We start from the raw sequence: 45,067 nt of genomic DNA on the forward strand, positions 1-45,067 counted from the left end.
TATGCTTACCCCCCGCCAGCTTTTTCTGCGCCACCAGGCCCAGACCTCCGGGTTTCCACTTTTGCTGGAAATCGAGCGGGCCGAGGGCGTGTACATGTACACGCCCGAAGGCCGGCCCATCCTTGATTTGATTTCCGGCATCGGTGTCAGCAACGTGGGGCACCGCCACCCGCGCGTGCTGCAAGCCATTCAGGAGCAGATTGATAAATACCTGCACCTCATGGTATACGGCGAGTTGGTGCAGGCGCCGCCCGCCCGGCTGGCCCACGCGCTGGCCGTTACCCTGCCCGCCCCGCTCGATACGGTGTACTTCACCAATTCGGGGGCCGAAGCCGTTGAGGGTGCGCTTAAATTGGCTAAGCGCCACACGGGCCGCACGGGGCTGATTTCGGCTTTCAACTCCTACCACGGCTCCACGCACGGCGCGCTGTCCATCACCGGCTCCGAGGGCTTCAAGAACAGCTACCGGCCGTTGCTGCCCGATGTCACGCACCTGCGCTACAACGAGCTGGCCGATTTAGCCTTAATCACCGAAAACACGGCCGCCGTCATCCTCGAAACCGTGCAGGGCGAAGCCGGTGTGCGCCTGCCGCAGCCCGGCTACCTGCCCGCCGTGCGGCAGCGCTGCACCGAGGTCGGCGCGCTGCTCATTCTGGATGAGATTCAGTGCGGCTTTGGGCGCACAGGCACGCAGTGGGCATTCGAGCAGTTTGGCGTGATACCCGACATCTTGGTATGCGCCAAGGGTATGGGCGGCGGGATGCCCATCGGGGCGTTCATATCGTCGCCCGAAATCATGGTGGGCTTCCAGACCAATCCCATCCTGGGGCACTGCACTACCTTCGGCGGGCACCCGGTGAGCTGCGCGGCGGCGCTGGCCACGCTGCGGGTTATTCAGGAAGAAAACCTGCTGGCCGGCGTAGCCGCCAAGGCCGCCCGGCTGCGGGCCGGCCTGCGCCACCCGGCCATCAAAGAGGTGCGCAACTGCGGCCTGCTCATGGCCGTGGAGTTTGAATCGTTCGACGTGCTCAAGCCAATTATCGACCGGGCGCTGGCCGAGGAAGGCATCCTCACCGACTGGTTTTTATTCTGCGACAACTCGTTGCGCATCGCGCCGCCGCTCACTATTACGGAGGCCGAAATTGACGCCGCGTTGGCGGGGCTGCTGCGGGCTGTCCGAACCACGGATTAAAGCGGATTTTTCGGATTACGCGGATTTTGTAGGCGGTATCCTTATTAGCGAGTTAGCGCGCTTACCAAAAAGGCCACCCGAGGGGTGGCCTTTTGACGTCTACAAAATCCGCTTTAAGCCGTGGTCTAGTGCTGCGGGATATTATTATAATTCAGGAACGACAGGCTTTCTTCCTTGATGCGCTCGCGCGGGATGGCATCTTTTACACCCTGCGAGATTTTGCGCACCAGCACACCCACAATGGCTTTGCGGAAGCCCAGCTTCTCGGCCATCATGATGCAGAAATCCATCTCGGTTTCGTCCACGATGCCGTCGGCGAGCATCATGTCCACGAGGTCAAAAATCTGGTCGAAACGGTCGGAGTCGTTGTGCGGCAGGTCGGATACGCAGCTGGTATCGCCCGACACGAGCTTGCGGACTTCGCTGGCCGACACGCCGTTTTTCTTGCCCACGGTGATGATGAAATTCAGCTCGCGGTCGTCAATGTGGCCGTCGGCTTTGGCGAGGGCGGCGAGGTTGCACAAGTGGCCTTTGATTTTTTTGGCCTGCTCATTTTCGAAAAAACCAAACATGGGATTGGTAGAAAAGAGGTGGAGAGATACGGCCAGCGGGCCGGGTGGGAAGTAGGCGAAAAGTAAGCAGGAAAAGCCGCAAAAGCTAGGACTTTACCCCGCTTAATTTGCCCCCTATACGCAGATTTCACAAAAACGTAAGTTAAAAAAACCTCGGCCCTACCCTATTACTGCCCCGCAGCTACGACCTTTGCGGACTTAACGGCGGCAGCCGCTGGCTTCTTGGCCGGGCGGCGCTTACTTAAGTAACTCGTTTTATGAAGCGAATCGGAGTATTTACCAGCGGCGGCGATGCGCCCGGCATGAATGCCTGCGTGCGCGCTGTGGTGCGGGCGGCGGTGTACCACGGAATCGAAGTGTACGGCATCATGCGCGGCTACAGCGGCATGATTAAGGGCGAGTTTGTGCGCCTCGACTCGGCCTCGGTGGCCAACACGGTGCAGCGCGGCGGCACGATTCTGAAATCGGCCCGCTCGCAGAAATTCATGACCAAGGAAGGCCGTCAACTGGCGTTCGACCAGCTGGTTAACCACGGCATCGAGGGCCTGGTGGCCATCGGCGGCAACGGCACGTTTACGGGCGCCACCATCTTCGAGCAGGAGTTTGGCATCCCGACCGTGGGCGCGCCGGGCACCATCGACAACGACCTCTACGGCACCGACTACACCATCGGCTACGACACGGCCGTGAATACGGCGCTGGAGGCCATCGACAAAATCCGGGACACGGCCGACTCGCACGACCGCTGCTTTTTTGTGGAGGTGATGGGCCGCGACTCGGGCTACATCGCCATTCCGTGCGCCATCGGTGGCGGGGCCGAAATCGTGATGGTGCCCGAAACGGCCATGAGCGTGGAGGCCGTCATTGAGACACTGCAAAGCAGCTACTCGCGCCACAAAACCTCGTTTATCGTGATTGTGGCCGAGGGTGAGGAAGAAGGTAACGTGCACCACGTGGCCCGCCGCGTGAAGGAAGCCCTGCCCCAGCTCGATACCCGCGTCACCATCGTGGGGCACATTCAGCGCGGCGGCTCGCCCACGGCGGCCGACCGCCTGCTGGCTTCGCAGCTCGGCATCGCGGCCGTGGAAGGCCTCATGAACGGCATGAAAAACGTGATGGCCGGCATCGTGGACCGCAAGCTCATGTACACCCCGTTCGACGATACCATCCACAAGCGCAAGGTTATCAACCAGAGCTTTATGCGGATGGTGGAAATCCTTTCGGTGTAACTCCAAGCTCCAGCTTGGAGATTCGTCAGGGGTAGTCGAACGGCCGCTCAACGAGTCTCCAAGCTGGAGCTTGGAGTTACATCAACCCACTGATAACCCGCGTCCCTGCGCAGCCACGTGAGCTGGCGCTTGGCGTAGTGGCGGGTGTTGCGCTGCAAGAGGCGCACGGCCTCGGCGTAGTCGTAGTCGCCGTCGAGGAAGCCGAAGATTTCCTGGTAGCCCACGGTTTGCAGCGCCTGGTGGTCGCGGAAGGGTAGCAGCCCGCCGACCTCGGCCAGCAGGCCGGCGGCCAGCATGGCCTCCACGCGCTGGTTGATGCGCTGGTATAATTCTTCGCGGGGGCGGCTCAAGGCCACTTTCACTACCCGGAACAAGCGGGCAGCCGCAGCGGCTGCCGCCGCCTCGGGGCCGGTGTGGTAGCTGGAAAACGGCCGCCCGGTGCCGCGCGTGATTTCGAGGGCGCGCAGCACGCGCTGGTGATTTTGGAGGTCGAGGCGGCCGTGGGCCACGGGGTCGGTGGCGGCCAGCTCGGCTACCAGGGCGGGCAGGCCCTGGGTTTGCAGCTCGTGCTGAAGCTGCTGACGCACGCCGGCATCCACGGCGGGCAGTTCGTCAAGCCCATCGGTCACGGCTTGCAGGTAAAGGCCCGAGCCGCCGGTGAGGATAACCACGGGCAGGCGCTGAAATAGCCCATCGAGCACGGCTAGTGCCTCGGCCGCGAAGCGGCCGGCGCTGTAGTCCTGCGTAATGCTGTGCGAATCAATAAAATGGTGCGGTACGCCCTGCATCTCCTCAGGCGTGGGCTTGGCGGTGCCGATGCTGAGCTCGCGGAAAAACTGGCGCGAGTCGGCCGAGATAATCTCGGTGCCAAGCTGCTGGGCCAGAGCCACGCTGAGGGCGGTTTTGCCCACGGCGGTGGGGCCGGCCAGCGCTAGCAGCACGGGGCGCGGGTCGGCGGCGGTGGGCGCTAGCTGGGTAAGTATTTCGGGGGGAAGCATATTTTTTGAGCTCTTAGCTACTAGCTGTTGGCTTTCATTAGGATGCAATTCGAGAAAAAGCCACTAGCTAGCAGCTAATAGCTGAGTATATAGCCCTACCAGCACCTTTTCCTCTTCCTGCCAATTCCATTCCTCCCGGGCTTGGCGGCAGTTTTCGGCCAGGCGCTGGTAATAGTCGCCGGGCTGGCCGCCGGGCAGCAGGCGGGCCAGGGCGGCGGCCAGCGTGGCGGGCGCGAGGTCGGGCACCAGGGCGGCTACCTCGTGCTGCGCATTGAGGGCGCGGTACTCGGGGAAGGCTATGCACAGCTGCGGAATGCCCGCCTGCACGTAGTCGAAGAACTTATTAGCCAGCGAATAGTAATAGCTCAGGCCGGTATTTTCCAGCAGCATAATGCCCACTGTGGCCTGCGCCGTGAGTTGCCGCAAATCGGCCGGCAGCACGTAGCCCTTAAACTCGACCTGCCCTGAGGCCAGCAAGCCCAGCCGCGCGGCCTGCGCCCGCAGCGCAGCCGAGAGGTCGCCCTCGCCGCAAATGACCAGCCGGGCCGGCACCAGCGGCATGGCTTCCAGCAGCTCGGCCAGGCCCCGGCCCACGTTGAGCGCACCCTGGTAAAGCAGGGTGGGAGGGGTGAATTCAGTGCCTGGTGCAGAGTGCTTGGTGCCTAGTGAAAAACGAGCACCAGGCACCAAGCACTCTGCACCAAGCACTAAACTTACCGGCACGTTGCGCACCACGGCAAAGGCACTACCAGGGTGCCGCTGCTCGAACAAACGCGCCAGCGCCGGCCCCACCGTGTAGCACAGGCGGGCGCGGGGCACGATGAAATTTTCGACCCACTGCCAGAGGCGCTGCACGCGGGGCCGCGTCACTACCTCGGGCACTTCGGTGAAGAGCTCGTGCGCGTCGTACACGAACGGCTGCCCGCCCAGCCAGGCCCGTGCCCAGGTAGGCAGGGCCGCGTCGAGGTCGGCGCAGGCCCAGGCGTCGGCGCGCTGGCCCAGCAAGTACCAGAGCAGCCGCAGGTTATATTCGAGGTAGAATAGCTTGCCGCGCTGAAACCAGCCGCGCAGCCGGTGCTGCGCGTAAAGCTCCTGCGTAAGCGGCAAGGAAGATTTTCGCTGCCAACCTACTAGCTCTACCTGGTAGCCGGCGCGCGCCAGGCTGCCGCAAATGCGCTGCATGCGCTGGTCGTAGCTGAGGTCGGTGGTGACGGCGAACAGCAGCCGTGGCGCTGCCGTGGTTAAATTGCCCAAAAATTGGAAGCGCTGAAGTAAGTTGCTATAATTAAAATTTCTACCCCAAATTTAGGGTTTGGTAAGCGGTGGGCTGGCTTTGGCTTATCACTTACACTGCCTAGTGGCTTTTATGCAAGGTTTTCCGGTATCTTCTTCGCCTACTACCCCACCTGCCGCCACGCTGCTCGACCAGCTGCAGCTGGCCTACCTGCTGCTCGACCAGCAGGGGCTGATAGTGGAAACGAATGAAACGCTGCTGCGCCTCACCGGCTACACCGGCGCCGAGGTGATGGGCCGCGCCTACCACGAGGTGTTTTCGCCGCTGAGCCAGCGCGAGCAGCGCCAGCAAGAGCTGCTGCACGTGCTGCGCGAGCACACCCACTCGCCTTCCTACGACCACGACCTGGTGGCCCGCGATGGCCGCCTAGTGCACCTGCACTGGCAGCAGCAGCTGCTGCGCAATGCCGAAGGGCAGGTGACCGGCCTGTGGGCCGCCGGCCACCTAGTGAGCCTGGTGAAGGAGCTGCCCGGCAGCGAGCAGGTAGACGAGCCGGCCTATTTGCAAGATTTCTTCAATGACTCGCACGACCTGGTGCTGCACCTGAAGGCCGACAACTCGTTCTTGTTCATCAACAAAGCCGGCGAGGAAACGCTGGGCTACCAGGCCAGCGAGCTGGCCAACCGCTCGCTGGCCGACATCGTGCACCCCTACTACCGGGCCAAGCTGCTGCACCAGCTGCGCCGCCTCTACGAAGGGCAGGCGCTCAACAAGCTCGAAACCGTGCTGATGACGCGCAGCGGCCGGCCGGTGCACCTCATCGGCTCGGTGAGCTGCGTGCGCATCGCCGGGCAGCCGCTGAGCGCCCGCGTGGTGCTGCACGACATCACCGACCGCATCAAGGCCGAGCGGTTGCAGAAGGTGTATTACAGCATCGCCAACCTGGCCATCTCGGCCCGCGACCTGCCGGCGCTCTACGGCGCTATTCACCGCGAGCTGAGCAAGATACTGGAAACCAACAACCTGTATATTGCCCTGTGCGACGACCAGCGCACGCAGCTGCGCTTTGTGTACCACATCGACCAGTACCCGCAGCTGAACTCGGGGGCGAGCCGGCCGTTTTCGTCGGGCGTGTCGGAGTACGTGATTCAGCAGGGGCGGCCGCGCTACTTCAGCCGGGCCGAACTGCTGGAATTGTTGCGGGAAGGTGCCATTACGGCCTTCGGGCGGCTGCCCGAGGTGATGCTGGTGGCCCCGCTGAGCGTGGGCGACCGCACCATCGGGGTGCTGGCCGTGCAGGACTACGACCGCGCTGACACCTACGCGCCGAGCGACCTCGACATTCTGCACTTCATATCGAGCCAGGTGGCGCTGGCCATCGACCGCAAAAGCCAGGAAGAACACCTGGCCCGGCAGAATGCCCGGCTGAACGCCATTTTTGAGAGTGGCAACCACTTGCTGTGGAGCGTGACGCGGCAGGGCAACCTGGTGTCGTTCAACCGCAACTATGCCGACAACTACTACCGCCGCAACGGTGCGCTGCCCCTGCCGGGCCTCAACCTGTTTGAGGTAGAGCGCGGCACCACCGAGCCGGGCACGCACGACGTTATTGCGCAGCACTACCGGCTGGCGCTGCAAGGCCAGCCGCAGCAGTTTGAGGTAAACACGCCCGACTCGATGGGCCGCCCGCTGTGGATGAGCGTGAGCCTCAACCCGATATACCTGCCCGACGGCTCGTTTGAGGAGGTATCGGCCCGGGCGCAGGACATCACCGAAAGCAAGAACTCGCAGCTGGCCCTGGCCGCCCAGGAAGAGAAATTCCGCTCGATTTTTGAGTCGTTTCAGGACATCTACTACCGCACCGACAACGCGGGCCACTTTACCATCCTGAGCCCGTCGGTGCGCGACATTCTGGGCTACGAGCCCAGCGAGGTGCTCGGCCACTCGGTGAAGGAATTTTACGCCTCGCCCGAGCAAAATGCCGCCATCGCGGCGGCCCTGCAGCGCGGCGGCGAGCTGCGCAACTACGAGGTGCAGATGCGCCACCAGGACGGGCGCCCCGTCACGATGCTCATTAACTCGCGCCACACGGCCAGCGGCACCGAGGGCATCGCGCGCGACGTGACCGAGATGCGCCAGATTCAGGACGACCTGCGCCACGCCAAGGAAGAAGCCGAAGCCGCCCTGGCCGCCAAAACGCAGTTTCTGGCCAACATGAGCCACGAGCTGCGCACGCCCATGAACGGCATCATTGGCATGATAGACCTGCTGCACCAAACCGGCCTCGGGGCCGAGCAGGCCGACTACGTGGACACGCTGCGCAAAAGCTCGGACGCGCTGCTAACCATTTTGAACGACATTCTGGACTTGTCGAAAATCCAGGCTGGTAAGCTGCGCCTGCAGGAAGCGCCGCTGGTGCTGCGCGGGCTGCTCGAGCGGCTTCACTCGCTGTTTTCGTACCGCGCCAGCCAGAAAAACCTGCGTTTCACGTACCACATCACCTCGCACACGCCGCCGCACATCATCACCGATGAGATGCGCCTGCTCCAGATTTTGTCGAACCTGGTAGCCAACGCTATTAAGTTTACGGCGCAGGGCACGGTGAGCGTGGTGGTGTCGTCGGTGGCGACGGAAGATGATTTTCACACCTTGCGCTTCGCGGTGCAGGACTCGGGCATCGGCATCTCGCCCGACGATGCGGTGCGGCTGTTTACCAGCTTCACGCAGCTCGACACTACGCCCAGCAAGGCCTTCGGCGGCACGGGCCTGGGGCTGGCCATCAGCAAAGAGCTGGCCGAGCTGCTGGGCGGCGAAATCGGCGTGTTCTCGGGCGTGGGCGAGGGTAGCGTATTCTGGTTTACCATTCGCTGCCGCGTAGCGGCGGCCCCGCTGCTGCCCGCCCCCGACGAGGCCGACGACAACAAGCTGAAGCTGCCGCCGGCCCTGCTGCGGCCGGCTACCGGCCCGGCCCCGCGCATTTTGCTGGTCGATGACAACGCCATCAACCAGAAGGTAGCCGCCCGCCTGCTCGATAAGCTGGGCTGCGAGGTCGAAATAGCCAGCGACGGCTACGAGGCCATTGCCCGCGCCACTGCCCCCGATGCCAAGTATCAGCTTATCTTAATGGATATTCAGATGCCAGGGCTCGACGGCATCGCGGCCACCAGCGAGATAAAGGCGCGCCTCGGCGGCACCTGCCCGCCCATCATCGCCATGACGGCCTACTCGATGGCCGACGACGCGGTGCGCTTTGTGCAGGCCGGCCTCGACGACTACCTGGCCAAGCCCGTGAAGCACCAGCAGCTCTCCGACATGCTGGCGCGCTGGCTGCCGGGGGCCCCGCCCACCCCGCCGCCCGCCAACGTGGTGGCAGCTACCCCGCAGCCGCTCACGCTCGATGTGGAAGTGCTGACGCAGCTGCGCCAGCTGGGCGGCCTCGAGTTTACGGCCGACCTCTACACCGATTTTGAGCAGGAGGGCGGCGAGCTCATCAATCAGGCGGCCGCCTGCGTGGCCGCCGCCAACTGGGAAGGCCTGCACCCGCTGATGCACCAGCTCAAGGGCACGGCCGCCACGCTGGGGCTGTCGGCTATTTCGGGGCAGGCGCTGCGCATCGAGCAGTTGCTCAAAAGCTCAACCGTGGGGGCGCTACCCATCGAATTTAAACTTCTGCAACATTACTTTGCTCAATTCAAAGCCGTGTATCCGGGGGTGGTAATGGCGGCTGAGCCCCAAGCGGTGCCCGCCGAAAACCTTCCCTAATCCGTCTTAATCTGCTCGTTAGCTTGCCCTTACACCCCGAACTTACCCAATTGTATGCCGGCCGAAACCGCTTCTAAAACCATCCTCATCGCCGAGGACAGCAACGTTATCTCGAACCTTACCCGCAAGATTCTGGAGCAGCAGAAATACAAAGTTTTGTTGGCCAAAAACGGGGGCGACGTGCTGCCGCAGCTCGAAAAAAATGCGGTTGATGCCGTGCTCATGGACATCAACATCCCCATCAAGGATGGCATGCAGTGCACCCGTGACATCCGCGCCCACGCCAACGCCAGCATCAACTCGCTGCCCGTCATCGTGATTAGCGGCAACGCCAACGACTACTCGATGGCCGACTTCCAGGCCGCCGGCGTAACGGCCTACCTGCCCAAGCCGCTCAACTTCGACGAGCTCGTGCGCATGGTGCGCCAGTACGTGGGCTAAAGCCAGTTATGAATTTTGAGTTATGAGTTTTGAGTTATCTACTGGTTTCGTGCTTTTGGCGTAATCCAAGCAGCTGACTGATACGCTCCAACTCATAACTCAAAACTTAAAACTCATAACTCCCCGTGACCATCACGTTTCTCGGTACCGGCACGTCTTCGGGCGTGCCGATGATAGGCTGCGACTGCGCGGTGTGCCGCTCGCTCGACCCGCGCGACCAGCGCCTGCGGGTGTCGGTGCACGTAGCCGTGGAGGGCCGCAGCCTGGTGATAGACACGGGCCCCGACTTTCGGCAGCAGATGCTGCGCGCCCGCATCACGCAGCTCGATGCGGTGCTGTTTACGCACGAGCACAAAGACCACACGGCGGGCCTCGACGACATTCGGGCCTTCAACTTTCGGCAGCAGCAGGAGATTCCCGTCTTTGCCGAGCCGCGCGTGATTCGGCAACTGCACCAGGAGTTTGCCTACATCTTCGCCGAGCAGAAATACCCCGGCGTGCCGCAGGTGAGCGTGCACGCCATCGAAAGCGATACCGCGCCCTTCGACGTGCTGGGCCTGGCCGTGCAGCCGCTGCGGGCGCTGCACTACCGGCTGCCGGTGCTGGGCTTCCGCCTCGGCGGCTTCGTGTACCTCACCGATGCCAACTACCTCGCCCCCGAAACGCTGGATTTACTGCGCGGGGCCGATACCATCGTGCTTAACGCGCTGCGCAAGGAGCCGCACATCTCGCACTTCACCCTGGCCCAGGCCGTGGAAATACTGGAAAAGCTGGCACCCCGCCGCGCCTACCTCACCCACATCAGCCACCAGCTGGGCCGCCACCGCGAGGTCGAGGCCGAGCTACCCGCCTGGATTCGGCTGGCGTATGACGGGCTGAAGATTGAGGTGTAATGCCCGACGCGCTGAAGCGATAATGCTGCGTATGCATCTCATGGTTTACTCACGGCGAGCGTATCGCTCTTCGCTGACGCCCACAGTTTTAGTAGACAGGCTCCAGCAAGTGGTACCCCCGCGACCAGCCGGTTTATTTTGGTGGCTGGGGTCTTTATATCTGCCATGCCAAGGACAAGTAGTGCCAGCTACCAACTCCTTCCGGGCACACATGCGCTGGGGGCGTTCTAATGAGGCCAGCGTAAAGGGTAAGTGGTGGGCTTCTTCTGCTACCTCAGCTTCCGGTGGTACTACGATACAGCTGATTATCCATCCGCCCTGGGGCGAGCTTTTGTTTGGCTATAGCTTATTGGCTTTTGCTGCGCTCCTCATCTTGTTATCGAGTTCGAAGGCAAAGCCAACACCTTGGGTTCCGCTTGCGCTACCTGGCCTCATGGCAATACTCTGGACAGGTTTTTCCTGGGGTGATGTCTGCCACGCTGAACGTTACTTTAAAGAGGCTCTACAGCTACAACAAGAGGCGAGCTTATCTTGATTTACAACCAATAAATGCACACCAATTACTACTTCCTGCGCCAGCTGGCCCCCGCCCTCACCGCGCAGTTGCGGGGCTACCGCGTGGCCAGCTGCTTTTCGCAGGAAAAGGACGAACTGGTAATTGGCTTGCTGAATGATAAAGGCCGGGAATTCTGGCTGAAAGCGCAGTTGGGCGCGGCCTTCCCGGCGCTGGCTTTACCCGAAACGTTCCAGCGCGCCCGCCAGAATTCGGTGGATTTGCTACCCGAGCTGCTAGGCCTCACCGTGGCCGAGGTCGTGGCCTGGCCGCACGACCGGGTGCTGCAACTCACCTTTGCCGAGCACGGTGCCACGCTCGCCTTCAAGCTCTACGGGCCGCGCCCGAATGCTATTTTCCGGCCGGCAGCGGGCGCGCCGGCCCAGCTGTTTCACCAGCGCTACGCGGCCGATGCGGAGCTAACGCCCGCCGACACCAGCGCGGCCCCGCCCCCGCTCAGCGCCACCGGCAAGCTGCCACCCGCGCTGGCCGACCTGCCGGCCCGCTACCTGCGCGAGCAGCGCGGTTACGACCCCGCCCCGCTCGAAACCAAGCAGCGCCTCGCGCAGGAGCTGCTAACCGAGCTGGAAAGCCCGGCCCACTACTACCTCATCCAGTTCGACGGCCGCACCCGCCTAAGCCTGCTGCCGCTGGGCGACGTGCTGCAAACGCTGCCCGGCAACGACCCCATCGGGGCGCTGCGGCGCTTCGTGCCGCTGGCCCTGGGCCACCGCGCCCTCGAAACCGAGCGCCGCCAGCTACGCCAGCTGCTAGAGCGCCGCGCCGACGAGGCCGCCACCAGCGCCCAGATGGCGCGGCAGCGCCTGCACGCCCTGGCCCACGAGGCCGGCTACCGCCACCGTGCCGACCTGATAATGGCGCACCTGCACGAAATAAAGCCCGGCGCGGCGCAGCTCGAAGTCATCGACTTCTACACCAACGAGCCGGTCGTCATCAAGCTCAAGCCGCTCGAAAAGCCCCAGCGCACCGCCGAGAACCTCTACCGCAAAGCCAAAAACCAGCAAATCGAAGAGCGCCAGCTCAGCGAGCGCATCGCCCGGCGCGAAACGGAAGCCCTGCAAAACCTGGAGCTACTGGAGGAGCTGGACACGCAGCCCACCTTGCATGAGCTGCGCGGCCTGCGCGCCTGGCGCAAGCAGCACGGCCTCGACCCCAGCGCCGCGCCCGCCAAGGCCGGCACCGAGTTACCTTTCAAGGTATTCGAGGACCGGGGCTTTACCATCCTGGTAGGGCGCAACGCGGCCAACAACGACCTGCTGACCCAGAAATACGCCCACAAAGACGACCTCTGGCTGCACGCCAAGGACGTGACGGGCTCGCACGTCGTAATCCGGCACCGGGCGGGGCAGCCGGTGCCTGAGCCGGTAATTGAGCACGCGGCGCAGCTGGCGGGCTGGTATTCGCGCCGGCAGCACGACTCGCTGTGCCCGGTCACGGTCACGCCCAAGAAGTTTGTGCGCAAGCCCAAGGGCGCGCTGCCGGGGCAGGTGGTAGTCGAGCGCGAGCGCGTGGTGCTGGTAGTGCCCGCCAATCCATTTGAGAATGTACCGTAAGCTTTAGCTTGCGTAGCGCTTGGTCAGCGCGTCCTCACGCCACGCAAGCTAAAGCTTACGGTACACACAAAAAAGCCCACTTTGCAGCGGGCTTTTTCGTTTTGCGTGCGCGCGGGGAGATTCGAACTCCCACACCCGAAGGCACCACCCCCTCAAGATGGCGTGTCTACCAGTTTCACCACGTGCGCAAAAGGCAATCGGCAACTTGGATTCGGCCAGCGGGCCGGCGTAGCTGAGGCGGCTAAGCGGGTGCAAATGTACGCCCCCATTTTGCTTCTGTGCAAATACAGGTTCATTATTTCTTAAAGAAAATGGCGGCTACACGCCTGCTTCATTATCGTTGTGCTTATTTGGCAGGGTATTAGCTCCGCTATTTTTTTGCGCTTTTTTTCTCTCGACCTATGGCTACTGGCTCCAATTCCGTTAAACGCTCTTTGTTCGGGCGCTTCGCTGAGAAAACAACGCAGTACTCGGGCTCGACGCCCGTGTTTGTGGGCGCGGTGGCGCTGGTGCTGGTGTGGGCTATGCTCGGGCCGGTGTTCAAGTACTCCGAAAACTGGCAGCTGGTCATCAATACCGGCACCACTATCATCACGTTTTTGATGGTATTTCTCATTCAGCGGGCGCAGAATAAGGACTCACTGGTGTTGCACCTCAAGCTGAACGAGCTGCTGGCCGCTACTAAGGGTGCCAGCAACCGCCTCATCAACGCCCAGGATTTTTCGGAAGAGGAAATTCACCTCATTCACCAGTTCTACTGCCTGCTGGCCGAGAAAGCCAAGCAAGACAACGACCTCGGCGAAACGCACTCGGTAGAGGAAGCCGAAGACAACCACCACGAAAAGCTGGCCGCTCACCGCGACTAGAACGATTATGGTAGCTGGCATTGGGCCGATGTAGAGACGCATACTTGCGTCTCGCGTCAGACGAGCTCGTCTGACGTGAGACGAAGTATGCGTCTCCACACCAGCTGGACACCACCCAAACGCAAAGAGCCCCGCCAGCAATGGCGGGGCTCTCTTGTTTATCATCCAAAAAGCGGCCTAACGGCGGCGCTTCTTATGGCTGCTTTTAACTACCGTTTTCTTGGTGGCGCGGTGGCTTTTGGTAGCGGTAGCCTTTTTGGTTTTCGTCTTGGTTTTGTGCGCGGCAACCTTTTTGGTGCTGCGGTGGGCGCTGGCCTTGGTGGTGTGGCGGGCGGCGCTGTGGTGGCGGGCGCTGCGGCTGCGGCTATAGTGGCGCAGGGCGGTGCGGTGCTCGGCGCGGGTGGCTACGGCTGCTTCGTCGGGGCGAGCTTCGACGGCTTCGGTGTAGTGGGCGGTGGCGTCGAGCTCGGGCGAAGCGGTGGCGTCTTCGGGGTCAATTTGCGCGGTGGCTTTGGCTACCTCGGCCATCTTCTTGTGGCGGGTCGGCATCAGGAAATCGCGCTCGGCCCGCTCGCGGACGCTCAGCTTTTCTTCGCCGGGTAGTTTGGTTACGGCTGCGTTTTTATCGGTCTGGGCCTGGGCCGCCGAGGCGCTCAGGAGTAGGGCACAAATAGCAATTAACTTCCGCATCAATAACTTACTCGTTGGTTAGAGAAACAAAAATAGGCCGCTGACCCTCACCGCGCAAGGCTTTTGGGCTTCAAGTAAGGGGCTTTTTCGGGCCGGCGGGCCGGCCGCCGCGAGCCAACTACCCCTGTATCAGGGCCCCTAGCTTCAAGCACCGCAAGCAGTGCTTGAAGCCGGGTTTTATCCTACTTTGCTTGCCCCGAAATTTGTAAGCGCTGCCCTGCCGAGGTGGCCCCGAACTCGGGCGCGTACAGGCACTGCACCTGGCTGAGGCCCCCCGAAAAGTCGCCCGCCTGGCTGGCGCGCAGCCGGTATTCGAAGACGTGGGTGCCGCGCGGCACCTCGCTGAGGAAGAAGTTGGTGGCCGCATCGCGGGGGCTTTCGTAGTAGCCGAGTCCATTTTGGTAGCGGTAGCCGCTGAGCTGATTGATGGGCTCCAGGCCGGCGGCGCGCTGGTCTTTGAGGTGCACGTATTCGAGGGCGCGGTCGGTGCGCAGCACCAGGCGCACTACCAGGGCGTCGCCCACGCGGAGCGGGGTGGCGGTCGTTATTTTTTCCAATGCCGGGCCGGTGGCGGTGCGGGTTTCGCGGTAGAGCTGGCGCTCGACGCTGAGCGGCGAGGCGGCGGGCGTCACCTTGTCGATGTCCTCAAAATACTGCCAGTAGAGCGCGCCCCAGGCCGGGCCGGCGTCGGTTTTGGTGAGCGTGACCTTGCCCTGGGCAGGCTTGATGTCAGCGGCGGGCCAGGTGGTTTTGAGGTAGCCGATGCCGGCCTGGGCGGGGGCGGGCTGGATTTGCTCGCCCCCCACCGTGGCTTGCAGGGGCTGGGTAGCGGCCGACCAGTCGGTGCCGCGCAGCAGCAGGGCGTAGCAGGCGTCGGCGGTGGCGCGGGTGCTTTCCCAGCTGTGGGTTTGCTTTTGGGTGAGCAGCCAGAGCTTCATTTCGTCCACCGATTTTTGGTCGTTTTTGACTTCATCGAATGCCTCGATGAGGGTGGCCTGGGTTTCGGTGGGGGCCTCGCGCCAGTAGTAGCCGCCTTGCACGTCTTTCCAGTACATGCCCAAATCGGGGCTGTGGAGGGCGTTTTCGGTGAGGGCGCGCAGGATGGTTTGGGCGGTCGCGGGCTGGTTGTCGCGGTGCAGGGCAAGAGCCAGTTGCGCTTGCAGGTAGCGGGTGCGGCCCAGCCAGTGCTGGGCGGCCTGGCCGAGGTAGTAGGCGCGGGCGGCTTTGGCGGCCGGGGCCACGGGCAGCGCCGGCCAGAAGCTGCGGGCGTAGAGCGCCTGGGTTTCGAGGTCGCCGAGGTGATTTTCGGTCAGCTTCACGCCCTTTTGCTGGCGCAATAGGGTGTAGTCGCGGGCCTGGGCGGCGTCGAGGGATGCCACGGCGCGCTGCAAGATGACGCGGGCGGTGGCGTCCTGGCTAGCGTCGAAGGCATTGAGCTTTTTGAGCTTGCCGAAGCCGGCCACGATGAGCTGGGTGAGGTAGCGGTCGGCGGGCATTTTCTCAAACCACGGAAACGAGCCGTCGGGCAGCTGCATGGCTTGCAGCTTGGCGAGGGCGCGGGCGGTTTCGGCGGTCAGGCGGGGCTCGTCGAAGAGGGTGCTGAGGCGGGTGAGGCGCTCGGTTTCGCTTTGGGCATCGCGCACCCAGGGCGTTTCCTGCAAGAGCAGGTTTTTGAGCTCCTGGTTTTGGGCGAGCTTGCTGGCCAGCTGCTCGCGCTGCTGGGCGGTGCCGCTGGCGGCCTGGCGCTGCCACTCGGCCAGCACGGTTTTGAAGCGCGGGTTGGCCTTGAGAATCTGGGCGGCCAGCAGGTTGGCGTAGAGGCGGCTGAATACCTGCTCGGAGCACTCGTAGGGGTACTCCATGAGGTAGGGCAGGCTTTGCACGGCGTACCAGGCGGGGTTGGCGGTCAGCTCCAGCGTCAGGCTCTGGTTGCGGCGGGTGGGGCTGCTGGTGCTGGTCAGCTTTTTCAACTCAAACGCGCGGGTGCCGGGGCCGGCGAGGGGCAGCGGCAGGCTTTCGGTGATGAGGATTTTATTCGGCAGCACGGGCAAGGTGTTTTCCTCGCCGTCGCTGAACGTAGTGCTTGGTGCCTGGTGCTTAGTGCTTGGCTTCTTACGCTTGCTTGCTTTCTCCTCTCCCCCACCGGCCTGGGCTACCACGCGGTAGGTCACGGCCACGGGCGTGAAGTCGGCGGGAATGCGCAGCGCCCAGCCCAGGGCCACGCTTTGGTGGGCGGCGGCCGCTACGGCTTGCTGGGCGGGGCCTTGCAGCAGCTGGCTGGTGATGTCCTGCCCGGTGGCGGCGTCGAGCAGAAAGAGCTGGGCCGTGCCGCTGGTGGCGTGGTCGGTGAGGTTGGAGAACCGGGCGGGGAAGGTGAACGCATCGCCCGGCCGCAGGAAGCGCGGCGCGTTGGGCGTGAGCTGGATTTCCTTTTGGGTCACAAGCTGGCGGGCGAGCTGGCCGCTGCGCAACTGCTTGTCGTGGGCCAGGGCCAGCAGCTGCCAGCGCGTCACGGCCTCGGGCATCTGAAATTCGAGTACTACGTCGCCGTTTTTATCGGTGTACAGGGCGGGCTGCCAGAAGGCCGTTTCGCGGAAGTCGCTGCGGGCGGCGATGGTGCTGAGGTCGGGGGCAGCGGGTTGTGCAAGAGCCACCTCTTCATAAGAACGTCCACGTAGAGTAACCAGTTTAGCTGCGCCCGGTGAACTATCTGCCATTGCTGCCGAGGCCATAGGCGCGGCGGCCACTTCCATATCCCGTTTAATAACTGGTGCAGTGAACTTCAACTTAACCCCCGGTATAACATTGGTTAATCGGCTTCTTGAATTACCGCCAAACCTGTCATCCAACCCATCTCGGTCAGCCTCTCCATCCAAATGACTTTGCCAGTCATTGAGCTCAGGATATTCCACTCCCGTTGGCTCGGCATCAACATCAGTATCACCCAGCGACTCCGAATTAATCCACTCAAAACTCCCCTGCCACCCGAACCGCGCCGGGTAGTAGTCGCCGCCAAAATTCAGCCCTTGAAAGCTGTGCTGGCGGAAAATATCCAGGCTTTGGTCGTAGAGCGTGGCGAGCAGCTCGGCCTCGGCGGGGCGGCCGTTGGCTTGGTGAATGGTCACGCGCCAGGTTTCGCGCTGGCCGGGCTGGAGCCGGTCGCGGAAGGTGGCGATGCTGAGGCGCAGCGGCTGAGGCCGCTCGGCCACCTGCACGGTGGCGGTGTGGACGTAGAGGCGGCCAGCGCGCACCTGCGTGGTGTGAATGTAGAGCGGGCCGGGGGCCGTGGCCGGGCCACTGGCTACCTCCAAACGGCGCTGCTCGCCGGCGGCCAGGGTCAGCCACTCCTGGCGCAGCAGCTGGCCGCCGCGCTCTACTTCGAGCAGGATGCGGGTATCGGGCTCGCTGCTGCCCAGCAGCAGGCGGGCCGGCTGGCCGGGGGCCACCGTGTCGGCGGGCACCGCTACCCAGTCGGGCGTGGCGTAGGGGATAGTGGCGGCCTGGGCGTCGTAGAGCACGAAATCGAGGCGGGCGTGGGCGGCGGTATCGGGCGCGGCGGCCTGGGCTTCGAGGCGGTAGCGGCCGGTGGGCACGCCGGCCAGCAGGGCGGCCACGTCGAGCGCCGGGCTGGTGCGGGTGTCGAAGGGCAGCGTTTTGACTAGCTCGGCGGGGGCTTCGTTGTCCTCGGTTTCGGGGGCGGGGCCGGGCACGCCGGGCGGGTTGGGGCGGTAGCGGCGGGCAAGCAGGCGCAGGGTGCCGGTGGCGGGCAGCGGCTCGCCGGTGGCATTGGTGCCGAGCAGCGTGAGGGCGGGCAGGTGCTGGCGGTCGAGGCGCTCGGGGCCGGCGAGCTGTAAGTTGAGCGGATTGCGGCCGATAACCACGTTGCGGGTGCCGGTGCGGGTTTCGCCGGCCGCGTCAGTCACGTCGGCGGTTATTTCAAACAAGTAGCCCGGCTCCCAGCCGCGCCGGCCCGGCTGCCGGGGCGCGGCGGGCGGCGTAAAGCTGAGTGTGAAACGCCCTTCGGCATCGGTAGTAGTAGTGCCGTGGGTTATTTCCTGGCTGCCACGCCCCCCGCCGGGCGGGTAAATGCTGCGCCCATAGCGGCCATACCCGCTGAACAGCGGCCACAGCTCGCGGCGCGTGACGCGGTACTTCACGGTGGCCCCGTCGGTAGCCTGCCCGGCGTAGGCGCGGGCGCGCCCCGTGAGGGCGAGCGGCTGCCCCAGCTGCGGCCGGCCGGGCACCGAGTCGAGCGTCACCAGGAAGGTGGGCCGCTTGTAGTCTTCCACCTGAAAGCCGAGGCTGCCGTCGTCGGTTTGCAAGGTCATCTGGCCGTTGAGCAGGCCCGTGGGCAGCACCAGCGAGCCATTGAACGAGCCGTAGTCGGAGGTGGTAAAGGTGAGCGTCTGGGCGGTTTGGCCGTTCACGTCGAGCAGGCGCACGCTCACGGACTGGCCGGTGAGCAGGCTGTTTTTAGAGCCTTGGCTTTGGGTTATAAGACCCTTGAAATACACCGTCTGGCCGGGCCGGTAGATGGCGCGGTCGGTGAACAGGAAGGTGCGGCGGGCGGGGCTAGTGTCTTTATCCAGATGGTTGGGGTAGCCCTCGCTGTCCACTGCTACCAACAGCGTATCGCGCCCGCGCCAGATTTTGGCGCGGTTTAAAGATGGAAATTGCTTAGAGTAGTCGGGGGAAGCCAGTTTTATTTCGCCGGAGGCGGCTGACTTAACGATTTCGCCCAAGTACTTGACCGTCTTTTCGCCCCTTTCATAAGCGTAAAAGCCTTGAGCCGAAACGCCACTCAAAGGCAATCCACTTTGCCGGTGCAGCACAAGTAGCACAGAGCCAGTCCGGTGCTCGCGACCCTGCCGCAGGGCGGTCAATTCGCTGGCCCCCAACACGCCGAAAGCCGTGACGCTACCGGCCGGGGCCGGGCTGGCGAGGTTGGGTTTAGATTGATTGGTCAGCACAACCAAGTAGTGGCCTACAGGCAACGCCGCGCCAGCTACGGCTAATTTTTGCTCTTTGTAATCGAGCGGATGCGCTGGCACGGGCACCGCCCACGCGGCGGCCGGGGCCGCTTTCAGGGCGCGGGCGTAGCGCCGGGCCACCGTGGGGTTACGCTCGTTATAGTCATTAGCTGTTTCCCATTCGCGCAGCGTAATGCGGTAGGCGAAGGCGTGCAGCTCGGTCACGTTGCGGGCCGTGACGTCGAGCCGCCAGGGCTGGCCGGGTACCACGATGTCGGCGGCCGAAAACGTGATTTCGGGCCGCTCAATCTCCTCGCGCAGCACCCGTGCCTGCGCCGCCCCGCGCGACTTCGGAAACCGGGCTTCGGCCGCCCGCGCCAGGGCCACGGCGGCCACGGGGTCGGTTGCGCGCAGCGCCTGCGCCCGGCGCGCCATAAACTCCGTGCTGATGGGCAGCGCCTTGTAGGTCTCGGCCATTTGGGTTAATGCCGCCGTGTACTGCTCGGTGTAGTCTTCTTCCTGCGCGAAGGCGCGCACGATACTGAGGCCGCGCAGAAAACGGAGGCGCTGCAAGTCCACGTCGGCCAGGGCGGCGGGGTTGTTGGCTGCTAGGCGGGCGGCCGTGAGGCGCTGCAACAGTTGCAGCGCGTGCAGCTGGCCGTTGAGCGAGTCGGCGGCGGGCACGGCGAGCTTCAGCGCCGCGAATTCCTGCGCGCTGCCAAACAGCTTGGGGTCGGTGGCCTGAAACTGCTGCTCGGGCCGCGTGATGTACAACTCCTGGTTTTGCAGCCCTTCGATAGCCCGGTGCGCCAGCAGGTCGTAGAGCGTGGGGCGCAGGGCACGGCCTTCGGCATCGCCGCCCACGGCCAGGTCGCCGAGGGCGGCCAGGGTAGTGCGTAGCTGGCGCTGGGGCTCGTCTTCTACCGACTGGTAGTAGTGCCGCACGATGGCCGCGCCCAGCCGGCCGGCATCCCAGGTGGCGAGGGTAGTGCCGCCATCGGCCGCGCCGGGCGTGGCCTGGTCAGCGGTGGGTGCTGCGCCCTGGGTGCGCTCGTAGAGCTGGTAGCGGTGCTGGTTGTAGTAGTCGGCGTAGAGCCCGGCCAGCAGCGAGTGCAAAATGGGCCGGGCCGGAAACTGCGCCGTTTTCAGGTCGGCTTCGAGCAGGGCAATGGCCTTTTCGTCGGCGTCGTTTTCCTTGTTGTCGAGCAGCCGGATTTTATAGAGTAGCGCCCGCACGTAGGCCGGGGCGTTGTTTTCTTTCTTCGCCTGCTGATAAACTTTTTCGACCAGCGGCGCGGCGCTGGCGGTTTGGTCTTTCTTGAGCAGGGCGTCGATTTTCTTCCATTGGGCCGCCAGCGGCGGCTGGGGACCAGGGGCGGCCGAGTCGGCCAGGAGAGCAGTCATGAGAAGGGCGCAGAACAGCAGCAAGTAACGCATAAGCGGGCAGTGAGTACGCCCCAAAGATGCCAGAACCGCGCCAATTGCACAGCTGCAACCGTTGAGGCAGCAAATTGCTCCCTAGCTTTGCGCACGTATTCCTTTATTCAGCTTTTTCATTTTTCTGTGAAAAACATCTCCACGACCCTGGCCACGACCGGGGCGCTGTGCCTGGCCGCGCTCGCCGGCCAGGCCCAAACCAGCATCTCCTTCGGCCCGCGCCTGGGGGCCAACCTCACTACCTTCTCCTACAGCGGCGAGTCCATCGGCGTTGAGAATACCAGCTCGCGGGTGGGCGTACAGGTAGGCGGCACGGCCAACATTGCCTTCGGCAACTTCGCTTTTCAGCCCTCGCTGCTCTTCACCCAGAAGGGTGCCAAGCTCACCGCCGCCCAAACCGACAACAGCGGCGGCTACACCACCACGGCCAGCGTGGAAGTCAAACCCCGCCTGCACTACCTCGAGCTACCCCTCAACATGGTGTATACCAGCGAGGGCGACCACGGCTTCCAGCTTTTTGCCGGGCCCTACGTGGCGCTGGGCGTGGGCGGCGGCGGCTCGTACCAGGTTAGCCTGGCCAGCACCGACCCGCAGTACAGCCCGTTTGCCGGCACCTACCCCGGCTCGCTGACGGTAGAGTACGGCGACCGCCAGAATGATAACAGCGCGGCCACCGGCGGCACGGGCAGCGGCGGCGGCGTGGGTTTCGGGGCCCCTACCCTCACGCTCACCGCCCACCGCTTCGACGCGGGCCTCAACGGCGGCATCGGCTACCGCGTGGGGCCGGTGCAGGCGCAGCTGGGCTACAGCCTGGGGTTGGTCAATTTTGTACCGAAAGGCCCCGACGGAGAAGATACCGGCAGCAAAGCGTATCACCGGGGCTTCCAGCTGGCGGCCACGTACTTCCTGCCAGGCAAGTAGAATTTAGAGCTTAGATATGAGACGTTAGACATGAGAAAGCTTCATAGAGCAGTTCTCATGTCTAACGTCTCATGTCTAAGCTCTAAAGCTTACCCCCGCCCGCGCCGCACTGGAAAGAGCACTAGCTGCACTATCAGCATCACCACGGCAGTGTAGAGCACGCTCACGCCTACCCGACTCAGCGTAACCAGCGGGTGCTGCAAAGAGCCCAGCTCCAGGAAGAAAAACGCTAGGTGGTGCAGCGTCACGAGCACGCCCAGATACACCAGAAACCACTGCCAGCCCATCTGGTGGATGTTCACGGTATCCTGGGCGTCGTAGCCATCGCGCGGGGTTAGCAGGCGCAGCACCCACGGGCGCAGGTAGGCCAGCAGCACGGCGGCGGCGGCGTGCAGCCCGCCCGTATCGTGCGCTATATCAATGCTAAAGCCCAGCACGAAGCCCAGCGCCAGCTGCAAGGCCACGGGCGTGCTGATGGGCAAGAACAGCAGAAAACCGAGGTAGAAGAAATTCCAGCCCAGGCCGAAAAGCACCACGCTACCGTTGTCGAGCAGCAGCACGTACACGCTCACGTAGAGCACGAAAAGCAGCACTTGGCGGCCGATAGTCCAGGCGAGGCTCATGGCTTTTTCTCTTTTTTAGCGGCTTCTTCCTTCGCAGCCTTGGCCTGGGCGGCCTTGATGCTGGCGGGTAGCTCGCTGGTGTGCTGCTCCAGCGAGTCGCGCTCGGTGCTGGGTGGCGTGGGCACCACATACACGTAGGTGAGGCGGCTGAAATCGACGCCCAGGCGCAGCTTCACGGTCAGGAAATCCTTGTTGGGCTCGGTCGTCACCGACTCCACGGTGCCGATAAACACGCCGGGCGGAAACACGGCGTTGTAGCCCGACGTCACGATGGTATCGCCGCGTAGCACGCGGGTCTGGCGCTGCACCTGGTCTACGAGGGCGTGCGCAAAGTCCATGCCTTCGGGCCACTTCACGCTGCAAATGGTGCCGTCGCGCTTTATCTGGGCGGCTATTTGCAGCTTCGAGTGCAGCACTGAGGTCACGCGGGCGTAGTGCTGGCTCACGGCCTGCACCTTGCCCACTACCCCACCGGCGGCGATAACACCCCGGTCGGGCTGCACGCCGTCGGCGCTGCCTACGTTCAGAGTCAGGTAGTTGTCCACCTCGCGCAGCGAGTTATTGATAACCCGCGCTGCTACGAGTGGCTGGCTGGCCTGCCGGGTAAGGCCCAGCAACAGGGTGTCAGGTCTGGAGTTTTGAGTTTTGAGTTTTGAGTTTTGAGCTGGCCCGGTGGCCACGCTACCTGGCGCTGGCAGTACGGCCGGGCGCAGGTGCCGGTACACGATGCGCCCGAGCGTGTCGCGGCCCACGGGCAGCGAGTCGGCCTCGCGGCGGCTAAAGTCGGTGGGGTACAGCCGGTAGCGCAGGCGGGCGTTGTCGGCCAGCAGCTCTTTGTTGAGCTCGCCCAGCCGGAAATAGTCGGCCACCTGGGTGCGGCGCTCGAGCAACACGCCCATGTAGGCGTTGGCCGAGTTGAAGAACGCCGCCCGCTGGTACGAGCTGTTGGTCAAGAAGAAATAAAAGCTCACTACCTCCAGCAGCACGAAGAGCAGGATGCCCTGGTAGCGCAGCAAGAATGCAAGGAGGTTCCGCATAACTGGTTGTCATGCTGACGAAGGAAGCATCTTGTCAGGTTAGCATTAGTTTGACCGGCTAATGCTAACCTGACAAGATGCTTCCTTCGTCAGCATGACAGCTAAGAATTAAGTCAAAAGAACGCCCCGGAAGCCCTGAATGTCCTTGATGGCCTTGCCGGTGCCGCGCACCACGGCGCGCAGCGGGTCTTCGGCAATGTGAATGGGCAGCTTGGTTTTGGCGGCCAGGCGCTTGTCGAGGCCGCGCAGCAGCGCGCCGCCGCCGGTGAGGTGAATGCCGTTTTCGTAGATGTCAGCCGACAGCTCGGGTGGGCTGATTTCCAGCGCTTTCAGCACAGCTTCTTCGATTTTGGCCACTGATTTATCGAGCGCGATGGCGATTTCCGACGACGTTACCTTGATAACCTTCGGGATGCCCGTCATCAGGTCGCGGCCGCGCACCTCGTAGTCGGGCGGCGACTGCTCGAGCTCGGAGAGGGCCGCGCCCACCTCGATTTTGATGCGCTCGGCCGAGCGCTCGCCGATGAGCAGGTTGTGCTGCCGGCGCATGTAGTCGAGAATATCCTGGTTGAAAACGTCGCCGGCCGTTTTAATGGACTGGTCGCATACGATGCCCGACAAGGCGATAACCGCAATCTCGGTGGTGCCGCCCCCGATGTCGATTATCATCGAGCCCACGGGCTGCTCCACGTCGATGCCGATGCCGATGGCGGCGGCCATAGGCTCCTGAATCATCCACACTTCCTTGGCCCCGGCGTGCTCGGCCGAGTCGCGCACGGCGCGCTTTTCCACTTCCGTGATGCCGCTCGGGATGCAGATAACCATGCGGTGCGAGGGCTGAAACAACCGATTGCGGGTGTCGATGAGCTTAATCAGGCCCTTAATCATCTCCTCAGCCGCGTGGAAGTCGGCAATTACGCCATCCTTCAAGGGCCGGATAGTCTTGATATTATCGTGCGTCTTTTCGTGCATCTGCTGGGCCTTGGTGCCCACCGCGATGACTTTATTGGTAGTGCGGTCTTTGGCGATGATGCTCGGCTCATCGACCACAATCTTATCGTTATGAATGATTAGCGTATTGGCAGTGCCCAGGTCGATGGCAATGTCGCTGGTCAGAAAATTGAAGAATCCCATTTAGAATGCGCCGCACGCAGCAGAAGGCCGGTAGCAATACGCAAAGGTACGATAGAACTAGCGGGGGTTATCATGCCCCTGCGCGCGGGTTTTGCTGAATTATCACTCCGGCGTGGCCCGCGCCCTTACCGCCGGGCTTACTTATCTTGCGGGGGCCGGCGCAGTATTTTTCCGGGAAATTTCCGGTTACCCGGCTGCCTACCCCGCGCTTTTGCCTTCCTCTCTCCCACCCACGCCGCTTTTTGCATGAAGCTACTGCTAGTTGAAGACCACGCCGAGCTGGCCCGTAGCATCGCCAGCTACCTCGTGCAGGAGCACTACGTGTGCGAGGTGGCGTCGACCTTCGACCAGGCCCGCGAAAAGCTGGCGCTCTTCACCTACGACTGCGTGGTGCTGGACATGATGCTGCCCGACGGCAGCGGGCTCAACCTGCTGCGGCTGCTGCGCCAGGAAGGCAGCGAGAGCAGCGTCATCATCATTTCGGCCCAAAACAGCCTCGACCTCAAGCTGGCGGGCCTCGGCGAAGGGGCCGACGACTACATCACTAAGCCCTTTCCGCTGCCCGAGCTGCTGGCCCGCCTCAAGGCCATCATGCGCCGCCGCAGCCCGCACAAAAACAACGTCCTCACCTTCGGCGACCTTACCGCCGACCTGGAGTCGATGGAGTGCCGGGTGGCCGGCAAGCTCCTGAACCTCACCCGCAAGGAAACCAACCTGCTGCTGTATTTCATTAATAACAAGGGCCGGATGCTGACGCGGCAGGCCATCGCGGCCCACCTCTGGGGCGACTACACCGACAACCTCGACAGCGTGGACTTCGTGTACCAACACGTTAAGAACCTGCGCAAGAAAATCGTGGATGCCGGCGGGCGCGACTACATCAGCACCGTGTACGGGCTGGGCTACAAGCTCAGCGCCCCCGACTAATGAAGCTCAACTACCGCTACACGCTGGCTTACGCGCTCATCACGTTTCTGGTGCTGAGTATCGGCTTCGGCATTGTGTACGAGGCGCTTACGCGTAGCTTCCGGCAGGCGGCGCTGGCGCGGCTCGAGCACCTGCACGCGGCCACTGCGGCCGGGCTGGCCGCCGGGCGCGGCTACGTGCCGCCGGCCGCCGTGGCCGTGACGCCCGTGCCGGCCGCCCCAACCCAGCCGCGCTTGGTGCAGCAGAAGCCCGAGTGGGATGCCGCCCTGCAAGCCGAGGTAATGACCGTGCGCCTCACTACCTACGCCACGGCCGGAGGCCGCCACTACCGCCTGGCCAGCCGCCTGGCCGTGGTGGAGCCGGGGCGTACCCACCTCAGCGGGCTGGTGCTGGTTTTTGCCTGGACGTTCGTGTTTTTGCTGGCGTTGGTGGTGTTGCTGAGCGAGCTGATTTCGGGACGGATTCTGCGGCCGCTGCTGGCCACGCTGCGGGGCATCCAGCAGTTTCAGCTGGGGCAGGCCGCGCCCATCGCGCTGCCGACCACGCGCACCCAGGAGTTTCGGGAGCTCAACGAGTTTTTGGGCAGTATGACGGCGCAGGCGCAGCGCGACTACCAAGGCTTGCGCGAGTTTTCGGAAAATGCCTCGCACGAGCTGCAAACGCCGCTGGCCAGCATGAAGGCCAAGCTGGAGCTGCTCATGGACTCGCCGCTCACCGAAAGCCAGCTGCGGATGCTCACGGCCATGCACGACGAGCTGGAGCGCCTCACCAAAATAAACCAGGCCCTCACCCTGCTGGCCAAGCTGGAGCACTACCAAACCCCGCCCGACGCCCGCGCCGACCTCAGCCGCTTGGTGCTGGCCACCGAAGCCGCCTTTGCCGACCTAGCCGAGCTGAAAGACCTGCGCACCACCCGCGAGGTGGCGCCCAGCGTGGTAGTCGCCTTCGACGAATCGCTGGCCCAGTTGCTGCTCAATAATTTATTCAGCAACGCCATCCGGCACAACCTGCCGGGCGGCGAGCTGCGCCTGCGTCTCACCGCGCAGGCGCTCAGCCTCGAAAACACCGGCCGCCCGCCCACGGCCGCCCCGGCCGAGCTATTCGGCCGTTTCAAGAAGGGCAACGCCGCGCTCGACTCCATCGGCATCGGGCTGGCCATCGTTAAGCGCATCAGCGAGCTGTATGGGCACCAGGTCAGCTACACCTACGCCGAGGGCTGGCACCGGCTGGTGGTGACATTTGCGGAAACCGTGCCCCTAGCCCCCACTGAAACAGGCGGTTTTCAGCGCTAGGCGAAAATTTCATAGAAACCATAAAATTTCTTTGAAATTTCCTCAAAATTGGGTTGCTGCTTTGTAGCGAGGCTAATAGTGAGTAAGCACTTACCACCCGGCCACTCCTACCCTGCCCCACCCAATGCCCACCGCTGCCTTGCCCCTGCCTGCCACCCTCGCCCCGGCCACGCTGGCCACCGGGCAGCGGCGCGCCATCTGGAGCGCCTCGCTCAGCAGCCTGGCGCAGTGGTACGACTGGTATGCCTTTCCGGCGTTTTCGCTGTACTTCGCGGGGGCTTTTTTTCCTACTGAAGATGCTACGGCGCAGCTGCTGTATTCGGCGGGCATTTTCGCGCTGGGCTTCTTGATGCGGCCGCTAGGTAGCTGGCTGTTTGGGCGGCTGGCCGACAAGCTGGGCCGCCGGCCGTCGCTGACGCTGTCGGGGCTGCTGATGGGGCTGGGCTCGCTGCTGCTCGCCCTCACGCCTACTTACCAAACGGTGGGGCTGGTGGCCCCGGCCATGCTGCTCACGGCCCGGCTGCTGCAAGGCCTGAGCGTGGGCGGCGAGTACGGCGTGGCCGCCGCCTACCTGGCCGAAGTGGCCGGCCGCGAGCGCCGGGGCTTCTATTCCAGCTTTTTATACACTACCCTTATCGCGGCGCAGCTGCTGGCGCTGGGCGCGCAGCTGGTGTTGCAGCGGGTGCTAGTGCCGGCGCAATTGCTCGACTGGGGCTGGCGCTTGCCCTTTGTGGGTGGGGCGGTGCTGGCGGGGCTGGCCCTGTACCTGCGCGCCCGCCTGCCCGAAACCGCACCCTTCGCGGCCAGCCACCGCCTGCCCGAGGCGCGGCGCGGCAGCCTGCGGGCGCTACGGCAGCATCCGCGGGCGGTGCTGGGCGTGCTAGGCCTTACGATGGGCGGCACCCTGGCTTTCTACACCTTCACCACCTACATGCCGAAGTTTTTGGTAAATACGGCGGGGCTGCCGCAGCCCGTGGCCACGTGGGTGTGCTTTGGCTCGCTGCTGGGCTTTGGCCTGATGCAGCCGCTGTGCGGAGCGCTGGCCGACCGCATCGGGCGGCGGCCGCTGCTGCTGTTTTTTGGGGTGGCGGGGGCGCTGGGCACGGTGCCGCTGCTGGCGGCGCTGGGCCACGCACCCGGCCCCTGGGCGGCGCTGGGGCTGCTGCTGCTGGCCTTCGTGGTGGTAAGCGGCTACAGCGCCACCAACGCGCTGGTCAAGGCCGAGCTGTTTCCGGTGGGCATCCGGGCGCTGGGCATCGGGCTGCCGCACGCCGTCACGGTGGCGTTGTTTGGCGGCTCGGCCGAGTACCTGGCCCTTTGGTGCAAGCAAATCGGGCACGAAAGCTACTTTTTCTGGTACGTGGCCGGGTGCATCGGGGCCTCGCTGCCGCTACTACTGCTGCTGCCCGAAACCCGCCGCGCCTCCTGCCTCGACACCGACCCGCAGCCGGCTGCGTAGCTCACCACGGCCTCTTCTTTTCGCATCTTACCCTATCCCACCCCTCTTTCTTATGAAACGCTGGTATTCTAACCTCACCGTGCAGGTGCTCACGGCCATTGCCCTGGGCGTGCTCGTCGGCGCCCTTTTTCCCACCTTCGGCGCGGCCCTCAAGCCGGTGGCCGACACGTTTATCAGCCTCATCAAGATGCTGATTGCGCCCATCATTTTCCTGACCGTGGTTATCGGCATCGCCGGCATGGGCAGCATGAAAAAAGTGGGCCGCGTGGGCGGCAAAGCCTTGCTGTACTTCGAGATAGTAACTACCCTCGCCCTGGCCATCGGTATTGGCGTAGCCAACCTCACGCAGCCCGGCGCGGGCGTGCAAGCCACCGCCCAGGCCGTGCTCAAAGACAGCAAGAAAGCGGAAGAAGCCGCCAAATTCACCGAAAAGGCCGGCGAAATGAACTGGGTCGAATTCTTCACCCACATCGTACCCGACAACGTGGTAGGCGCCTTTGCCAAGGGCGACATCCTGCAAGTGCTGCTGTTTTCGGTGCTCTTTGGCCTGGCACTCAACCGCATGGGCCAGCTCGGCGAACCGCTGATGAAAACCTTCGACCGGCTTTCGCACGCCATGTTTGGGGTGCTGGCCATGGTGATGAAGCTGGCCCCGCTGGGCGCGTTTGGCGGCATGGCTTTCACCATCGGCAAGTATGGCATCGCTACGCTCCTGCCGCTGGCCAAGCTCATGCTGGTGGTGTACGCCACCATGTTTTTGTTCATCTTCGTCGTGCTCAACCTGATACTGCGCTACTACGGCCTGCGCCTGGGGCCGTACCTGCGCTTTATCAAGGAGGAAATTCTGCTGGTGCTCGGCACCTCGTCGTCGGAGTCGGCTTTGCCCCGCATGATTGATAAGATGGAGCGCCTGGGCTGCTCGCGCTCGGTGGCGGGCCTGGTTATTCCTACCGGCTACTCCTTCAACCTCGATGGCACGAGCATCTACCTATCCATCTCAGTTATCTTTCTGGCCCAGGCCTTTAATATCCCGCTGAGCTTTACGCAGCAGCTTACGCTGATTGCCATTCTGGTGGTGACGAGCAAGGGCGCGGCGGGCGTCACGGGCTCGGGCTTTATCGTGCTGGCCTCCACGCTGGCGGCCACCAAGGTTATCCCAGTCGAAAGCGTGGCGTTGCTGCTGGGCGTCGACCGCTTTATGAGCGAGGCCCGCGCCATCACCAACGTTATCGGCAACGGCGTGGCTACGCTGGTAATCGCCAAGAGCGAGGGCGAGTTTGACGAAACCCGCTACCAGCTGGCCCTGCAAGGCCGCTCGATACCCGAGCAGCTGCGCCCCGAGCCGGTGGCCGAGCTGCCGCTCGTGCAGGTGGCCGAGCTGCCGCTCGTGCAGGTGGCTGGGCACTAGGTTACCCTGACGTGTGCGCCTCACCCCCGGCCCCCTCTCCGAAAAGGAGAGAGGAAGCCGGACGAGTTGAGAGTTTTGAGTTGCTAGAACGGCTAACTCTTAACTCAAAACTCTTAACTCCATAAAGGCTCCCCCTCTCCTTTTCGGAGAGGGGGCCGGGGGGGGAGGCGCACACGAGCGGCGAGCATATTTTCAAAATCAAAACGGGCACTACCCATTTTTTCGGCCCCAGCCGAAAAGCAGGCCGCGCCTTGCCCCAATCTTTCTCTTCCCCACCCACTACCCTATCACTAATGAAGAGCTTTTACGGTCGCCTCCTAGCCGCTAGCTTACTACTCGCCGGTGCCGCCGCCCACGCCCAGGTGGTAGTGCCGCCCTCCACCGGCAAGGCCCCGCCGCCGGCCCCAGTGCAGCTGCCCAAGCCCACGCCGGCCCCCACCAAGTCGGCCCCCTACGCGGGCGGCATGCGCATCAGTCTCTCGCCCGACGGCTCGAAATACGTGCGCATCATGACAGCTCACCAGTTTTGGGCGCGCTACACCGAGAACAACTCCAATACCACCAACGCCAGCGAAGAGCTAGCCTACGACCAGGTCGATTTTGGCATCCGGCGCTCGCGGGTGCTGCTGGTGGCGCAGCTCAACCCGCGCTTCCTCATCATTACCCAGCTGGGTATCAACTCGCAGAGTACCATATCGGGCGGCGGGCCGGGCGAAACTACCGGGCCAGGCAAAAAGCCGGTGTTCTTCATCCACGATGCGCTGGTGGAGTACAAGGTCAATAAATACCTCAACTTCGGGGGCGGGCTGCACTACTACAACGGTATTTCGCGCCAAACCAGCTTCGCGGCCTTTTCGCTCATCGGCCTCGATGTGCCCGGCACCCAAAGCCCCAGCATCGACGCCATCGACCAGACCGGGCGCGGCCTGGGCATGTACGCCCGCGGCCGCATTAAAGGCTTTGACTACAAGCTGTCGGTCAACGACGCTTTTCGCAGCAACATCAGCAGCACGCCGGCTACCCTGACTACGGGCGTGGCGCAGTTCAACCCCCGCTCCCGTGGCCTGGTGTACCAGGGTTATTTCGACTGGGAATTTCTGGACAAGGAAGCCAACCTGGTGCCCTTCCAGGTGGGCAACTACCTGGGCGCGCGGCGGATATTCAACCTGGGCGCGGGCTTTCTCTTCTATAAAGACGGTATGTACACGCGCCCAGCGGCCAACCCTACTACGCTACCTACTAACGCGTGGACTATCCCCTATGAGAAGCAAAACCTGAGCGTGCTCTCGGCCGACTTGTTTTATGACACGCCCGTGGACACGGCCCAGCAAACGGCTTTCACCGTGTACGCCGCCGCCTACCGCTACAACATGGGCTCCAACTTTGTGCGCTACGGCGGCACCATGAACCCTGGCACAGGCTCTAACGCGCTGCGCGGCAACGCCGTGCCCCAGCTCGGCACCGGCACCGCCCAAACCATCCAGACCGGCTTTGTGCTGCCCAAGCGCCTGCTCGGCCCCAAGGTGCGCCTCCAGCCCTACGCTACCTACATCCACGGCCGCTACGATGCCGTGCGCACCAGCGACGGGGCCATCCGCGACGTGCATATTCTCGACGGCGGCGTGAACGTGCTGCTCGACGGCCACCAGGCCAAAATCACGCTTAACTACCGCGCCCGGCCCGATTTCACCGACGTCAACAACGTGCAGTACCGCCCCGAGATAACCACGCAGCTGCAAGTGATTTTGTAGGCAGCAGGTAATGTAAAAAAGGCGTTTGTCATGCTGCGCGCAGCATGACAAACGCCTTTTTAGTTTACACCAACAAACTGGCTACTAGTGCTTGAAGTGCCGCACGCCGGTCAGCACCATGGCCATGTTGCGCTCGTCGCAGGCATTGATGCTGTCCTGGTCTTTGATGGAGCCGCCGGGCTGCACCACCGCCCGAATGCCGGCCGCGCCCGCAATCTCGACGCAGTCGGGGAAGGGGAAAAACGCATCCGAGGCCATCACCGCGCCCTGGAGGTCGAAGCCGAAGCTGCCGGCCTTCTCGATGGCTTGGCGCAGGGCATCGACCCGCGAGGTCTGGCCCACGCCCGAGGCCAGCAGCTGGCCGGGGCGCGCCAGCACGATGGTGTTGCTCTTGGTGTGCTTGCAGATTTTGAGGGCAAACTCCAGCGCGGCCGTTTCCTCGGCCGTGGGGGCCGATTTGGTCACGGTGCGGAAGTCCTGGGCCGACTCGGTTTGCAGGTCGGCATCCTGCTCGATGATGCCGTTGAGCAGCGTCTTAATCTGCTTTTTGGGGAAGTCTACCGGCTTCTGGCGCAGCAGGATGCGGTTCTTTTTGCTTTGCAGAATCGCCATCGCCTCCTCGGTGAAGCCGGGCGCGATGAGCACCTCGAAGAACAACTTGTTCAGCTCCTGCGCGGTGGCTTCGTCGATGCCTTTGTTGGTGATGATGACGCCGCCGAAGGCCGAAACCGGGTCGCAGGCCAGGGCATTCATGTAGGCCGTGTGCAGGCTGTCGGCCTGGGCCACGCCGCAGGCGTTGGTGTGCTTGAGGATGGCCACGGCGGGTAGGCCCTGGGCAAACTCGCGCATGAGCTGCACGGCGGCGTCCACGTCCACAAGGTTGTTGTAGCTCAGCTGCTTGCCGTGCAGCTGGTCGAACAGCGCGTTCAGGTCGCCGTGGAAAGCACCCGCCTGGTGGGGGTTTTCACCGTAGCGGAGGGTAGTGCTTAGTGCCTTGTGCTCAGTGCCTGGAGCTTGTTTTTCGGCTTCCAGCGCCGTGCCCTGGCTCACGTACTTGGCGATTTCGGTGTCGTAGTGGCTAGTAGCCTTGAAGGCGGCCGCGGCGTACTGCTTGCGGTCGGCGAGCGTGGGCGCGCCGTTGGTGCGCTCCAGCAGTTCGGTCACGGCCTCGTACTGGTCGCGCGAGCTCACTACCAGCACGTCGCGGTAGTTTTTGGCGGCGGCGCGCAGCAGCGAGATGCCGCCGATGTCGATTTTCTCAATCACCTCCTGCTCGGGCGCGCCGCTGGCCACGGTTTCCTCAAAGGGATACAAGTCCACTACTACCAGGTCGATGGGCGGAATGCTGTGCTGCTCGGCCTGGGCCAGGTCGCCTGGCTCGTGGCGGCGGTGCAGGATGCCCCCGAACACCTTGGGGTGCAGCGTCTTCACGCGGCCGCCAAACACCTCGGGAAAGCCGGTGAGGTCTTCCACGGCCGTTACCGCAGCGCCTTGCTCTTCCAGAAATTGTTGGGTGCCGCCGGTCGAGTAGAGCGTCACGCCAAGGCGGCGCAGGGTGGAGACGAGCGGAGCCAGCCGGTCTTTGTGGTACACGGACAGCAGGGCGGCGCGAATGGGTTGGTCGGGCATGGGTAATACGGGGGCGACGAAGCGCGGGAAAGTGAAACTCGCGGGAGGCGGCCAACCCGGCGCACCGGGCGGCCTGGCCCGCAAAGGTAGCCCGCCCGGCCAGCGCCACCCAAAAGCGCGGGTGCCACCGTCCAGGTAAAACTCGCCTCCAGCAACTCCCAGGGCGTTTTTTAAGTTAAGCTAACCTCATCAGGTACTCACCCGCACCTGGTCTGGCTTTTCCTGCTCATGCTGTCCGCTACTTTTCCAACCTCCTTCCCCACCACCTCGCCGCTGGCCCTACCGCTGGGCGTGGCGTGCGCCACCTGCCCCGACGGCCCTGAAAAAGCCGTAGCCACCGCCGCCCGCCTGGCCCCGCACCTGCTAACCCAGGCCGCCGCTACCGACGAAATCGGCGGCTTTCCGACCCAGGAAATGGCTTGGCTGCGCGAATCGGGCCTGCTCACGGCCGCCCTGCCGCCCGCGCTGGGCGGCGTGGGCCTGGGCGAGCCCACGGCCGCGCTGGCGCTGCTGCAAACGCTCTACCACGTGGGGCGCGGCAACCTGGCGGTGGGCCGGCTGTTTGAGGGCCACGTCAATGCGCTGCTCTTGATTCAGCGCTTTGGCAAGCCCGCGCAGGTGGCGCGCTTTGCGGCCGATGCACGGGCCGGGCACGTGTTTGGGGTTTGGAACACCGAAAACCCAACCCACGGCGTGCGGCTGGAGTATTTGGCCGATGGCCGCTACCGCCTGCACGGGGCCAAAACCTTCGCCTCGGGGGCGGGCCACATCACGCGGCCCTTGCTTACGGGCGCGCTGCCCGGCCAACACGGTTGGCAGATGCTGGTGCTACCCGCCGACGAGCAGCGGCCCCGGCTAGACCGCAGCTTCTGGCGGCCGCTAGGCATGCGCGCTACGGCCAGCTTTCTGGCCAATCTTGAGCGCCTCGAAATCGACGCGGATTGCCTGCTGGGACAGCCCAATGACTACTACCAGCAGCCGTGGTTTGGGGGCGGCGCGGCGCGCTTCGCGGCGGTGCAACTGGGCGGCGCGGCGGCCGTGCTTGATGAAACGCGCCGCTTTTTGCGCAGCCTGGGCCGCACCGATGACCCCTACCAGCGCCAGCGCCTGGGCGAAATGCTGACTATGCACCAAAGCGGCCAGCTGTGGCTGCAAGGCGCGGCCAGCCAGGTAGTGCTACCCGTGCAGCCCGGCGCTCAGCCCACGCCCGCCCAGGCCACCGCCGTCACCACCTACGCCAACCTGATGCGGACGGCTACCGAGGAAATCTGCCTGCGCACCTTGCAGCTGGCCGAGCGCGCGGTGGGCGCGCGCGGGCTGCTCCAGCCCGAGCCCTTCGAGCGCCTGCACCGCGACCTCACGCACTACCTGCGCCAGCCCGCGCCCGACGCCATTCTGGCCGAGGCTGGCCGCCTCGCGCTAGATTCGGATAAGCCGAGCTACGAGCTGTGGGGCGCGTAACGCCAAGCTCCCGCTTGGCGAGCGAGCGCAGCGAGCAGTGGCGTGCGCTAACGCCTGCCAGGTAAAAATATTCCTTACTAAACGCAGCTGTTCGCTGCGCTCACTCGCCAAGCCGGAGCTTGGCGTTACCCCGAATGTCCGACTCGCCTTTTCTTTCCTACCCACTGCGCCCAGCCAGCTACGCCGCCAGCCTCGGCCCCACCGTGGTAGTAGTGCCCCACCCCGACGATGAGGCCCTGGGCTGCGGCGGCCTGCTGGCGCTGCTGCGCCAGGCCGGCCAGCCCGTGGCCGCCGTGCTCGTGAGCGACGGCAGCATGTCGCACCCGCACTCGCAGGAGTTTTCGGCCGGGGCGCGGCGCGAGCTGCGCTATGCCGAGTTTCGCCACGCGCTCAGCGTATTAGGCGTCGATGAAAGCGACGCCAACGTGCGCTACCTGCACCAGCCCGACAGCCGTGTGCCCACCGAAGGCCAGCCCGGCTTTGCCGAGGCGGCCGGGCAGCTGGCGGCTTTTATCAGCGAAAAGCAGCCGGCCACCGTGCTGGTGCCCTGGCGGCGCGACCCCCACCCCGACCACCGCGCCACCAGCCAGCTGGTGGCCGCCGCGCTGGCGCAGCTGCCGCAGCCCCCGCGCCGCCTCGAATACGTAGTGTGGGCCTGGGAGCGCGCCGCCCCCGACGACCTGCCCCAGCCCGGCGAAGGCACTGGCTTTCAGCTCGACATTGGGCCCGTGCTAGCGCTCAAGCAGCGCGCCATCGCGGCCCACCGCTCGCAGCTCGCGCCCGGCATCATCACCGACGACCCCAGCGGTTTTTTGTTGTCCGAAGGGATGCTGGCTCACTTTGCCCACCCCGCCGAGTCCTTTATTGAAGCTTCGCAGCCATGAACCAAAACCAGCCCAACACCCTGCCGCCCGACTACTTCGATGACGTGTACCGGGCCAACGACGACCCTTGGCAGTTTGCCAGCAGCCCCTACGAGCGCGGCAAATACGCCGCCACACTGGCCGCGCTGCCGCGCGAACGCTACGAGCGGGCGTTTGAGATTGGGGGTTCCATTGGGGTGCTCACGGCGCAGTTGGCTTCGCGCTGCGGCCACCTGCTGAGCGTGGACGTGAGCGAGGCCGCCCTCAGCCAGGCCCGGCTGCGCTGCGCTAATCTGCCGCAGGTAGAAATCAAAAAAATGCAGATACCGAACGAGTTTCCCGCAGGGCAGTTCGATTTGATTCTGGTATCGGAAGTGGGCTACTACCTCGCGCCACCCGACCTGGCCCGCGCCGCCGACCAAATGCTTGCCGGCCTGACTACGGGCGGCCAGCTACTGCTGGTGCACTGGACGCCCGTAGTGCACGACTACCCCCAGACGGGCGACGAGGTGCACGAATTTTTTCTGGCCAAAGCGCAGCCCGGCGGCCCGCTGCGCCACCTGCTGGGCCAGCGCCAGAACAAGTACCGGCTTGACTTGCTGGAGAAGGTGTAGCGCTGGCTACTCCCGAAAAGCGTTTGTCATGCTGAACGCAGTGAAGCATCTCTACCGCACCATTGTTGACGACTCAACGGTGCGGTAGAGATGCTTCACTGCGTTCAGCATGACAGTCGTTTTTTGACTTGCTACAAGTCCGTCGCTTATCGCTCTAGCTTGAAATCCTTGTCTCGCGCCGGTGGTGCGGGGCGGTTGGCCACTGCCCAGCCGGTGAGGTACATCCAGCGCGTCATTTTGGTGAGCTTGGGGTAGTCGATGCGCTCGCGCTCGTCGCGGGGGGTGTGGTAGTCGGGGTGCAGCACGGTGGTGTAGCTGAGCGCCGGGATGCCCAGGCGCGCATAAGGCAGGTTGTCGGAGCGGAAAAACCAGCCCTCGGGGTGGTCGGGGCGGTCCCAGAGGGTATCGAGCTTGAACTGCGGCCCGCGCTGGTTGGCGGCCAGGGCGATGGTGACTAGGTCGAGCGAATTGCGGTGCGGGCGCTGGCGGCCGAGCAGCGAGGCGCTGTCGGGGGCGTTGCGGCCCATCATTTCGGCATTGAGCACGGCCACAATATTGCCCTCGCCCACCGTGGGGTGCGCCGAGTAGTAGCGCGAGCCCAGCAGCCCGCGCTCCTCCGCGCCCTGGAAGGCAAACAGCGCCGAGCGCTTGCCGGGCTTTTGCTTGAAGGCGCGCATGATGGCCAGCACCGCCGAGCAGCCGGTGGCGTTGTCGTCGGCCCCGTTATAAATGGAGTCGCCGGCCACGGCCTCGCGCACGCCATCGTGGTCTTGGTGCGTGCCGAAAAGCACGTACTGGCTTTTGAGCTGCGCGTCGGTGCCGGGTATTTTGGCCAGCACGTTCACCGAAGGATACTTAAAGGTTTCGGTGCGCAGGTCGGCTACCAGCTGCTGGCCGGGCTGTTGCGCCCAGCTCAACGCATTGGCGGGCAGCCAGATGGTGGGCACGGGGGCGGTTATTTTTAGATTGGGGCCGCCGGGCAGGTCGTAGCGGCCGCGCTCGTAGGTGTGGCCCCAGTGCTCGTACACGGCCTGGGCGCGGGCATCGCCCACGAAGACGACGGCCACCGCGCCGGCCTTGGCCAGCTCGGCCGTGCGGTCGCGCAGCGTGGCCACCAAAAAGCGCCGGAAGCTGAGGCCAGCCGGCACGTCGCCCGAAAATTGCAGCGCCACGACCTTGCCTTTTACGTCGGCTTTGGCCAGCTCGGCGGCGGTGCCGGTGCCCACCCACACCAAGGGCGCGTTCACGCTGGCCGTGAGGGGCGCGAACACAATGGCGTCGTGGTTGGGCACCAGCTTGCGGCTGCCAATGCTAAGCTGGCTGCTATTGGTGAGGCGCAGGCGCTGAATCTCGAAAAACTGGAAGTACGTGCCATCGTCGCCGGCCGGCTGCGCGCCGATGGCGCGGGCCTGCTCGGCCAGCCACGCCGAGGCGCGCAGCTCGTCGAGCGTGCCGGCTTCGCGGCCGCGGTAGTGGTCGGCGGCCAGCGCGTAGAGGTCTTTTTTAATGTCGCTTTCGCGGATAGCGGCGCGGGCATCGGTGGTGGTAGCAGGCTTGGCGGGCGCGGGCTTGCGCTGGGCCTGGGCGGCGAGCGGCAGCGCCAGGGCGGCGAGGGCGTAGAGCGTATTCTTCATCATTATTTCTTAACGCAAGGGTTCGCAAGGTAAAAAGAGGTTTCGCTAGGTTTACAGCCCCGACCTGCTGGGCGGCGAGGCCTTGCAGAACCTCTTTTTACCTCGCGAAACCTTGCGCTGCTAACATCTGCCGAGCTATTCGGTTAGCCCCTCGCCTACTTTTCCCCTTCCATGAACATCGGCATTGTCTGTTATCCCACTTTTGGCGGCTCCGGCGTGGTAGCCACCGAGCTGGGCAAAGCCCTGGCCCAGCGCGGCCATCGGGTGCATTTCATCACCTACAGCCAGCCGGTGCGGCTCGATTTCTTCAACGAAAACGTGTTTTACCACGAGGTGTACGTGCCCACGTACCCGCTCTTTCAGTTTCCGCCCTACGAGTCGGCGCTGGCCAGCAAGATGGTGGACATCGTGCAAAACGAAAAGCTCGACGTGCTGCACGTGCACTACGCCATTCCGCACGCCTCGGCGGCATATTTGGCCAAGCAGATTCTGCGCTCGCGGGGCATCACGGTGCCGGTGGTGACCACGCTGCACGGCACCGACATCACGCTCGTGGGCAAGGATGCCAGCTACGAGCCGGTGGTCACGTTCAGCATCAACCAGAGCGACGGCGTCACGTCGGTGTCCGACGATTTGCGGCGCGAAACCTACGAGTACTTTCCGGTCGAGCACAAGATTGAGGTGATTCCTAACTTCATCGACCTCAGCCGCTTCAAGAAGCAGAACAAGGACCACTTCCGCACGGCCATCGCGCCCGAGGGCGAGAAAATCCTCATCCACACCAGCAACTTCCGCACCGTGAAGCGGGTCGAAGACGTGCTGCGCATTTTCTGCGGCGTGCGCCAGGCTATCCCCGCCAAACTGCTGCTGGTGGGCGACGGCCCCGACCGCTCGCGCATGGAAAAACTGGCCCGCGACCTCGACTGCCAGCGCGACGTGCGCTTCCTGGGCAAGCTCGAAGCCGTGGAGGAAGTCCTCAGCGTGGGCGACCTGTTTTTGATGCCCTCCGAAAACGAGAGCTTCGGCCTCGCCGCCCTCGAAGCCATGGCCTGCGAAGTGCCCGTAGTAAGCACCAACGCCGGCGGCATCCCCGAGCTCAACGTGCACGGCGTGACCGGGATGCTGAGCAACATCGGCGACGTGGAAGACATGGTCAGCAATGCCCTCTACGTGCTTGATGATGAGAACCTGCCGCGCTTCAAGGCCGCCGCGCTGGCGCGGGCCGAGGAATTTGCCGTGGGCAACATCGTGCCGCTGTATGAGCAGTGCTACGAGCGCGCCGGGCAGCTGGCGCTGCAAAATGTAGGGTAAGCTTTAGCTTGCCAGCGCGCAGCGCATCAGGCGCGTTGCGCTGCGCGCTGCGCGCTGGCAAGCTAAAGCTTACCCTACAGCAGAATCTCCGCTACCTCCTGCCAGCTATGCACGCGGCGGTAGCGCGTTTCGAGCGCGTTGTGCGGCGCGTCGAACAGCAGGCCCTCGCCCCGAAAGCCGTCGAAATTGTAGGCGTTGTCGTCGATGAGGTAGTCGGCGTTGAGGATGCTTTTGTCGCCGCAAAACACAAAGTTGCGCCAGGGCAGAAACGGGAAATGCCGCTGGAGCCACTGGTACTTGTCGAGAAAGGAATTGTGAAACTCCATCGCGGCGGTGGCGATGAACACCTCGTATTTCTCAGTTAACGCCTTGACTACCTGCTGGCTGTCTTTGATAACAGGCAGGTCGCGGAAGAAGCCTTCGGTGTTGGGGTAGGCGCGCAGGGCGGGCTGGTGCTCGGGCGCCACTACGTCGCGCGGGTTTTTGCCGCGCATGGCCTCCAGTGTTAATTCCAGTTGAAAATCGCGGCCGTACCACTCCTGAAAGCGGGCGATGGAGTCGGCCATGACCTCGTCCATGTCGATGGCAATGCGTTGTTTGGGCATAAGGTCGGTTATAAATGCAAACTGCCGGATTAACCACTGACACATCAGTTGGTTAACCCGGCAGCGCTGGGGTAGCAATTTCTTAAAACAGCCGGGCGGCTTCCTGCTTCACCACGGCCAGGGCCTGGGCGGTAGGGTCGGCGGCATCAGTCATGAGGCCTTCCAGGATGCGCTTGGCCAGCTCGGTGCCGCGCAGCTGCTGGGGGTTGGCGAGGCCGTGAAAGGCGCGGTTTATCATCGTGAGCACGTTTTCCTTGGCCTGCTTTATCTGGTCCCAGGCCTCGGGGGTGATGTAGAGCTGCTGCGCGAGGTTGTGCTCATACTCGGCCCGGATTTCCTGAATCAGCAGGCGGTGGTAGTCGGCCGCCGTTTGGCCGCCGCTGCCCAGGCGCACCAAGATGTTGTTGGGCGCGATGCGCTCCAGAAACAGCGTCATGCGCTCGTAGGCTTGCAGGCGCAGCGGCAGGGTGGTTTTGGTGGTGTCGAGGCGCAGCTCGATGAGGCGGCGCTGCTGGTCTTTTTCGAGGTACTGGCGGAAAAGCAGGTAGATGGCCCCGGCCACGATAATAGCCGGCAGGATAGTTTTGAGCAGGTCGAAGAGGTAGGTGGTGCTGTCCATTGAAAATGTGCGGTAAGCTTCAGCTTGCCGGAAAACGAGTAAACTTGAAATAGCCGTATGAAGTGGCAAGCTAAAGCTTACCCTACATTTCACCCAACATTTCGACCGTGAACCAGCGGCCTGCTTCCTCTGTTTCACTCCTGCGCAAGCGCTTGGCGCGGACGTATATTTGTGTTACCGCTGAGTTCATTTTAAATCAAAACTGCTATGGCTATCGCCACTCAAGTTGCGCCTATCGGCCTCACGCCCCGCGCTTTAGTCGAAGTTAAGAATATCATCCAGGAAAAGAACGTGCCCGCCGACTACGGCCTGCGCATCGGGGTGCAGGGCGGCGGCTGCTCGGGCATGAGCTACCTGCTGGGCTTTGATAAAGCCAAGGACAACGACGAAATCTACGACCTCGACGGCGTGCAGCTCATCATGGATAAGAAGCACGCCATGTACGTGCTGGGCATGGAAGTTGACTTTCAGGATGGCCTCAACGCCCGCGGCTTTACGTTTAATAACCCCCAGGCTAAGAGCACCTGCGGCTGCGGCTCGTCATTTTCGGCGTAAGCACGGTTGTTTTTTGAGTTTGAAGTGGAGAGCCCCGGCCGTGCCGGGGCTTTCTGTCTTTTGGGGGATTAGCCATCCTCACGCGGGAACCTCACCCCCCGGCCCCCTCTCCAAAAAAGAGGGGGAGCCGACCGCTAGCGGACGTGAGCCAACATCAAAAAGGCGTCCGGCTCCCCCTCTTTTTTGGAGAGGGGGCCGGGGGGTGAGGTTCCCGCGCCAGGGCGGCTACTACCTAGCTCAACAAGTCGCCGCGCAGCTCCCGGTACCGCTGCCGAATCTGCTCCAACTCGTAGCTAGCCGTAATATTCTCCTCAGCCGCCGCTAAGGCCAAATCAGCCTGCTGGCCGATAACGCGATGATAATCGGGCCGGCGCGTGCGCTGGGCCACGGTGTGCAGCGCCACCAGCAATCGCATATAAATCGCCTCATCTACCAGCGCGTTGGTCCGAACCTGGTCGAAGGCAGTAGCAAGGTAGCTGGCAAAATCGGGCCGCTGGGCGATAACGCGCACCTGCCCGCCTTCGGCGCGCACAGGGCTGCCGAGGTCGCGCCCGGCCAGCAACGCCAGCAGCGAGCCCAGCCGGTCGATGCACAGCACGGCCGTGCTGGTATCGTTGATGCCCGGCGAAAGGGCTTTTAGGGCAATATCCACCAGTTGGCGAATGCCGAAACCCGCATCCTGGTCGAGCGTGCGCTGGTTGCCGATGCTGTAGCAGTCGTTGAGGCGCTTGGCTACGTCCTGGTCGGGCAAGGCATTGCCTACCTCGTAGCCCGCCACCGACACCAGCGCCGAGCCTTTGGTGACGTAGCTGCCGATGGCGTATTCCATCCGCACCACGCCGTTGGCCTCCTGGGCGAAAGCCAGCAGCGCTTCTTCATCGATACCCTGGATGTAGCCCGACTCGCGCGCCGCGATGGGCACCCAGCGCAGCGCGGGGCCGGCCGTGAGGTCGGCCTCCTCGGCGGGGGTAGCGGCTTCGCCCAGCTCCTTCGGAAACAGCTTGTCGAATATCTTCTCGGTTTCGTGGGCCGCGCCGCCTATCACGTTGGCCGCCTGGATGGACGAGGCAATGTGGTGGATGAAGAATATCAGCATCCCGATGCTCACCAGCGCCAGCAGCAGCCCGAAGGCCACCGCCAGGCTGGGCACAAACACGCGCTCGTCGCCGCCCCGGATGGTGCGCAGCACCACCAGGCAATACACGAAAATACTGACGAAGAAGCCCATCACCACCTGGTTGGGGCGGTCGCGCATGAAATTGCGCAGCAGCCGCGAGGTGTACTGGCTCGACACCTGCGCCAGCGTAGACAGCGTGAGCGAGAAGATGAGGCCGGCCACCGTTATCATGGAGCCGGCGATGGACGAGAGCATGCCGCGCGCGCCATCGGCCCCGGCCCCGAACAGCAGCGGGTGCCGCTTGGTCCACTCGTGGCCGATGCTGTCGTCGAGGTGCACCAGGAAATAGGCGGCCACAATAGCGCCCAGCACCATCAGGCTGGGCACAAACCACAGGCTGGAATTGAGGTCCAGCCACCAGCGTTGGAGGCGGCTCATGCGGCGGGGCGGGAGGTGAAGGCAGCGTTTAACATCAAAAAACCGTAGGTAGCTTCTGCCCCGGCCTACGCTACGGCTCACCTTTTGTTTATTTTCCCCTCCGCATGGACATCAAGTATCTCTCCGACGCCAAAGGCACCATCACGGGCGTGTTCCTCCCCATCGAAGACTGGGAGCGCCTCAAAAAGCAATACAATATCGTGGAAAACGCGCCCGCCGAATCGGGTGCCAAGCTGCAAAAAGGGCTGGGCGATGCGCTGAAAAAGGCGGGGCTGGACGAGGCGGGCGAGTGAAGAAATTGTAAAACGGGTCATGCTGAACGCAGTGAAGCATCTCTACCGCACGTCAGACGAATTCGAACGGTGCGGCAGAGATGCTTCACTGCGTTCAGCATGACACTCGTTCACAGAACTTTTAGGCAAATTAATTCTTAAAAAACCGCTTGCTCAACCATACCGAAAGAACACGGTACGGCTGCCTTTGCTTTTAGCATATTCCAGGAAGCTCTTGAAGTTGCGAAGGTCTTGCCTAAAGTTGTCGTGGGTATATCCTCCGCCTATTTCAAGAATAAAATCAGCAAAATAGATGTCCCTGCCTAGCGTATCGTAGGAGGTTGGCTGCAAGCGGGCAGCCAACTCCGTTAGTGACGTGAGTTGAACTAATAGCTGCGTAATAGCTTCATAAACAATCGCTAGGTTACCATCCAGCCGGGCATTGTTAGCAGTAGTCCGTGCTTGCATACGATTCCGTTCTTCTTCACTTTCTGCAAACTCCAACTCTTCGGCCAAGTCAATTTCTTCCCGATAATTTTCCATATCGTAAATCGACGACACATCTACGCCTGTTAGCCGGCCTATCTGGTCAAGCTCAGGCTCCTCATCTGTCACGCCGGGGCGACATATCAGGTAGCAGAACGTGCGGCTAAGACTGTGACGGCGATAATTTTCTTCGTCATAGTCAAGCTCTTCTTGGTTAGGAGTACAGAGGAATATATCAAGTCCTATACAATCGGCTGTGGCGTTGAGTGATACTATAGGCAGCTAAGCTACTGTACGCAGTAGCATTCTGCCAACCATCTAAATGCTTTGAGGCTTACTTAAACACTTTTGCTAGGATTTTACCCCAAACCCCGCGCCCGCGCCTACGTTTACCCCCGCATGACAAAAGCCGTTTTCATTGCCACCGCCGAGCCCTACAGCGGCAAGTCGCTCGTGCTGCTGGGGCTGGTGAATATGCTACTCGGGCAGGCCCGCCGGGTGGGTTATTTCAAGCCCATTATCGACCACGACCCGGCCACCGAAACCGACTCGCGGCTGGCCACCATCACGAGCTACTTCAAGCTGGCGCTGCCCCCGGCCGATACCTACGCCTACACCCGCCCCGAGGCCCTGCGCCTGCTCGAAACCGGCGCGCAGGGCGAGCTCATTGACACGGTTATCCGCAAGTTCAAGCACTGCGAAGACACCTACGATTTTACGGTGGTGGAGGGCAGCGACTTCGTGGGCACGGGCACGGCCATCGAGTTCGACGCCAACCTCTCGATTGCCAAAAACCTGGGCGTGCCGGTCATTTTGGTGGTGTCGGGCGAGGGCAAAAGCACGGCCCAGGTCGTGAGCTCGGTACTGACGCTGCTCCGCAATTTCGAGGCCCGCGAGGTGCCGGTGCTGCTGGCCGTGGCCAACCGCATTGCCCCGGCGCAGGTCGAGGATGTGCGCGAGTTGCTGCGCGCCCAATTGCCAGCCGAGGTACTACTGGCCGTAGTGCCGCAAGATGCTAACCTGCTGCACCCCACCATGCGCGAGATTCAGGCTGGGCTGGGGGCCAAGGTGCTGTTTGGCGAAAGCGGGCTGGGCAACCAGGTCGATAACTACGTCATCGGGGCGATGCAGGTGCCCAACTTCCTCAACTACCTCAAGGAAAACGTCTTAATCGTGACGCCCGGCGACCGGGGTGACATCATCGTGTGTGCCTTGCAGGCCCACCAGTCGGTCAGCTACCCCCGCGTGGCGGGCATCGTGCTCTCGACCGGCTCGGAGCCCGACGAGCCCGTGCGCCGCCTGCTCGAAGGCCTGCCCAACGTGGTGCCCATCCTGGGGGTGCCCACCGGCACCTTCGAAACCACGACCCGCGTGGGGGCCATCCGCTCGCGCATCACGCCCGACAATCCGAAGAAAATTCAGCTGGCTATCAGCACCTTCGAGCGCTACGTGGAGGTGCGGGCGTTGGAGGAAAAGCTCGTCAGCTTCCAGCCGGAGGGCCTTACGCCGCACATGTTTCAGTACCGGCTGCTGCAATGGGCCAAGCGCCAGCGCCGCCACATCGTGCTGCCCGAGGGCAACGACGACCGCATCCTGCGGGCGGCGGCCCTGCTGCTGCACCAAGACATCGTGGACCTCACCATCCTGGGCGACCCGGCGCAGGTGGCGGCGTCCATCAAGCGCCTGGGCCTCAATATGCCTGCTGAGCACCTGCGCATCGTGGACCCCGTAAATTCGGCGCAGTATGCCGACTACGTGGAGACGTTTTATGAGCTGCGCAAAACCAAGGGCGTCAACCAGGACATGGCCCGCGACCTGCTGCGCGACGTGTCGTATTTCGGCTCGATGATGGTGTACAAGGGCCACGCCGACGGCATGGTGTCGGGGGCGGTGCACACCACGCAGCACACCATTCGGCCGGCGTTGCAGTTCATCAAAACCAAGCCCGGCGTGTCGGTGGTATCATCGGTATTCTTCATGTGCCTGCCCGACCGCGTGGCCGTGTTCGGCGACTGCGCCGTGAACCCCAACCCCACCGCCGAGCAGCTGGCCGAAATCGCCATCTCGTCGGCCGAAAGCAGCCGCGCCTTCGGCATCGAGCCGCGGGTAGCCATGCTCTCCTACTCGTCGGGCACCTCCGGCGCGGGCGCCGATGTCGAGAAGGTGCGCCAGGCCACCGAGTTGGTGCGCCAGTTGCGCCCCGACCTCAAAGTGGAAGGCCCCATCCAGTACGACGCCGCCGTGGACCCGCTGGTGGGCCGCCAGAAGCTGCCCGATTCGGAGGTGGCCGGTCAGGCCAGCGTGCTCATCTTCCCCGACCTCAACACCGGCAACAACACCTACAAAGCCGTGCAGCGCGAAACGGGCGCGCTAGCGATAGGGCCGGTTTTGCAGGGCTTGAATAAGCCGGTGAATGACTTGAGCCGCGGGTGTACGGTGGACGATGTCTTTAATACGGTGGTGATTACGGCCATTCAGAGCCAGCAGGGGTAGTAGTTTA

Annotated in this window: 34 protein-coding genes and 1 tRNA gene; 20 read left to right on the plus strand and 15 right to left on the minus strand. The window is 63.3% G+C overall.

Going from position 1 to position 45,067, the window contains the following annotated elements; all coding sequences use genetic code 11:
- The first annotated feature begins 1 nt into the window (after window position 1).
- Entirely contained in the window at window positions 2-1,192 is a 1,191-nt protein-coding gene (locus VFO93_RS17230; protein ID WP_325135618.1) for an aspartate aminotransferase family protein, read from the plus strand.
- A gap of 125 nt (window positions 1,193-1,317) precedes the next feature.
- Here VFO93_RS17230 and VFO93_RS17235 read toward each other — a convergent pair whose 3' ends face one another.
- The gene (locus tag VFO93_RS17235; RefSeq protein ID WP_325135619.1) at window positions 1,318-1,764 is read right to left on the minus strand and encodes a TerB family tellurite resistance protein; all 447 of its coding nucleotides are present in this window, start codon (window positions 1,762-1,764) and stop codon (window positions 1,318-1,320) included.
- 257 nt (window positions 1,765-2,021) lie between these two features.
- On the opposite strand from VFO93_RS17235, the gene pfkA reads away from it, so the two are divergent.
- Complete coding sequence (pfkA, locus tag VFO93_RS17240) at window positions 2,022-2,993, plus strand: 6-phosphofructokinase (protein WP_325135620.1); 972 nt, start codon at window positions 2,022-2,024, stop codon at window positions 2,991-2,993.
- Window positions 2,994-3,040: 47 nt separating this feature from the next.
- On the opposite strand, the gene miaA is transcribed toward pfkA, so the two are convergent.
- A complete protein-coding gene (gene miaA / locus VFO93_RS17245; protein ID WP_325135621.1) occupies window positions 3,041-3,991 on the minus strand; it encodes a tRNA (adenosine(37)-N6)-dimethylallyltransferase MiaA in 951 nt (316 codons plus the stop codon).
- Window positions 3,992-4,054: 63 nt separating this feature from the next.
- Window positions 4,055-5,245, minus strand: a complete 1,191-nt coding sequence (locus VFO93_RS17250) for a glycosyltransferase (RefSeq protein WP_325135622.1) — start codon at window positions 5,243-5,245, stop codon at window positions 4,055-4,057.
- Between the two features lie 112 nt (window positions 5,246-5,357).
- Here VFO93_RS17250 and VFO93_RS17255 point away from each other — a divergent pair, with 112 nt between their 5' ends.
- The 4 genes from VFO93_RS17255 to VFO93_RS17270 all read left to right on the plus strand — a co-directional run bounded on the left by VFO93_RS17255 (window position 5,358) and on the right by VFO93_RS17270 (window position 12,448).
- The gene (locus VFO93_RS17255; RefSeq protein WP_325135623.1) at window positions 5,358-8,987 is read left to right on the plus strand and encodes a PAS domain S-box protein; all 3,630 of its coding nucleotides are present in this window, start codon (window positions 5,358-5,360) and stop codon (window positions 8,985-8,987) included.
- A 54-nt stretch (window positions 8,988-9,041) separates the two neighbouring features.
- Window positions 9,042-9,428 carry a response regulator gene (locus VFO93_RS17260; RefSeq protein ID WP_325135624.1) on the plus strand — a complete coding sequence of 129 codons (387 nt, stop codon included), beginning with the start codon at window positions 9,042-9,044 and terminating at the stop codon, window positions 9,426-9,428.
- Window positions 9,429-9,553: 125 nt separating this feature from the next.
- Window positions 9,554-10,321 (plus strand): MBL fold metallo-hydrolase, encoded by a 768-nt coding sequence (locus VFO93_RS17265; RefSeq protein WP_325135625.1) that lies wholly within the window; start codon window positions 9,554-9,556, stop codon window positions 10,319-10,321.
- 549 nt (window positions 10,322-10,870) lie between these two features.
- The gene (locus VFO93_RS17270) at window positions 10,871-12,448 is read left to right on the plus strand and encodes an NFACT RNA binding domain-containing protein (RefSeq protein WP_325135626.1); all 1,578 of its coding nucleotides are present in this window, start codon (window positions 10,871-10,873) and stop codon (window positions 12,446-12,448) included.
- Window positions 12,449-12,554: 106 nt separating this feature from the next.
- On the opposite strand, the gene VFO93_RS17275 is transcribed toward VFO93_RS17270, so the two are convergent.
- Window positions 12,555-12,636: transfer RNA gene (locus VFO93_RS17275), tRNA-Leu, on the minus strand.
- Between the two features lie 213 nt (window positions 12,637-12,849).
- Here VFO93_RS17275 and VFO93_RS17280 point away from each other — a divergent pair.
- On the plus strand, window positions 12,850-13,314 hold the full coding sequence (locus tag VFO93_RS17280; RefSeq protein ID WP_325135627.1) for a low affinity iron permease family protein: 465 nt from the start codon (window positions 12,850-12,852) through the stop codon (window positions 13,312-13,314).
- 177 nt (window positions 13,315-13,491) lie between these two features.
- Here the strand turns inward: VFO93_RS17280 and VFO93_RS17285 are convergent, their stop codons facing one another.
- Both VFO93_RS17285 and VFO93_RS17290 read right to left on the minus strand, forming a co-directional pair.
- On the minus strand, window positions 13,492-14,004 hold the full coding sequence (locus VFO93_RS17285; RefSeq protein ID WP_325135628.1) for a hypothetical protein: 513 nt from the start codon (window positions 14,002-14,004) through the stop codon (window positions 13,492-13,494).
- 182 nt (window positions 14,005-14,186) lie between these two features.
- Window positions 14,187-20,378, minus strand: coding sequence for an alpha-2-macroglobulin family protein (locus VFO93_RS17290; protein WP_325135629.1), 6,192 nt, complete (start codon window positions 20,376-20,378; stop codon window positions 14,187-14,189).
- A gap of 159 nt (window positions 20,379-20,537) precedes the next feature.
- Here VFO93_RS17290 and VFO93_RS17295 point away from each other — a divergent pair, with 159 nt between their 5' ends.
- A complete protein-coding gene (locus tag VFO93_RS17295; protein WP_325135631.1) occupies window positions 20,538-21,332 on the plus strand; it encodes a porin family protein in 795 nt (264 codons plus the stop codon).
- A gap of 89 nt (window positions 21,333-21,421) precedes the next feature.
- On the opposite strand, the gene VFO93_RS17300 is transcribed toward VFO93_RS17295, so the two are convergent.
- From VFO93_RS17300 to VFO93_RS17310, 3 genes are all read right to left on the minus strand, one after another.
- Entirely contained in the window at window positions 21,422-21,955 is a 534-nt protein-coding gene (locus tag VFO93_RS17300) for a hypothetical protein (RefSeq protein ID WP_325135632.1), read from the minus strand.
- Window positions 21,952-22,992 carry a rod shape-determining protein MreC gene (mreC, locus tag VFO93_RS17305; protein ID WP_325135633.1) on the minus strand — a complete coding sequence of 347 codons (1,041 nt, stop codon included), beginning with the start codon at window positions 22,990-22,992 and terminating at the stop codon, window positions 21,952-21,954. The genes VFO93_RS17300 and mreC overlap by 4 nt, the downstream gene beginning before the upstream one ends.
- A 108-nt stretch (window positions 22,993-23,100) precedes the next feature.
- Window positions 23,101-24,126, minus strand: coding sequence for a rod shape-determining protein (locus tag VFO93_RS17310; RefSeq protein ID WP_325135634.1), 1,026 nt, complete (start codon window positions 24,124-24,126; stop codon window positions 23,101-23,103).
- Between the two features lie 246 nt (window positions 24,127-24,372).
- On the opposite strand from VFO93_RS17310, the gene VFO93_RS17315 reads away from it, so the two are divergent.
- The 5 genes from VFO93_RS17315 to VFO93_RS17335 all read left to right on the plus strand — a co-directional run bounded on the left by VFO93_RS17315 (window position 24,373) and on the right by VFO93_RS17335 (window position 30,963).
- On the plus strand, window positions 24,373-25,053 hold the full coding sequence (locus tag VFO93_RS17315) for a response regulator transcription factor (protein ID WP_325135635.1): 681 nt from the start codon (window positions 24,373-24,375) through the stop codon (window positions 25,051-25,053).
- Window positions 25,053-26,345, plus strand: coding sequence for a HAMP domain-containing sensor histidine kinase (locus VFO93_RS17320; protein ID WP_325135636.1), 1,293 nt, complete (start codon window positions 25,053-25,055; stop codon window positions 26,343-26,345). The genes VFO93_RS17315 and VFO93_RS17320 overlap by 1 nt, the downstream gene beginning before the upstream one ends.
- A 124-nt stretch (window positions 26,346-26,469) precedes the next feature.
- Window positions 26,470-27,804 (plus strand): MFS transporter, encoded by a 1,335-nt coding sequence (locus tag VFO93_RS17325; RefSeq protein ID WP_325135637.1) that lies wholly within the window; start codon window positions 26,470-26,472, stop codon window positions 27,802-27,804.
- A gap of 52 nt (window positions 27,805-27,856) precedes the next feature.
- Window positions 27,857-29,212, plus strand: a complete 1,356-nt coding sequence (locus VFO93_RS17330; protein ID WP_325135638.1) for a dicarboxylate/amino acid:cation symporter — start codon at window positions 27,857-27,859, stop codon at window positions 29,210-29,212.
- 293 nt (window positions 29,213-29,505) lie between these two features.
- Complete coding sequence (locus VFO93_RS17335) at window positions 29,506-30,963, plus strand: hypothetical protein (protein ID WP_325135639.1); 1,458 nt, start codon at window positions 29,506-29,508, stop codon at window positions 30,961-30,963.
- An 84-nt stretch (window positions 30,964-31,047) separates the two neighbouring features.
- Here VFO93_RS17335 and purH read toward each other — a convergent pair whose 3' ends face one another.
- The gene (gene purH, locus VFO93_RS17340; RefSeq protein WP_325135640.1) at window positions 31,048-32,592 is read right to left on the minus strand and encodes a bifunctional phosphoribosylaminoimidazolecarboxamide formyltransferase/IMP cyclohydrolase; all 1,545 of its coding nucleotides are present in this window, start codon (window positions 32,590-32,592) and stop codon (window positions 31,048-31,050) included.
- 228 nt (window positions 32,593-32,820) lie between these two features.
- Here purH and VFO93_RS17345 point away from each other — a divergent pair, with 228 nt between their 5' ends.
- The 3 genes from VFO93_RS17345 to VFO93_RS17355 all read left to right on the plus strand — a co-directional run bounded on the left by VFO93_RS17345 (window position 32,821) and on the right by VFO93_RS17355 (window position 35,530).
- Entirely contained in the window at window positions 32,821-34,053 is a 1,233-nt protein-coding gene (locus tag VFO93_RS17345; protein WP_325135641.1) for an acyl-CoA dehydrogenase family protein, read from the plus strand.
- A 134-nt stretch (window positions 34,054-34,187) separates the two neighbouring features.
- A complete protein-coding gene (locus tag VFO93_RS17350; RefSeq protein WP_325135642.1) occupies window positions 34,188-34,937 on the plus strand; it encodes a PIG-L deacetylase family protein in 750 nt (249 codons plus the stop codon).
- Window positions 34,934-35,530 (plus strand): class I SAM-dependent DNA methyltransferase, encoded by a 597-nt coding sequence (locus tag VFO93_RS17355; protein WP_325135643.1) that lies wholly within the window; start codon window positions 34,934-34,936, stop codon window positions 35,528-35,530. Before VFO93_RS17350 ends, VFO93_RS17355 begins: the two co-directional genes overlap by 4 nt.
- 146 nt (window positions 35,531-35,676) lie before the next feature.
- Here the strand turns inward: VFO93_RS17355 and VFO93_RS17360 are convergent, their stop codons facing one another.
- Window positions 35,677-37,164, minus strand: coding sequence for a M28 family peptidase (locus tag VFO93_RS17360; RefSeq protein ID WP_414653600.1), 1,488 nt, complete (start codon window positions 37,162-37,164; stop codon window positions 35,677-35,679).
- A 171-nt stretch (window positions 37,165-37,335) separates the two neighbouring features.
- Between VFO93_RS17360 and bshA the strand changes: the two genes are divergently transcribed.
- On the plus strand, window positions 37,336-38,475 hold the full coding sequence (bshA, locus tag VFO93_RS17365) for an N-acetyl-alpha-D-glucosaminyl L-malate synthase BshA (RefSeq protein ID WP_325135645.1): 1,140 nt from the start codon (window positions 37,336-37,338) through the stop codon (window positions 38,473-38,475).
- Between the two features lie 74 nt (window positions 38,476-38,549).
- Here bshA and VFO93_RS17370 read toward each other — a convergent pair whose 3' ends face one another.
- Together VFO93_RS17370 and VFO93_RS17375 are read right to left on the minus strand one after the other, a co-directional pair.
- Window positions 38,550-39,080 (minus strand): 5' nucleotidase, NT5C type, encoded by a 531-nt coding sequence (locus tag VFO93_RS17370; protein ID WP_325135646.1) that lies wholly within the window; start codon window positions 39,078-39,080, stop codon window positions 38,550-38,552.
- Between the two features lie 82 nt (window positions 39,081-39,162).
- Window positions 39,163-39,699, minus strand: coding sequence for a hypothetical protein (locus VFO93_RS17375; protein WP_325135647.1), 537 nt, complete (start codon window positions 39,697-39,699; stop codon window positions 39,163-39,165).
- 207 nt (window positions 39,700-39,906) lie between these two features.
- On the opposite strand from VFO93_RS17375, the gene VFO93_RS17380 reads away from it, so the two are divergent.
- A complete protein-coding gene (locus VFO93_RS17380) occupies window positions 39,907-40,254 on the plus strand; it encodes a HesB/IscA family protein (RefSeq protein WP_198988608.1) in 348 nt (115 codons plus the stop codon).
- Window positions 40,255-40,486: 232 nt separating this feature from the next.
- Here VFO93_RS17380 and VFO93_RS17385 read toward each other — a convergent pair whose 3' ends face one another.
- Window positions 40,487-41,809 (minus strand): DUF2254 domain-containing protein, encoded by a 1,323-nt coding sequence (locus tag VFO93_RS17385; protein WP_325135648.1) that lies wholly within the window; start codon window positions 41,807-41,809, stop codon window positions 40,487-40,489.
- Between the two features lie 104 nt (window positions 41,810-41,913).
- On the opposite strand from VFO93_RS17385, the gene VFO93_RS17390 reads away from it, so the two are divergent.
- Window positions 41,914-42,102 (plus strand): hypothetical protein, encoded by a 189-nt coding sequence (locus VFO93_RS17390; protein ID WP_325135649.1) that lies wholly within the window; start codon window positions 41,914-41,916, stop codon window positions 42,100-42,102.
- Between the two features lie 153 nt (window positions 42,103-42,255).
- Here VFO93_RS17390 and VFO93_RS17395 read toward each other — a convergent pair whose 3' ends face one another.
- Window positions 42,256-42,624 carry a hypothetical protein gene (locus VFO93_RS17395; protein ID WP_325135650.1) on the minus strand — a complete coding sequence of 123 codons (369 nt, stop codon included), beginning with the start codon at window positions 42,622-42,624 and terminating at the stop codon, window positions 42,256-42,258.
- Window positions 42,625-42,966: 342 nt separating this feature from the next.
- On the opposite strand from VFO93_RS17395, the gene pta reads away from it, so the two are divergent.
- Entirely contained in the window at window positions 42,967-45,060 is a 2,094-nt protein-coding gene (gene pta, locus VFO93_RS17400; protein WP_325135651.1) for a phosphate acetyltransferase, read from the plus strand.
- Window positions 45,061-45,067: the final 7 nt, after the last annotated feature.

The organism is Hymenobacter sp., assembly GCF_035709525.1.
Classification (GTDB): Bacteria; Bacteroidota; Bacteroidia; order Cytophagales; family Hymenobacteraceae; genus Hymenobacter.

Excerpts from the sequence above, each read along its gene's own strand:
- VFO93_RS17345 (WP_325135641.1), top strand. The coding sequence starts at position 32,821 with ATGCTGTCCGCTACTTTTCCAACCTCCTTCCCCACCACCTCGCCGCTG.
- VFO93_RS17375 (WP_325135647.1), bottom strand. The coding sequence starts at position 39,699 with ATGGACAGCACCACCTACCTCTTCGACCTGCTCAAAACTATCCTGCCG.
- VFO93_RS17255 (WP_325135623.1), top strand. The coding sequence starts at position 5,358 with ATGCAAGGTTTTCCGGTATCTTCTTCGCCTACTACCCCACCTGCCGCC.
- VFO93_RS17270 (WP_325135626.1), top strand. The coding sequence starts at position 10,871 with ATGCACACCAATTACTACTTCCTGCGCCAGCTGGCCCCCGCCCTCACC.
- VFO93_RS17260 (WP_325135624.1), top strand. The coding sequence starts at position 9,042 with ATGCCGGCCGAAACCGCTTCTAAAACCATCCTCATCGCCGAGGACAGC.
- VFO93_RS17310 (WP_325135634.1), bottom strand. The coding sequence starts at position 24,126 with ATGGGATTCTTCAATTTTCTGACCAGCGACATTGCCATCGACCTGGGC.
- VFO93_RS17235 (WP_325135619.1), bottom strand. The coding sequence starts at position 1,764 with ATGTTTGGTTTTTTCGAAAATGAGCAGGCCAAAAAAATCAAAGGCCAC.
- VFO93_RS17230 (WP_325135618.1), top strand. The coding sequence starts at position 2 with ATGCTTACCCCCCGCCAGCTTTTTCTGCGCCACCAGGCCCAGACCTCC.
- miaA (WP_325135621.1), bottom strand. The coding sequence starts at position 3,991 with ATGCTTCCCCCCGAAATACTTACCCAGCTAGCGCCCACCGCCGCCGAC.
- VFO93_RS17315 (WP_325135635.1), top strand. The coding sequence starts at position 24,373 with ATGAAGCTACTGCTAGTTGAAGACCACGCCGAGCTGGCCCGTAGCATC.
- pfkA (WP_325135620.1), top strand. The coding sequence starts at position 2,022 with ATGAAGCGAATCGGAGTATTTACCAGCGGCGGCGATGCGCCCGGCATG.
- VFO93_RS17285 (WP_325135628.1), bottom strand. The coding sequence starts at position 14,004 with ATGCGGAAGTTAATTGCTATTTGTGCCCTACTCCTGAGCGCCTCGGCG.
- pta (WP_325135651.1), top strand. The coding sequence starts at position 42,967 with ATGACAAAAGCCGTTTTCATTGCCACCGCCGAGCCCTACAGCGGCAAG.
- VFO93_RS17280 (WP_325135627.1), top strand. The coding sequence starts at position 12,850 with ATGGCTACTGGCTCCAATTCCGTTAAACGCTCTTTGTTCGGGCGCTTC.
- VFO93_RS17380 (WP_198988608.1), top strand. The coding sequence starts at position 39,907 with ATGGCTATCGCCACTCAAGTTGCGCCTATCGGCCTCACGCCCCGCGCT.
- VFO93_RS17325 (WP_325135637.1), top strand. The coding sequence starts at position 26,470 with ATGCCCACCGCTGCCTTGCCCCTGCCTGCCACCCTCGCCCCGGCCACG.
- purH (WP_325135640.1), bottom strand. The coding sequence starts at position 32,592 with ATGCCCGACCAACCCATTCGCGCCGCCCTGCTGTCCGTGTACCACAAA.
- VFO93_RS17360 (WP_414653600.1), bottom strand. The coding sequence starts at position 37,164 with ATGAAGAATACGCTCTACGCCCTCGCCGCCCTGGCGCTGCCGCTCGCC.
- VFO93_RS17290 (WP_325135629.1), bottom strand. The coding sequence starts at position 20,378 with ATGACTGCTCTCCTGGCCGACTCGGCCGCCCCTGGTCCCCAGCCGCCG.
- bshA (WP_325135645.1), top strand. The coding sequence starts at position 37,336 with ATGAACATCGGCATTGTCTGTTATCCCACTTTTGGCGGCTCCGGCGTG.
- VFO93_RS17335 (WP_325135639.1), top strand. The coding sequence starts at position 29,506 with ATGAAGAGCTTTTACGGTCGCCTCCTAGCCGCTAGCTTACTACTCGCC.
- VFO93_RS17355 (WP_325135643.1), top strand. The coding sequence starts at position 34,934 with ATGAACCAAAACCAGCCCAACACCCTGCCGCCCGACTACTTCGATGAC.
- VFO93_RS17395 (WP_325135650.1), bottom strand. The coding sequence starts at position 42,624 with ATGGAAAATTATCGGGAAGAAATTGACTTGGCCGAAGAGTTGGAGTTT.
- mreC (WP_325135633.1), bottom strand. The coding sequence starts at position 22,992 with ATGCGGAACCTCCTTGCATTCTTGCTGCGCTACCAGGGCATCCTGCTC.
- VFO93_RS17320 (WP_325135636.1), top strand. The coding sequence starts at position 25,053 with ATGAAGCTCAACTACCGCTACACGCTGGCTTACGCGCTCATCACGTTT.
- VFO93_RS17385 (WP_325135648.1), bottom strand. The coding sequence starts at position 41,809 with ATGAGCCGCCTCCAACGCTGGTGGCTGGACCTCAATTCCAGCCTGTGG.
- VFO93_RS17390 (WP_325135649.1), top strand. The coding sequence starts at position 41,914 with ATGGACATCAAGTATCTCTCCGACGCCAAAGGCACCATCACGGGCGTG.
- VFO93_RS17350 (WP_325135642.1), top strand. The coding sequence starts at position 34,188 with ATGTCCGACTCGCCTTTTCTTTCCTACCCACTGCGCCCAGCCAGCTAC.
- VFO93_RS17370 (WP_325135646.1), bottom strand. The coding sequence starts at position 39,080 with ATGCCCAAACAACGCATTGCCATCGACATGGACGAGGTCATGGCCGAC.
- VFO93_RS17300 (WP_325135632.1), bottom strand. The coding sequence starts at position 21,955 with ATGAGCCTCGCCTGGACTATCGGCCGCCAAGTGCTGCTTTTCGTGCTC.
- VFO93_RS17330 (WP_325135638.1), top strand. The coding sequence starts at position 27,857 with ATGAAACGCTGGTATTCTAACCTCACCGTGCAGGTGCTCACGGCCATT.